54 protein-coding genes, 1 rRNA gene and 1 other RNA gene (1 of these 56 running past the window's edge) are annotated in these 57,671 nt (G+C 34.7%); 34 read left to right on the forward strand and 22 right to left on the reverse strand.

Features of this window, described 5'->3' with window-relative positions; genetic code table 11:
- A 5S ribosomal RNA gene (gene rrf / locus OPU68_RS17130) occupies nt 1–73 on the forward strand; the annotation flags it as partial.
- A 377-nt stretch (nt 74–450) separates the two neighbouring features.
- Here the strand turns inward: rrf and rnpB are convergent.
- The 3 genes from rnpB to OPU68_RS17145 form a co-directional block, all read right to left on the reverse strand.
- An RNA gene (rnpB, locus tag OPU68_RS17135) (RNase P RNA component class A) lies at nt 451–763 on the reverse strand.
- A 26-nt stretch (nt 764–789) separates the two neighbouring features.
- Entirely contained in the window at nt 790–2,151 is a 1,362-nt protein-coding gene (locus OPU68_RS17140; RefSeq protein ID WP_498475163.1) for a M64 family metallopeptidase, read from the reverse strand.
- Between the two features lie 2 nt (nt 2,152–2,153).
- Complete coding sequence (locus tag OPU68_RS17145; protein ID WP_498475164.1) at nt 2,154–2,522, reverse strand: hypothetical protein; 369 nt, start codon at nt 2,520–2,522, stop codon at nt 2,154–2,156.
- Between the two features lie 270 nt (nt 2,523–2,792).
- Between OPU68_RS17145 and OPU68_RS17150 the strand changes: the two genes are divergently transcribed.
- The 5 genes from OPU68_RS17150 to yajC all read left to right on the forward strand — a co-directional run bounded on the left by OPU68_RS17150 (nt 2,793) and on the right by yajC (nt 5,815).
- Nucleotides 2,793–3,287, forward strand: a complete 495-nt coding sequence (locus OPU68_RS17150) for an RNA polymerase sigma factor (protein ID WP_063970253.1) — start codon at nt 2,793–2,795, stop codon at nt 3,285–3,287.
- Complete coding sequence (locus tag OPU68_RS17155) at nt 3,280–3,963, forward strand: DUF8845 family protein (RefSeq protein WP_498475165.1); 684 nt, start codon at nt 3,280–3,282, stop codon at nt 3,961–3,963. Before OPU68_RS17150 ends, OPU68_RS17155 begins: the two co-directional genes overlap by 8 nt.
- Before the next feature lie 83 nt (nt 3,964–4,046).
- The gene (locus OPU68_RS17160) at nt 4,047–4,952 is read left to right on the forward strand and encodes a transcription antitermination protein NusB (RefSeq protein ID WP_498475166.1); all 906 of its coding nucleotides are present in this window, start codon (nt 4,047–4,049) and stop codon (nt 4,950–4,952) included.
- 21 nt (nt 4,953–4,973) lie between these two features.
- Nucleotides 4,974–5,477 (forward strand): DUF1573 domain-containing protein, encoded by a 504-nt coding sequence (locus tag OPU68_RS17165; RefSeq protein ID WP_498475167.1) that lies wholly within the window; start codon nt 4,974–4,976, stop codon nt 5,475–5,477.
- Between the two features lie 8 nt (nt 5,478–5,485).
- The gene (yajC, locus tag OPU68_RS17170; RefSeq protein WP_498475168.1) at nt 5,486–5,815 is read left to right on the forward strand and encodes a preprotein translocase subunit YajC; all 330 of its coding nucleotides are present in this window, start codon (nt 5,486–5,488) and stop codon (nt 5,813–5,815) included.
- A 105-nt stretch (nt 5,816–5,920) separates the two neighbouring features.
- On the opposite strand, the gene OPU68_RS17175 is transcribed toward yajC, so the two are convergent.
- From OPU68_RS17175 to aroC, 4 genes are read right to left on the reverse strand one after another with little or no spacing between them, the layout of a single operon-like run.
- Complete coding sequence (locus OPU68_RS17175; protein WP_498475169.1) at nt 5,921–6,478, reverse strand: TlpA family protein disulfide reductase; 558 nt, start codon at nt 6,476–6,478, stop codon at nt 5,921–5,923.
- 19 nt (nt 6,479–6,497) lie between these two features.
- Nucleotides 6,498–7,256: a hypothetical protein gene (locus tag OPU68_RS17180; RefSeq protein ID WP_498475170.1), complete on the reverse strand. Its 759-nt coding sequence runs from the start codon at nt 7,254–7,256 to the stop codon at nt 6,498–6,500.
- Nucleotides 7,257–7,261: 5 nt separating this feature from the next.
- Nucleotides 7,262–7,828, reverse strand: coding sequence for a thioredoxin family protein (locus OPU68_RS17185; protein WP_498475171.1), 567 nt, complete (start codon nt 7,826–7,828; stop codon nt 7,262–7,264).
- Complete coding sequence (gene aroC, locus OPU68_RS17190; protein WP_498475172.1) at nt 7,828–8,889, reverse strand: chorismate synthase; 1,062 nt, start codon at nt 8,887–8,889, stop codon at nt 7,828–7,830. The genes OPU68_RS17185 and aroC overlap by 1 nt, the downstream gene beginning before the upstream one ends.
- A 148-nt stretch (nt 8,890–9,037) precedes the next feature.
- Between aroC and OPU68_RS17195 the strand changes: the two genes are divergently transcribed.
- Nucleotides 9,038–9,766: an SDR family NAD(P)-dependent oxidoreductase gene (locus tag OPU68_RS17195; RefSeq protein WP_498475173.1), complete on the forward strand. Its 729-nt coding sequence runs from the start codon at nt 9,038–9,040 to the stop codon at nt 9,764–9,766.
- A gap of 33 nt (nt 9,767–9,799) precedes the next feature.
- Here the strand turns inward: OPU68_RS17195 and OPU68_RS17200 are convergent, their stop codons facing one another.
- From OPU68_RS17200 to aspS, 4 genes are all read right to left on the reverse strand, one after another.
- A complete protein-coding gene (locus tag OPU68_RS17200) occupies nt 9,800–10,765 on the reverse strand; it encodes a Fic family protein (protein WP_498475174.1) in 966 nt (321 codons plus the stop codon).
- Between the two features lie 87 nt (nt 10,766–10,852).
- Nucleotides 10,853–13,027 (reverse strand): DNA helicase RecQ, encoded by a 2,175-nt coding sequence (recQ, locus tag OPU68_RS17205; protein ID WP_498475175.1) that lies wholly within the window; start codon nt 13,025–13,027, stop codon nt 10,853–10,855.
- 43 nt (nt 13,028–13,070) lie between these two features.
- Nucleotides 13,071–13,610, reverse strand: a complete 540-nt coding sequence (locus tag OPU68_RS17210; RefSeq protein ID WP_498475176.1) for a hypothetical protein — start codon at nt 13,608–13,610, stop codon at nt 13,071–13,073.
- Between the two features lie 35 nt (nt 13,611–13,645).
- The gene (aspS, locus tag OPU68_RS17215) at nt 13,646–15,400 is read right to left on the reverse strand and encodes an aspartate--tRNA ligase (RefSeq protein WP_498475177.1); all 1,755 of its coding nucleotides are present in this window, start codon (nt 15,398–15,400) and stop codon (nt 13,646–13,648) included.
- A 327-nt stretch (nt 15,401–15,727) separates the two neighbouring features.
- On the opposite strand from aspS, the gene OPU68_RS17220 reads away from it, so the two are divergent.
- A complete protein-coding gene (locus tag OPU68_RS17220) occupies nt 15,728–15,913 on the forward strand; it encodes a 30S ribosomal protein THX (protein WP_034969534.1) in 186 nt (61 codons plus the stop codon).
- A gap of 53 nt (nt 15,914–15,966) precedes the next feature.
- On the opposite strand, the gene OPU68_RS17225 is transcribed toward OPU68_RS17220, so the two are convergent.
- The 3 genes from OPU68_RS17225 to OPU68_RS17235 all read right to left on the reverse strand — a co-directional run bounded on the left by OPU68_RS17225 (nt 15,967) and on the right by OPU68_RS17235 (nt 18,446).
- A complete protein-coding gene (locus tag OPU68_RS17225) occupies nt 15,967–16,620 on the reverse strand; it encodes a DUF937 domain-containing protein (RefSeq protein ID WP_498475178.1) in 654 nt (217 codons plus the stop codon).
- Nucleotides 16,621–16,682: 62 nt separating this feature from the next.
- Nucleotides 16,683–17,942, reverse strand: a complete 1,260-nt coding sequence (locus tag OPU68_RS17230) for a protein O-mannosyl-transferase family (protein ID WP_498475179.1) — start codon at nt 17,940–17,942, stop codon at nt 16,683–16,685.
- Nucleotides 17,943–17,945: 3 nt separating this feature from the next.
- Nucleotides 17,946–18,446: a DUF2480 family protein gene (locus OPU68_RS17235; RefSeq protein WP_498475180.1), complete on the reverse strand. Its 501-nt coding sequence runs from the start codon at nt 18,444–18,446 to the stop codon at nt 17,946–17,948.
- 283 nt (nt 18,447–18,729) lie between these two features.
- Between OPU68_RS17235 and lpxB the strand changes: the two genes are divergently transcribed.
- The 9 genes from lpxB (at nt 18,730) to OPU68_RS17280 (ending at nt 26,220) form a co-directional block, all read left to right on the forward strand.
- A complete protein-coding gene (gene lpxB / locus OPU68_RS17240; protein ID WP_498475181.1) occupies nt 18,730–19,836 on the forward strand; it encodes a lipid-A-disaccharide synthase in 1,107 nt (368 codons plus the stop codon).
- A complete protein-coding gene (locus OPU68_RS17245; protein WP_498475182.1) occupies nt 19,833–20,294 on the forward strand; it encodes a DUF1569 domain-containing protein in 462 nt (153 codons plus the stop codon). Before lpxB ends, OPU68_RS17245 begins: the two co-directional genes overlap by 4 nt.
- A 29-nt stretch (nt 20,295–20,323) precedes the next feature.
- Nucleotides 20,324–22,117: a ComEC/Rec2 family competence protein gene (locus OPU68_RS17250; protein ID WP_498475183.1), complete on the forward strand. Its 1,794-nt coding sequence runs from the start codon at nt 20,324–20,326 to the stop codon at nt 22,115–22,117.
- Nucleotides 22,118–22,214: 97 nt separating this feature from the next.
- The gene (locus tag OPU68_RS17255) at nt 22,215–22,595 is read left to right on the forward strand and encodes a hypothetical protein (protein WP_498475184.1); all 381 of its coding nucleotides are present in this window, start codon (nt 22,215–22,217) and stop codon (nt 22,593–22,595) included.
- Between the two features lie 110 nt (nt 22,596–22,705).
- Entirely contained in the window at nt 22,706–23,149 is a 444-nt protein-coding gene (locus tag OPU68_RS17260; protein ID WP_498475185.1) for a thioredoxin family protein, read from the forward strand.
- Complete coding sequence (locus OPU68_RS17265) at nt 23,149–24,075, forward strand: FAD:protein FMN transferase (protein WP_498475186.1); 927 nt, start codon at nt 23,149–23,151, stop codon at nt 24,073–24,075. The genes OPU68_RS17260 and OPU68_RS17265 overlap by 1 nt, the downstream gene beginning before the upstream one ends.
- An 11-nt stretch (nt 24,076–24,086) precedes the next feature.
- Nucleotides 24,087–24,302 (forward strand): DUF4266 domain-containing protein, encoded by a 216-nt coding sequence (locus tag OPU68_RS17270; protein ID WP_498475197.1) that lies wholly within the window; start codon nt 24,087–24,089, stop codon nt 24,300–24,302.
- A 32-nt stretch (nt 24,303–24,334) separates the two neighbouring features.
- On the forward strand, nt 24,335–25,504 hold the full coding sequence (locus OPU68_RS17275; RefSeq protein ID WP_498475187.1) for a DUF3570 domain-containing protein: 1,170 nt from the start codon (nt 24,335–24,337) through the stop codon (nt 25,502–25,504).
- Between the two features lie 17 nt (nt 25,505–25,521).
- Nucleotides 25,522–26,220, forward strand: coding sequence for a VIT1/CCC1 transporter family protein (locus OPU68_RS17280; RefSeq protein ID WP_498475188.1), 699 nt, complete (start codon nt 25,522–25,524; stop codon nt 26,218–26,220).
- A 429-nt stretch (nt 26,221–26,649) separates the two neighbouring features.
- Here OPU68_RS17280 and OPU68_RS17285 read toward each other — a convergent pair whose 3' ends face one another.
- From OPU68_RS17285 to ppk1, 4 genes are all read right to left on the reverse strand, one after another.
- Nucleotides 26,650–27,669 (reverse strand): LLM class flavin-dependent oxidoreductase, encoded by a 1,020-nt coding sequence (locus OPU68_RS17285; RefSeq protein WP_498475189.1) that lies wholly within the window; start codon nt 27,667–27,669, stop codon nt 26,650–26,652.
- A gap of 191 nt (nt 27,670–27,860) precedes the next feature.
- Nucleotides 27,861–30,914, reverse strand: coding sequence for a choice-of-anchor I family protein (locus OPU68_RS17290; protein WP_498475190.1), 3,054 nt, complete (start codon nt 30,912–30,914; stop codon nt 27,861–27,863).
- A 190-nt stretch (nt 30,915–31,104) separates the two neighbouring features.
- Nucleotides 31,105–31,989, reverse strand: coding sequence for a Ppx/GppA phosphatase family protein (locus OPU68_RS17295; protein ID WP_498475191.1), 885 nt, complete (start codon nt 31,987–31,989; stop codon nt 31,105–31,107).
- A gap of 38 nt (nt 31,990–32,027) precedes the next feature.
- Nucleotides 32,028–34,097, reverse strand: coding sequence for a polyphosphate kinase 1 (gene ppk1, locus OPU68_RS17300; RefSeq protein WP_498475192.1), 2,070 nt, complete (start codon nt 34,095–34,097; stop codon nt 32,028–32,030).
- A 234-nt stretch (nt 34,098–34,331) separates the two neighbouring features.
- On the opposite strand from ppk1, the gene OPU68_RS17305 reads away from it, so the two are divergent.
- The 11 genes from OPU68_RS17305 to OPU68_RS17355 all read left to right on the forward strand — a co-directional run bounded on the left by OPU68_RS17305 (nt 34,332) and on the right by OPU68_RS17355 (nt 45,642).
- The gene (locus tag OPU68_RS17305; RefSeq protein WP_498475193.1) at nt 34,332–35,579 is read left to right on the forward strand and encodes a zinc-dependent metalloprotease; all 1,248 of its coding nucleotides are present in this window, start codon (nt 34,332–34,334) and stop codon (nt 35,577–35,579) included.
- A 144-nt stretch (nt 35,580–35,723) separates the two neighbouring features.
- Complete coding sequence (gene dnaK / locus OPU68_RS17310; RefSeq protein ID WP_498475194.1) at nt 35,724–37,613, forward strand: molecular chaperone DnaK; 1,890 nt, start codon at nt 35,724–35,726, stop codon at nt 37,611–37,613.
- Nucleotides 37,614–37,850: 237 nt separating this feature from the next.
- On the forward strand, nt 37,851–38,420 hold the full coding sequence (locus tag OPU68_RS17315) for a helix-turn-helix domain-containing protein (RefSeq protein WP_040998371.1): 570 nt from the start codon (nt 37,851–37,853) through the stop codon (nt 38,418–38,420).
- Nucleotides 38,417–39,658, forward strand: coding sequence for a site-specific integrase (locus OPU68_RS17320; RefSeq protein WP_040997820.1), 1,242 nt, complete (start codon nt 38,417–38,419; stop codon nt 39,656–39,658). The genes OPU68_RS17315 and OPU68_RS17320 overlap by 4 nt, the downstream gene beginning before the upstream one ends.
- 1 nt (nt 39,659) lies before the next feature.
- Nucleotides 39,660–40,451, forward strand: a complete 792-nt coding sequence (locus OPU68_RS17325; RefSeq protein ID WP_040997818.1) for a DUF2214 family protein — start codon at nt 39,660–39,662, stop codon at nt 40,449–40,451.
- 112 nt (nt 40,452–40,563) lie between these two features.
- Nucleotides 40,564–40,941 carry a helix-turn-helix domain-containing protein gene (locus tag OPU68_RS17330; RefSeq protein ID WP_089027428.1) on the forward strand — a complete coding sequence of 126 codons (378 nt, stop codon included), beginning with the start codon at nt 40,564–40,566 and terminating at the stop codon, nt 40,939–40,941.
- Complete coding sequence (locus OPU68_RS17335) at nt 40,938–42,167, forward strand: primase-helicase family protein (RefSeq protein WP_040997815.1); 1,230 nt, start codon at nt 40,938–40,940, stop codon at nt 42,165–42,167. The genes OPU68_RS17330 and OPU68_RS17335 overlap by 4 nt, the downstream gene beginning before the upstream one ends.
- A 221-nt stretch (nt 42,168–42,388) precedes the next feature.
- Entirely contained in the window at nt 42,389–43,267 is an 879-nt protein-coding gene (locus OPU68_RS17340; RefSeq protein ID WP_271248059.1) for a DUF8464 domain-containing protein, read from the forward strand.
- A gap of 148 nt (nt 43,268–43,415) precedes the next feature.
- The gene (locus OPU68_RS17345) at nt 43,416–43,865 is read left to right on the forward strand and encodes a plasmid mobilization protein (protein ID WP_271248058.1); all 450 of its coding nucleotides are present in this window, start codon (nt 43,416–43,418) and stop codon (nt 43,863–43,865) included.
- Entirely contained in the window at nt 43,858–45,006 is a 1,149-nt protein-coding gene (locus OPU68_RS17350; protein WP_271248057.1) for a relaxase/mobilization nuclease domain-containing protein, read from the forward strand. The genes OPU68_RS17345 and OPU68_RS17350 overlap by 8 nt, the downstream gene beginning before the upstream one ends.
- A gap of 21 nt (nt 45,007–45,027) precedes the next feature.
- Nucleotides 45,028–45,642 (forward strand): hypothetical protein, encoded by a 615-nt coding sequence (locus tag OPU68_RS17355; RefSeq protein ID WP_040997811.1) that lies wholly within the window; start codon nt 45,028–45,030, stop codon nt 45,640–45,642.
- A 142-nt stretch (nt 45,643–45,784) separates the two neighbouring features.
- On the opposite strand, the gene OPU68_RS17360 is transcribed toward OPU68_RS17355, so the two are convergent.
- The 3 genes from OPU68_RS17360 to OPU68_RS17370 all read right to left on the reverse strand — a co-directional run bounded on the left by OPU68_RS17360 (nt 45,785) and on the right by OPU68_RS17370 (nt 52,478).
- A complete protein-coding gene (locus OPU68_RS17360; RefSeq protein WP_040997809.1) occupies nt 45,785–47,809 on the reverse strand; it encodes a hypothetical protein in 2,025 nt (674 codons plus the stop codon).
- Complete coding sequence (locus OPU68_RS17365) at nt 47,806–51,807, reverse strand: AAA domain-containing protein (RefSeq protein WP_271248055.1); 4,002 nt, start codon at nt 51,805–51,807, stop codon at nt 47,806–47,808. The genes OPU68_RS17360 and OPU68_RS17365 overlap by 4 nt, the downstream gene beginning before the upstream one ends.
- Before the next feature lie 266 nt (nt 51,808–52,073).
- Entirely contained in the window at nt 52,074–52,478 is a 405-nt protein-coding gene (locus OPU68_RS17370; RefSeq protein WP_040997805.1) for a helix-turn-helix domain-containing protein, read from the reverse strand.
- Nucleotides 52,479–52,657: 179 nt separating this feature from the next.
- Here OPU68_RS17370 and OPU68_RS17375 point away from each other — a divergent pair, with 179 nt between their 5' ends.
- From OPU68_RS17375 to OPU68_RS17400, 6 genes are all read left to right on the forward strand, one after another.
- Nucleotides 52,658–53,191, forward strand: a complete 534-nt coding sequence (locus OPU68_RS17375; RefSeq protein WP_040997803.1) for a hypothetical protein — start codon at nt 52,658–52,660, stop codon at nt 53,189–53,191.
- A gap of 87 nt (nt 53,192–53,278) precedes the next feature.
- Nucleotides 53,279–53,923 carry a hypothetical protein gene (locus OPU68_RS17380; RefSeq protein WP_271248054.1) on the forward strand — a complete coding sequence of 215 codons (645 nt, stop codon included), beginning with the start codon at nt 53,279–53,281 and terminating at the stop codon, nt 53,921–53,923.
- Nucleotides 53,923–55,515, forward strand: coding sequence for a hypothetical protein (locus tag OPU68_RS17385; RefSeq protein ID WP_498475195.1), 1,593 nt, complete (start codon nt 53,923–53,925; stop codon nt 55,513–55,515). The genes OPU68_RS17380 and OPU68_RS17385 overlap by 1 nt, the downstream gene beginning before the upstream one ends.
- 73 nt (nt 55,516–55,588) lie before the next feature.
- On the forward strand, nt 55,589–55,750 hold the full coding sequence (locus OPU68_RS17390) for a hypothetical protein (protein WP_185096089.1): 162 nt from the start codon (nt 55,589–55,591) through the stop codon (nt 55,748–55,750).
- A 153-nt stretch (nt 55,751–55,903) separates the two neighbouring features.
- Nucleotides 55,904–57,037, forward strand: coding sequence for a hypothetical protein (locus OPU68_RS17395; RefSeq protein ID WP_040997798.1), 1,134 nt, complete (start codon nt 55,904–55,906; stop codon nt 57,035–57,037).
- Nucleotides 57,038–57,041: 4 nt separating this feature from the next.
- A complete protein-coding gene (locus OPU68_RS17400; protein ID WP_271248052.1) occupies nt 57,042–57,443 on the forward strand; it encodes a hypothetical protein in 402 nt (133 codons plus the stop codon).
- 143 nt (nt 57,444–57,586) lie between these two features.
- Here the strand turns inward: OPU68_RS17400 and OPU68_RS17405 are convergent, their stop codons facing one another.
- Nucleotides 57,587–57,671 carry the 3' portion of an FRG domain-containing protein gene (locus OPU68_RS17405; protein ID WP_271248051.1) on the reverse strand. The gene runs 1,172 nt beyond the window's last position, so 85 of the gene's 1,257 nt are visible here — the last part of the coding sequence; its start codon lies off the right edge, out of view; the stop codon is at nt 57,587–57,589.

The following is a 57,671-nucleotide window of genomic DNA, read 5'->3' on the forward strand; positions in this document are numbered from 1 at the left end:
ATTCCGAACACAGAAGTTAAGCCCTCTAGCGCCGATGGTACTGCGAAAGCGGGAGAGTAGGTCGCCGCCAGTTTTTTTAAGCTCCTCATCATTCATTTGATGAGGAGCTTTTTTTGGTATATACCCATAAAGGATTATTGAATTAGGGAGTTGCTTTTAGTAGAAAAAATGAAATAAACTAATTCAGTTTGAAAAACTTGAGAAACCACTCAAAACTTAGTAATTATTAATTTTGTTATCTAAATTTTAATAAGACAGATTATGTCAGAATTTATCAGAATTTAATTCTTTAGTATTAATGAGAAATAGCAATAGAATAATTTACTTTCGAAGGTTGAAATGCTTAGGCATCTAGCTTTTCGGCAATTGCGATAATTAGAATATTATGTAGAATTAAATGGATATTTTATTAAACGAAATTTTGGTTTAAGAAATATTTAGATATTAAGAAAAAAGAGAAGCGCTGTAAGCCGGATTCTGTCGAGACTTGTTATTTATCTGCGTCTTACATTGCTGCAAAACTTTAGCTGATTACCCCTCGGTTTTCAGAACGAGCCGCTCCTATTTTCATTACTGAAAAGAACCGATATACTTATCATTGCACCGCATAGAGTTTACCTGGTTTCACTACAGCCGAACTGTACTTGCTTTCTGTTGCACTTGTCCTACTCTCACGAATGGCGGACGTTATCCGCTATGCTGCCCTATGGTGTCCGGACTTTCCTACCCAGAATGAATCTGAATCAACAAGTCACGCTTCTCTGAACAGCAAAAGTACTCAATTCTACCTTAATTTTTAATCATTTTTTTAGATAAAATATGCGCTCCTTTTTTGTATACATTGATAGTATAAGTTTGAGTATTTAATTTAGAAATATCAATCTTATCCTGCTTACTAGAATTTATAGTTTGTTTCTTAATAAGCCTACCGGAATTATCTAGTATTTCCACATCAATTTTTTCATTGAATATCGATTTGCTTTCTACAATGATGTAGTCTTCGGCTGGATTTGGATAAAGAATAAAATTGTATTCATCACTTTTTATATCAGAAACACCGAGCTGTGTTTTGTTAATCGTCCATGTAATAGTGGAAAGATGAATGGTACTGTGATTATTAGTCCTTACCATATCCGTATTATCATAAACGCTAAAGAGAATATTATTTGTTCCTAAGTTAAGTTGAGAGGATTGTATCGTAATATTACTTACGTCTGTAGCGACATTAGCATTATTAAGTTTCCATTCATTTTTTAATGTGTTAGGAATTGGGAAGATTAAATTGACTGATAAATCAATCACCTGGTTTGTCGTTATCGTAGCAGAATTGGACGGCAGATAACTATCAATAGGGTTTTTGACAGTGTGAATTTTTTCGACCAAAGTTTCCTTACAAACATTACAAAATTGCCTGTTCAGATAACGCATCTCACAGTTTTGATGTGGACGATACCATGCCGTATTTTCTGCAAATTGATAGATGCCAACATTTCCTGTATTCAGCCAGTTTTTCCAGCGGATTGTTTCAGGATCAAGCGTTTTAGTCTTATTTGGAGATTCGCCAGAACCAGAAAACCAATATTCATCTGCCAATTTTCCGAATGAATGTCCCAACTCGTGATAAGCTACATCCGGAGCCTGCTCGTTTCTTGACAGGAAAGCATAAGTTCCTCCACAGCCACCATACTCGGTATCATTTCCTAAAACCAAAGCGATATCAAACTCAGGCATATTTGCAGCTAATGTCTGGGTTACTTTATTCACGCTACCGTATATACAACGATGTGTTCCGGAAGTATCGTAAGATGTACTCAGATAATTATTGGGATTGGAAATAGGAATTACAGGCTCCGTAACATCAGAGGCTGTTCCCGGGTGCTTTATACCACTTTCTAAAGAAATCACTTTGAGTGCATAGACATTGAAGTAATTTTTGTAATTAGAATATGGCTGCTTATTCATCAAATAATCTGAGACAAATGTTGCATCTGCCAAAAAGGTAGATTGCTCAGAAGCAGTGTAACCATCGCCTAAAATTACCAAATTGATTCTTTTGTCTTTGGTTCCGTTTTCTAAAAGTGGAATCAAATCAAATAATTGTGCATTTGCTATATTAAAAAACAAAAAAGACAGTAAATAAAAATATTTCATAGTTATAATTTTAGAGTGAAGATTAAAAACGATTTATCATTTTCGGATTTATGGATTTCTAATTTTGAGATATTCCCGGAATCATTATAGCGATAGAAAAATTCAGCTTTGGATAACTTTCCGATTTGCTTTTCCATTGAACTTTCGGTGTAAGATTCAAAAACAGGAGATAATGGATTGTCAATAATTGATGTCTTAAAGATTTGATCATTTTTGTCAAACAGAATTATTTTATAAAAACTGTTGGTGATGTCTTTTGCAGTTCCAAAGTCTTCATTCTTGAAAAATCCTTCAGATACTTTTTTATCTGTTAATTGCACAATATCTTTTCCATCAGCAGATTTTTCAACTTCGAAGAATAGATAGACCATTTGAGGCTTAACATTTTCATTTGTCCTTTGATTTTCTGCTGAAGAATGAACTGCTGATTGATTTGTGCATGCCAATATCACAGTCAGAAGGGAATAAAAAAGAATTTTGTTAGTTTTATTAATGATCATGGATCAAATATAATAATTAATGTCTATTTAAAATCCAAATTACTTATCAATTTGATAATTTTTAATCTGAATGGTTTTGATTATTACATTAATAAGTGTTGTTTCACAAAAACGGAATAAATCCTTATCTTCGTTTCCGGAATGGAGAACAAACAGAAAGCATTTTCTAAATTAATAAAGGATAATCAAGGGCTTATTATCAAAGTCTCGCGCCTTTATACCCATTCTCTGGAAGATCAGGAAGATCTTTTTCAGGAAATTGTGTTACAACTTTGGAAATCCTACGACTCATTCCAGGGTAATTCAAAAATTTCGACGTGGATGTATCGTGTGGCTTTGAATACGGCGATCACATTATTCAGAAAAAAAACAAGACAGCCACAAACCGATGAATTGCAGGATTTCCACAGTAAAGATTATCTAGAAGATAATGACGAAAAACAACAGCAAATCTCTTTACTTTACAAGGTTATAAAGCTTCTGCCAGACGTAGAAAGAGCGATAGTGATGATGTATCTGGACGACGAACCTTACAAAGAAATTGCTGAAACGCTGGGGATAACAGAAGTGAATGCCCGCGTGAAAATGAACAGATTGAAGAAAATTTTAAAAGAATTAATGATAAAGCATGCCTAACTCAGAAGATTTTGATATCGATTCTCTAAAAAAAACCTGGCAGGATCAGGAAATTGCTGATGATTATGATCAGAACGAAATCGAATCTATGCTTAACAAAAAATCCAGAAACTACGTCAAGTATATTCTGTGGATCAGCATTGCCGAATTTGTAATCTTTGGATTAATCAATTTCTTGGCGCTGTTTTCTACAGATTTTCAAACGGATTTTACAAGTATTCTTAATAAGCTCCAGATCAGAAATCAAAATGAAGTTGAGTTTTCATTAGATAAAATTTATTATTTGATGAAGATTTTCAGTTTGATCATAACCGGAATTTTCGTTGTAATTTTCTACCTGAATTATAAAAAAATAAATGTAGAGTCCAACCTCAAAAAGTTTATCACTCACATCATCCATTTCAAAAAGACAGTTAATCTCTTTATATTCAGTAATATATTTTTGCTGATCCTGTTCATCGGAAGTTTCACAAGTTTTTTGGTCTTTACCATCAAGAAACAAAATATTCACGTTGATAATCCTACTTTCTGGGGATTGGTAACCGGTGTGGTTTTCAGTTTATTAATCTGTATTATTTTGATTTTGCTTTATTACAAATTAGCGTACGGACTTTTATTAAAAAGATTGTCTGTAAATCTGAAACAACTTGAGAAAATCGATTCCGAAAAAGCTTAATAAATGTCATAGAATATTGATTATCATTAGACTAAGATTTCAGACATTTTCCTTATCTTTGCACCCAATAAAAGATCTTTGAAATGCTGGGAAGAAGACAAATCCGTGAAAAAATTGTAGAATCGCTCTATTCTTATTATCAAAACCCGATTAGGTTTGAAGTTGTTGAGAAAAATATGTTCTCAGAAATCAACAAAATCTACAATCTGTACATCTACACACTCAACTTTATGGTTGGTCTCAAGAGTTTGACAGAGGATCAAATAGAAATTGGGAAAAACAAATACATAAAAACTACGGAGAACGAAAATCCAAATCAAAAATTAGTAAGAAACCAAATCCTGATTCAGTTAGAAGATAACGAAGAAAGACGAAGTTTCTCCAGCAAACACAAAGACTTGATTTGGGATTCCAATGATCCGATTTTGGTAAAAACTTTTCAACGTATCAAAGCTGGAAAACGTTACCAGGATTATATGGAAGACGGTGAAATCTCTTTCGAGGATGATCAAAAATTCATTGGTAAACTTTTCCTAAGATATGTTGCTGAAAACAGTGATCTGCACGACAGATTCGAAGAAAAAGAAATGTCATGGGCAGATGATCTTCACATTTCAAATTCTATGATTCAGAAGACTATTGGTTTTATGAAAGAAAATGAACCTTCTCATACACTTATCAAAATGCTGAAAGACGATGAAGACGAGGAATTTGCAAGAAAACTTCTAAGATCTTCTCTGAACAACTGGGAAGAATCTGAGAAAAAACTGCAGGAACGTTTGGTGAATTGGGAATTGGACAGGATTTCTCTTTTGGACAGGATCGTTCTGATTGCAGCCATTACAGAGCTTGACCATTTTCCTCTTACAGCCTCCAGAATTATTATTAATGAATATATTGATATATCCAAAGTCTACGGAACCGAAAAATCCAATATCTTTATCAACGGTGTTCTGGACAAATATACTAAAGACACAAACCGAGTATAATTAATTTCAAAATAAATCTATATGAAATCAATCAAAATTATCGTTATCGCAGCACTTTGCACATTAGCTTTTTCTTGTAAAAAAGAAGAAAAAACTTTGGATCATATTCCCGGAGAAGATTCTGCTCAGGCAAAAACTGTGGTTGAAGCAATGTCTCAGGAATCTGTAAATCCTGAAGATGCAGCCTTGGTAAAAGAAGCGCAAAGCAAACCATTGACAACTATTGCCTTCAGCGAAACAGATCATAACTTTGGCGATATCAAAAAAGGAGAAAAAGTAGAACATATCTACGAAGTGACCAATACAGGAACAAATCCTTTGATCATTTCTAACGTAAAACCAGGTTGCGGATGTACAGTTCCTGACTTTACAAAAGAACCGATCTTACCAGGTAAAAAAGGGAAAATTACATTACATTTCGATTCTACAAACTTCGATGGCGCTGTTAACAAAGTGGCAGATGTTTTCGTAAACGTAGAAAAAGCACCAGTAAGATTGACATTCTCAGCTAACATTACTCAATAATACAAATTATGCTAACAATATTTTTACAAGCCGCAGCGCCTCAACAATCCATGATGCCGACGATGATTATGATCGGGTTGATGGTCGTGGGATTTTACTTCCTGATGATTCGTCCTCAGATGAAAAAACAGAAGCAGGAAAAGAATTTCCAGGAAGCTTTGAAACCAGGTGCAAGAGTAGTGACTACGTCCGGAATGCACGGCAAAATCTTCAGCATTGCAGATGATGGAGTCGTAATTGAAACTTTAAGTGGAAAACTGAAGTTCGAAAAAGCAGCTATTTCTAAAGATTTCACCGCTGCAAGATTCCCGGAAACTTTCGGAGAAATTAAGAAGTAAGAATTTTTATAAATAAAAAAAGGAGCGAAATTATTAAGTTTCGCGTCTTTTTTGTGAGGTAAATTTTAAAAAGCTAATAACCAAAAGTAGTTAGCCAAAAGCGAATTACTTTGTTACATTATCAATGAATTCCAAAATAGAATCTTTGCTCCAATCCATCGAGCTATCTTCCTTTTTTAGGATTCTTCCGTCTTTTCCAATCAGATATGAAGTTGGGAAAGCAACAGGTAAAATTTTAGGGTCTAATGGACTTTCTGCAATATAAACCGGAACCGTATAATTATTTTCTTTCAGGAATTTTTTCACATCTTCCTCCTGATCTTGCATCGCAATCAGGGCAAATTCCAATTTATCTTTTTTCAGGTCATATAGTTTCTGAATCGTAGGCCATTCAGTTCTGCAAGGTGGACACCAGGTCCCCCAAAAATTCAAGAACAAAACCTTTCCACGCAGGTTTTTCAGATTCGTACTGGTTGTGTTGATACCTTTTAAATCAATATCCAAAACCTCATCAGGAAGTAAGGTTTCATTATTGATTTTCGACACAGTAGGACTCATCGAAATTTGTTCTGAGACAAAATCACGAAGCGGTTTTATCAATGAAAAAGCTGATAAAACAACGACTAGAACAATATAGATTATATTTTTTTTCAGAAAATTCATTTTATTATAAATTTAAATTTTATTGAATTCCTTTGTATTCAAAATAGTTTCCTTTTTTTTGATAAACCAATCTTTTTGAGGTCACTTCTCCCTTCTCATTAACAAAAGGAATATAAATAGAATTCGATTTATCATCAAATGTAATCAATTCCAAAGGACGTTCCGGACGATTGACAACGCTGAAAAAATCAAAAGAGGACTCAATTCTGTTCAAAGTTTCTTTTTTAGTTTTGAAGATTTTATCCGTATCAATCAATTTTGAATTTTCTATTCTAAAAGCTTGAACGGCTTGCGAAGCATCTTTCGTAGAAAAAATTCCGTTGGAAATTATGAGGTAATATTTTTTATTATTAAGGTTGACATCAAATATATTCGAAACAAAATAAGCATCACGATCAGAATTATTTGAAATCGTAACAACTTTTCCATTGGATTGAAACTGAATAATTTGTGCGAAATTTTTCATTGTGCCGCCCATTTGGGTGTCCCAAGAATAGAATCTCAATTTACCATCTTTGGAAGTCGCAACCGACAAACCTGACTCTTTTTTAACTTTCTGAAAATCGTAATTAAAAGTTTTCGGATTTTTAGAAAGAAAATCTTTAAAGGTCTCGAAATAATCTAGTGAAAGATTTGCTTTTACTTCCGAGTCTTGCTCATTCGATATTTTTCGATATTTATCAATGAAAAAATTTTCTGTCTTGGGCAAATTTCCAACCTGGGAAAACGCAAAATGCGAAGTCAAAAAGAATAATATTAAAAAGAAACTTTTTTTCATTTTTTTTAAATGATTTCAAGAAGTTCTGCAATGGTATCGAAACCTCTGTTTTTCGCATAATAAGTCTGCAACTCCACATAGAATTGGTCTTTTGTGAATTCCTCAGGATTCGCTTTATGCTTATTCAGAAGTTCGGTTCCGTGTTTTGGTCTCGGTCCCCAATGTGCAATCTCGTTGAAATTTTCATCAAGGAAAATCACAATTGGAATCGACTTTCCGCCGTTTACCAAATAGTTATCAATCAAACTTGGTTCCTGGTCACGGTAAGAAATCCTGATTTCGAATTGTTCAAAAAACTTAACCACAACCGGAATTACCTGACTTGCATCGCCACACCAGGATTCTGATATAATTAATATTTTCCCATTGAAGTTTTTCTTAGCTAAAGTTGCAACCTGTTCAGAGTTTGGAAGATATTTTTCCCACATTCTGTTCATTCTCTGGATTCCCAATCTGTAATATTCTGCATAATCTGCTTCGTGTGAGTCCGTCGGATTTCCCAGTCTTTCTCCAGCATTTGTTAGATAATCTGTATAAGAAACAGCGTTGTCCCAAAATGATTTGATGTCCATTATATTTTTCTGGTTTTATTAATTAAATACATATCTGCCAAAACAAAAGCCGCAAGACTTTCCACAATCGGAACCGCTCTCGGAACCACGCAAGGGTCGTGTCTTCCTTTTCCTTCTACGGTCACAGATTCGCCATCTTTATTAATGCTTTCCTGCCGGCGAAGAATCGTAGCAACTGGTTTAAAAGCTGCCCGGAAATAGATATCCATTCCATTCGAAATCCCACCTTGGATGCCGCCGGAAAGATTACTTTTTGTAGTTCCATCTTCGTTGAAAAGATCATTGTGTTCACTTCCTGTCATTTTCGCACCACAAAATCCACTACCATACTCAAAACCTTTGCAGGCGTTGATATTCAGCATTGCTTTTCCCAATTCGGCGTGCAGTTTATTAAAAATCGGTTCGCCCAATCCAACCGGAACATTCTTGATAACACAAGTCACAGTTCCGCCAATCGTATTACCTTCTTTTTTGATTTCTTTGATTCTTTCAATCATTTTCTCCGCCGTTTCCTCATCGGGACAACGAACGATATTACTTTCGGTTTTAGAAAAGTCCAAAGCCTGATATGGTTTCTCACAAAATATTTCACCAACCGAAGAAACATAAGCATTGATTTCAATCTCGGGAAGAAGTTGTTTTGCTAATGCACCTGCAACAACCCAATTCAAAGTTTCACGAGCAGAAGATTTTCCGCCACCACGGTAATCACGGATCCCGAATTTCTGATCGTAAGTATAATCGGCGTGACTTGGACGATAAGCTTGGGCAATATGGTCGTAATCTTTGGAACGTTGATTTTCATTTTCTACAATGAAACCAATTGGCGTTCCTGTAGATTTTCCATCAAAAATTCCGGATAGAAATCGAACTTTATCGCCTTCTTTTCTTTGCGTAACAATCGCAGATTGTCCGGGTTTTCTGCGGTCAAGCTCCAGCTGAATTTTCTCTATATCTATTTCCAGACCAGCAGGAAAATTGGTAATAATTCCGCCATAAGCTTCTCCGTGACTTTCGCCGAACGAAGAAAGCGTCAAAAAGTTTCCTAAAACATTAAACATAAATAGAAGTTAGATGTGAGAAATTAGAGGTTAGATTTTAAACTAAATATATTTTCTAAATGCTCTGATTTCTTAAATAACAACAAATTTACGGATTTTAAAATGTATTGATATCTAAAATCTGACTTCTAATCTCTATTTTTACGATATGAATTTCAACAAAACGGTCTTGATTCTCGGTGCCAATTCGGATGTGGCGAAACAATGTATTTTGCAATACTTGGAAAAAGGATTTTCCATCATCGCATCTTCCAGAAATCTGACTTCTTTGGAAAATTTCATCAATGAAAATCAATTAGATAAATCAAAAGTTGAAATCAAATTTTTTGATGCAACGGGCTTTTCTTCGCATCAAAAATTTTATGATGAATTATCCATCAAACCAAATATAGTTGTTTACGCAGCAGGTTTTTTGGTTGAAAATCAAGAAGCTTTGAAAAATTTCGAAGGCACTTTTGAAATGATGAAAACCAATTACATCGGAGCAGTTTCTATTTTAAATATTATTGTGACAGATATTAATAATAAAAATTTAGAAAGGATTATTGGTTTGTCATCTTTATCAGGTGTTCGTGGGCGGAAAAGTAATTTCGTTTACGGAAGTACAAAATCAGCTTTTACACAATATTTAGCGGGACTTCGGCAAGAACTTAACTCAAGAAAAATTAAAGTCAATGTTTTGGTTATCGGTTACATCAATACCAAAATCAATGCTGGTTTGAATTTGAACAAATCTTTATTAATGGAACCGGATTATGTGGCGAAACATATTGTGAATGCCGGAAATTCATTCTCCATCGTTCCGAACTGGAAATGGAAAATCATCTATTGGATTTTGAAATTGTCTCCGGAATTTCTTGTCGCGAAGTTACCATAAAAAAAGCGAAGAATATTTTCTCGCTTTCTTATTTTAATATGTTTTCAAAACTCGTTTTCGATCACGTTTTTCAATATAATCCAAAACCGCTTCTTTCGTTGTCAACCAGTTTCGGCCTTCTTTGAAAGCATCAATCTTGCCTTGCCTTGCAAGCAAACTCACATATTCCTGACCGTAGGGTAGCTTTTCTTCCTCAATGATGTTAGAAATAGGACGGTAATCATCGTAAGTATTGTTGAGTGAACCGAGATAAATATCCAAACTTCTTTCCAAGGCTTGCAAAATGAGCAACACGATTTTTGCGTAATTTCCGTTGTTAGCAGAATTCAAAGCATCATAATATTTTTTTCTGTCATTTTTAAGGATGATTGCAGGCGGAAAACCTTCTTTCATCAACAGCAAATTAAAAAGCAAACGCGCTGTTCGTCCATTCCCATCAAAAAACGGATGAATCCAAACAAAACGATGATGAAAAATGGCAGATTTTAAAATGATATTCATTTCTGAATTGTTTGTCCAATCTGTCAATTCCGTAATGTATTCGTCAATCTTCAGAGCATTTGGCGGAACAAAATTCGCTCCGGAAATCCGAACGCCAGAAGTTCTGAAACGACCTGCAAAATCTTTTTCAATTTTCTGAAGAATCAATTCGTAGATATTCAAAATATCGGTTTCCTTCAAAATATAGTTATCCGATATTAAACTTTCTACCAATTCAATCGCTTCTTGGTGATTTACGGCTTCAAAATGTTCTCGCAAAGATTTTCCTTTGATGGTAAAACCTTCTTCGATAACCATTTTGGTCTCCTGAAGCGTCAAAGTATTTCCTTCAATACTGTTTGAATTGTAGGTCCATTCTATCATCAGACTTTCCTTAATGCTCTTCAAGGCGTAAGTTGGAATTGGGCGCAACTTGTCCAACTCAGTTTTTTTTTGCTGAATTCTTTCGAGTTGTTTTTCAAGGCCTTCAAAGTGATATGGATATTCTTGCCATTTCATACCACAAAATTACAATTTAATTTTTAATATCGGTTAAAATTAAAAATGGATTTATCCGATATTAACATTTATTTTTGAGAATAAAATTTACTGTAGAGATTTATGATAAGCCAACGCAATATGGATTTCAAAATAAGAAAATCCTTCGCCTAATTCCTCTTTGATAGCTTTTAAGGATGGAATGTTTTGAGCTTTTGCAATTTCAATAATCGGTTCTATCTTGCTCATATCAATCAATTCGTCAGCTTCTATTTTTCCAATGGCAACAAAATTTGCCAAATGATTTTGAATGGTGTTGATAGAAAGATTTCTGATTTTAGCGATTTGTTCTACATTGTTTCCGTCTTTGTACAATTCAAAAGTCGTCGCAAAAGTTCCAGATGTCTTCGTATTGGTATTTTTAGGTTCTCGTCTTTTCTTCGGTTTTTTCTCAACAATTTTACTACTCAAATGATGAACGTTGCAATAATCTAAAATAGTTGGAAGAAATATTTCCCCATATTTTTCAATTTTAAAAGCACCGAAACCGCTTATCTGACTTAATTCTTCTTTAGTATTGGGAAGATAAGTTGACAATTCCAGCAAAGTCGCATCTGAGAAAATAACATACGGCGGCACATTTTCTCGTTCGGCGATTTCTCGTCTTAAAGTTCTTAGTTCCGCAAATAAATCTTCATTTGCATCAAAGTCTGGAGCTGAATATTCGTTCTCAACTTCAGCAACAATCACGGCTTTGGCTTGTTCTTTTACTTTTCCGAAGGTGACTTTTTTATCTTTAAATAAAACCAATTTGCTCTCTTCATTCAGTTTTAAAACCGAAAATTCTTCATTTGACTCACTCAAAAAACCATTAATCAACAATTGTCTTATCAAGTTTTGCCAATAATTTTTATCCTGATTGTTTCCAATGCCGTAAGTTGGCAAACTGCGCATATAGTCTGTGATTTTCACACTTTTGGAACCTCGCAGAAAATCGATGATTAAGTTTTTTCCGTACCGTTCTTTGAGTCTAAAAATCGCGCTCAATAATTTTTGAGCATCAGTTGTTGCGTCCCAAGTTTCAAATTCACTTAAACAAAAATCACAGGAATTGCAGTTTCCATCGTGTTTTTCGCCGAAATATTCCATCAGATATTGTCGTCGGCATTTTTGCATTTCGGCAAAGTCGGACATTTGTTTTAGCTTCTGCAACATCAGTTCAGATTGCTCCTCGTTGCCTTCTACCATTGCAAATCTCCTCAATTTTATCACATCAGCAAATGAATAAAACAAAATCGCTTCACTCGGCAAGCCGTCTCGCCCAGCTCTTCCCGTTTCCTGATAATAACTTTCGATATTTTTGGGTAAATCTGCGTGCATCACAAAACGGACATTGCTCTTGTCGATTCCCATTCCAAAGGCAATCGTAGCAACCATTACCCGGGATTTATCCTTCAAAAAATCTTCCTGAACTTTCGCTCTTTCCACGGAAGAAATTCCAGCGTGGTAAAAAGCGGAATTGATGCCATTTTCTCTCAGATTATTAGACATTTCTTCCGTTCCTTTTCTCGATAAACAGTAGATAATTCCCGAATCGTTCGGATGCTCATTGAGATATTGAATGATATTTTGGAAGACAGATTGTTTTGGCTGTACAAAATATTTGATATTCGCTCGGTCGAAAGAAGAAATCAAAACCAACGGATTTTGAAGATTCAATTGTTTGATAATGTCTTTCCGCGTGATTTCGTCTGCACTTGCCGTCAATGCGATGATTGGGACGTGTGGAAATTGCTTTTTAATTCCATTTAAAAATAAATAATCCGGACGAAAATCGTGACCCCAATGCGAAACACAATGCGCCTCATCTACCGCGAACAAGGAAATATTGACCTCATTCAGCAATTTTAAAAACGCACCATTATCTGAACTCAATTTTTCTGGCGCAACATATAAAAGTTTGAGCTGACCGTTTTTTAATTGATTTAAAGTTTCATTTTGCTCAAAAACAGACATCGAAGAATTGATGTACGACGCAGAAATTCCGTTCACGCGCAACGCATCAACTTGGTCTTTCATCAAAGCAATCAACGGAGAAATGACGATGGCAGTTCCTTCCAAAACCAATGCAGGAACTTGGTAACAAAGCGATTTTCCACCTCCTGTTGGCATCAAAACAAAGGTGTCTTTTTTCGAAATTACATTTTCAACTGCGTTCGCTTGCTCGAGGCGGAAACTGTCGTAGCCAAAATATTGTTGTAATATTTCTAATGGAGATTTCATCATTTAAAATTTTGTGTTTTAGTAAAAATAATAAAATTCTCCTTTACCGATAAATAATATTTGATTGGATTAATCCTACTTCCTTATCTATCCTTGGAAATTGTCTTGAAATAACTTTATAGGTTATGATTGTATCTGTAGGAAAATGTTCGATTTCAACAAGTTTTAAAGGTAACGTTTTTTTATTTTCTAAATGAAGAAAACCGTAAATTTCCTCTTTAGTCTTTAATCTCTCTGCTGAAATTTGAAATTTTTCCAATTTACTAGGATAAAATTGTTTGAGAATTTCATTTTCGTAATAAAATTGATTTTCTATTTCGACTGATAGGATTTTGTTTTTGGTTAGTGTGCTTTCGTATTTTTTTTCAACTAAAATATCAGGCACAGTGAATGCTACGATGATGAGAATTATTAATATTGAAGCAACATTGTGATTTGTATATAAGTTGTAATCTTCTAAAATTGGATATATATCATTAACGCGTCTAAAACCAATAGCTTTTACAATTGGAAAGATTGAAATTATTAAAGATATAATTGCAATATATCTCAAATAATATAAAAATAAAATCGCTGTTTCCATAACAAAAAAGCGAGAAAAAAATTCTCGCTTCTAATTTATGATTTTAAATCTAATTTCAATTCTAACTCCGTAAGCTGTTCCTGATGAATCGGCGCCGGCGCATCAATCATCACATCTCGCCCGGAATTATTTTTCGGGAATGCGATGTAATCTCTAATCACTTCATTTCCATCAAGAATTGCGACCAATCTATCAAATCCGAACGCCAAACCTCCGTGAGGCGGAGCGCCGTATTTGAAGGCGTTCATCAAGAATCCAAATTGCGCTTCGGCCTCTTCTTTTGAGAATCCTAAAAGATCAAACATTTTCGATTGTAAATCTCTATCAAAAATTCTGATAGAACCACCACCAATTTCGTTCCCGTTCAAGACCAAATCGTAAGCGTTGGCTCTTGCTTTTCCTGGGTCAGTTTCCAAAAGGTGAAAATCTTCGGTTTTCGGAGAGGTGAAAGGATGGTGCATTGCGTGGTATCTTCCGGACTCTTCGTCGAATTCCAACAATGGGAAATCTACAACCCAAAGTGGTGCAAATTCGTTTCCTTTTCTGAGTCCGAGACGGTTTCCAAGTTCCATTCTCAAAGCGGAAAGTTGCGTTCTCACTTTGTCTGCGTTTCCTGACATTACGAAAATTAAATCTCCAGCTTTTGCTCCAAATTCCTCTGTGATTTTCTTTAAATCTTCTTCAGAATAGAATTTGTTGACAGAAGAAGTTACAACGCCATCATTTTGAAATTTAATCCAAACCAATCCTGTTGCGCCAATTTGTGGGCGTTTTACCCAATCTACCAATTCGTCGATTTGTTTTCTGGTGTAATCTGCAATACCTTCAACATTGATTCCGACAACCAATTCTGCATCGTCGAATATTTTGAAATCTTTTCCTTTTGTTAAGTCATTCAGTTCGTGAAATTCCATTCCGAAGCGGATGTCCGGTTTGTCGTTTCCATATTTCTGCATCGCATCGGCGAAGGTCATTCTTGGGAAATTTCCGAATTCGTTTCCGGTAATGTCTTTCAAAAGAACTTTCGTCATTCCTTCGAAAACATTCATAATATCTTCCTGCTCTACAAATGCCATTTCGCAATCGATTTGGGTGAATTCCGGCTGTCTGTCGGCTCTCAAATCTTCATCACGGAAACATTTCACGATTTGGAAATATCTGTCCATTCCGCCAACCATCAACAATTGTTTGAAGGTTTGTGGCGATTGCGGCAATGCGTAAAATTGTCCCGGATTCATTCTGCTCGGAACCACGAAATCTCTCGCTCCTTCCGGAGTAGATTTGATTAAAACCGGCGTTTCAACCTCGATGAAGCCTTCTTCGGAAAGATAATTTCTCACTTTCTGCGCCATTTTGTGACGGAAAATCAGTTTGTCTTTTACCGGATTTCTTCTGATGTCGAGGTATCTGTATTTCATTCTCAATTCTTCGCCGCCATCTGTTTCGTCTTCGATGGTGAAAGGCGGCAGTTGAGATTCATTTAAGATTGTAAGGTTTTCAACTAAGATTTCTACGTCGCCCGTTGCAATCTTTGGGTTTTTGGAAGTACGTTCGATAACGGTTCCTTCAACTTTGATGACGAATTCACGGCCTAATTTCTTAGCCGTTTCCAAAAGTTCTTTGGAAGTCCTGTCCTCGTCCAAAACCAATTGGGTTATTCCGTAACGGTCTCGCAAATCTATCCAAATCATAAAACCTTTGTCGCGGATGGTTTGTACCCAGCCGGAAAGTGTTACTTTTTCATTCAGATTTTTCAGCGTCAGTTCGCCGTTTGTGTGTGTACGGAACATTTTTTTAGATGTTAGATGTTAGACTTTAGAGATTAGACATTTAGTCGTCCAATTTCCGAGTGCAAAGATAATAATATGAATAAGGAAAAATACAAAAAAAGACATAATTGTCCATATTTGTATCCAAAAGTATGAATCTTGGCGAAGCGCGTGAGGGATAGTAGTGGATATCCTTTTTTTGGCGGATGGAATGAGCGGATGGAAAAAAAGATAGTAACGGATAGCCCGGCCCGAGCGGTGGAAAAAGCGTTGGCGAGGGACACGCCCTAATTGTTGGTGGTCTCGGAATATTGTTGTAATTTAGTGGAAATCAAATATTTAATTATTATGGGAAGAGGAGACCAAAAATCTACCAAAGGAAAAATCGCGCGAGGAAGTTATGGAAAATCCAGACTTAGAAAAACCTCGAAACCTGTAGTAGTGGCGGAAAAGCCAGCAAAAGAAAAGGCAGAACCAAAGCCGAAAGCGACCAAAGCGAAGGCTGAAAAACCAAAGGAAACGGAAGAAAAATAAAAAATCGGGCTCGTAAATTTTACGAGCCCGATTTGTATTTGTTATGTAATTATTTATTTTCCGAAAAGTCCGCCTAGCAATCCGCCAAGTCCGCCTTGCTGAGATTGTTGTTGTTGATTTCCTCCTCCTAAAACGCTTCCAAGAATATCGCCTAATCCGCCTCCTTGTGATTGCGTTGCGCCACCAAGTACGCTTCCCAAAATATCACTCAAAGGATTGTTGGATGCCTGAGATTCCTGAGCAGAATTACCAAGAATTCCACCAAGTAGATCTCCCAATCCACCGCCAGAAGTGACGTTGTTGGCTTGTTTTTGCTGACCGATGTAACCCATAATCACTGGCGCTAACATTGCTAAGATTGGACCGATTTTGTCCATAGAAATTCCGGTGTTTTGAGACAGTTGGTTTTCTACATTTGCTTTTTCACCGCCGAAGATGTGACTTAAGATAGAATCTCCTTCCTGTTCTCTGTCGAGTGCTTGTGCAGGATTGTTTAATATGCTTCCGTCGTGGTGTTTGTCGAGGGTTGCATTTAGTTTGTCTGCTTCGTCAGAATTTTCTGATTTTTTCTTCAAATAGCTGATGACCAAAGGTGCTGCAACTATCAAAAGTGCAATAATCTGATTTTTGCTGATTCCGAATTTGTTCTCAGCTTGTTCTGCAACCTGGTTGCCTGTACTTCCTGTGATAAGGTCTAATAAACTCATAATTTATGTCTTTTGTTTAAATCAAAGATAAAAAAAATGAGAGATATCTGTTATTAAAATTTTTAAAGTTTACGAATTTCCTCCATCGATTGGTATTTCTTCCGAAGTTCTATAAACTCTCTGGATGATTCTTTCAGAACGATGATATGATCCTTTGTCTGGCCATCTCTTAGTGTGAATTCTATACAACCGATATTGTTGTGAAGCCAGGGAAGCATGTAATAAGTGAGCCCGTCTTTGTATAGTTTTTCTTTATGGAATTTCTGCCCTTGAGGCGTTAAAGAAACGATATAAAGACTGCAAATGTAAAATATCGGAATTAAAACGGGCGTAAATCTTAGTTTTCTGACAGCATATTTTGAGCTTAATTTTTTTATCCCCGAAGCAATAAGCAAAGTGAAAACAATGTAAAAAGGAATAAAAAAAACATAGTTGTCAGAAACTGCATAGAAAGTAGCAAATCCTAATGTGAAAAGTGAAGCCGTGAAAAGAAAAAGAGATTCTGTTTTGAAGTTTTTGTATAAATAAACGATTCCTCCAACACTGAACAGAATAAAAACATTAAAATTATAGATCAAAAATGCAGTTGCTTTAACTATATCTTTCACCAAATCCATAAAACTCTGGTCGAAGGTATCTTGTACCCAATGTCCTTTTTTTGATGCGAATACAAATTTTGGCTCAAAGTTGTGAAGACTGTTTACGAAAAACATGAATGAAAAAAACAGAATGAACAATATCAAAGAAATATATGCTTTTTTTCGATCAGATCTTAATAAATAAAGCAAAACAAAATACGCAGGAATCAACATAATATTCTGAATATGAGACCAGAGACTCAATCCCAATATGACACCAACAATGACAATGTAATTCTTAGAATCATTCTTCAGCGATTTCACAGAATAAACCAGAAATAAAATAATCCAAAGCGCATTAAAAGTATAAACCTCCACAGTTTCCGCACTTCGCCAAAAAGTAAAAGAAAAGCCAAAAATGAAGGTGGACATGACAGCAATCCAGTCTTCTTTAATGAATTCTTTTATCAAAACAAAAACTAAGCTTACAGTAATCGCAGCCGGAACGACAGACATCATGCGCGTTACAAAAACGCTGTCCGCACCCAGAAATTTTGTAAAAAAAATAGCCGTGTTGATATAAAGGAAATGCGTAAGCGGCATAAAATCGGGCAAAAATTCCCGTTTTTCTACATCCAGAACAAATCCAATACAGTCTCCAAATGATATTTTGGAAAAACTGCCGGCATAATAAATAATGAAAAAAGTAATGAAAATTAAAAAGGCGGTAGTTTTTTTGGTCATAGATTAATTTTTAAAAATCGGAACATTGCTGCAAGCCTCGCCGAACATCAGGGATTTTACAAGCGGTTTCAGCTGTTCCACCAATTCCACATACGCATTGTTTGGAATCGATTCATCGCTGCAGCCTTTTACCAGAACACGTTTGTCTCTCAGTTCGGAAAAATCATAAGTTTGGATCGCGTTGTGCATCAGCAAAACTTCCAGATCTTCACGGTTTCCGAAAACCACTTTTTTTGCTTCTTCTGTCACTTTGGAAGTGATTAGGAAATACGCCCAAAGAGGAATGATCACATCCTCAGAACAATAGATATAAACGTATGCATCCCTATAAAGTTCCGCATCTATATTTTTGATTTTTTCACGGAAGTCTTTTTCTTTCAGGATCATCCCTTCCCAAAGAAAATCCTTGATGTCGATTCCGATTCTTTTACCTTTTGGAAAAAGATCAGTAATATCAAAATTCACCAATCCACTTCCTGCTACTTTATTTACAATCTCTTCCATTTTTTAAAATTTAATAATTTTCAGGAGCTTCATCCCGCTATCCGCTATATCTTTTTTGTCTGGTAAGATTTGTTATCAATATAACATTTCCAGAAAGAAAAAAAGGATGCCGCTACTATCGGGGCTATGGGATTTGTCAACCAATCAAATTTTGTCAACTATTACACTTTCCCAATCCCAATAAACCAAAATGATTTATTTTTGTTCAAAGTTAAGAAATTCACAGAAAAAACTTAATTTTAAAAATCTATCATCCAAACTCGAATAATCTAAAATCCACACTTTGAAATATTACATCATAGCAGGAGAAGCTTCCGGCGATCTGCACGCTTCCAACCTGATGAAAGCCATCAAACTTAAAGATCAAAATGCAGAATTCCGATTCTGGGGCGGCGATCTGATGCAGAAGCAAGGCGGGACTTTGGTGAAGCATTACCGTGATCTCGCATTTATGGGTTTTCTGGAAGTTGTTCAGAATCTGAAAACCATTCTTAATAATATAAAAATCTGCAAAAAAGACATTCAGGAATATAAACCCGATGTTTTGATTTTGGTAGATTATCCGGGATTTAATTTGAGGATTGCGAAGTTTGCCAAAGAATTGGGAATCAAAGTGATCTATTATATTTCGCCGCAACTCTGGGCCTGGAAAGAAGGCCGCGTGGAGACCATCAAAAAATATGTGGATGAGATGATGGTTATTCTCCCTTTCGAGAAAGATTTTTACAAAAAACATCAGGTTGATGCTCATTTCGTTGGCCATCCGTTGCTTGATGCGATAGAAGGATTGCAACCGGTTGATATTCAAAAATTTAAATCAGAAAATAATCTCAATCAAAAAGAAATTATAGCACTTCTTCCAGGATCCAGAAAACAGGAAGTTACAAAAATGCTGGAACTGATGTTGTCTGTCAGAAGTTATTTCACCGATTACCAATTTGTAATTGCCGGAGCGCCAAGTCTGGAGAAGGATTTCTACGAGCAGTTTGTAGATGCGGATGTTCATTTTGTTTCCAACAAAACTTACGATCTTCTGAGATCTTCAAAGGCCGCTTTGGTAACATCCGGAACGGCAACTCTGGAAACAGCTTTGCTCAATATTCCCGAAGTAGTTTGCTACAAAGGAAGCCGAATCTCTTACGAAATAGGAAAAAGACTTATAAAAAATATCAAATATATCTCTCTGGTTAACTTAATTATGGATAAAGAAGTTGTGACAGAATTGATTCAAAACGAATTGACTAAGGATAATCTTGTGAAAGAACTTAATAAAATCCTTAATACAGAAAAGCGTAATCAGGTTTTGAATGATTATGAAATTCTTAGATCAAAATTAGGCGGAAGCGGCGCAAGTAATAACGCAGCAGAACTCATTGTAAACTCAAAATGATGGATAAAATTAAAATTCAACTTCAAAAAATAGAATCACTTCTGCCAAAAATTGATGTGACGAATAATCGAGTTTCCAAAGCATCGGTCGGCTGGCATCTGGAACATTTGTTATTGATTCTGAACTCCAGTCTGAAAGGTTTGACAATGACCAATCCGAAAGATTACAAACCGAAATTCGGCATCAAGAAATTTATTTTTCTGAATTTTGGATTGATTCCGAGAGGAAAAATAAGAGCGCCGAAACAATTCATTCCATTAGAAATTCCAACTCAGGAAAGCATCTCTATATTGCTGAATCTGGCAAAAGAAAGATTAGAAGCTGCGGCAAATCTTCCGGAAAAGTCATTCATCACACATCCGTTTTTAGGCGATTTTGATAGGAAAACCACTTTAAAATTTTTATGGCTTCACAGCAATCATCATCTGAAAATCGTTGATGATATTCTGAAAAATTAAAACACACACAAAAACACAAATGAACACCAATGAAAACACAACCTTTACTAATATTGCTGATATGCTTTATTATCGGCATTCTTTTTCAGGAGTACCTGATTATGAGTCAGGGTGTCTCTACTTTATTCTTAATAATCTCGGGAATTTCCCTATTTTCAATATTAATTAGAACGACATTTTTCCAGCGTATCAAATATTATTGTTTAGGACTTTTCTTTTTCTCGATTGGGATATTTGTTCACTTGTCAAATTCTGATAAGCCAGAAGTTCCGCAACTTAACTCAAAAGAAAACATCGTCTTTCAACTCAATAAAAAACTGAACTCCAATGAAAAGAACAGACGTTATATTGTTGAAATCTTAGAAATTCCTTCGAAGGAAATTAAAGATTTTTCGCCAATTAAAACTGTTCTCAGCATTCCGAAAGATCAGGAATCATTAGACTTTAATCATTTCTATGATGCGGAAGTCTACATTCATCGGCCTGAAGATATTAATAATGATTTCCAGTTTGATTATAAAAAATATCTGGCAAGACAGGAAGTTTACCTGCAAGCTTATTTACCAAATGACATTCTAAAAACTAAGAAAACAGAAACTTCTTTTCCTGACAAAATCCGACAAACCCGTCTCGAGATTCTCAACAAGATCAATCGATCACCACTTTCGCCAAAGGTTCAGGAATTTTTGAAAGGGATTATTCTATCAGACCGAACTGAGATGGATAAAGAAACGGTTAGAGATTTCAATGAGACAGGATTGGTCCATCTGTTGGCAATTTCCGGTTCTCACATGGTCATTATTTTCTGGATCACATTGTTTGCTTTCAATCAAATAATTCCGGTTAAGTTCAGGAAATTATCAATCATTTTGAGCTTAGTTTTCATTTGGAGTTTTGCCGTTTTTATAGATTACGGAAGTTCGGTCATGAGGAGTTGTCTTATGATCACCTGCTATTACATTATGATTTTGTTGCAGCGGAAGCCGGATCTTTTACATTCGATAGCTTTGTCGGCTTTCATTCTTTTGATTATCGATTCTCAGCAACTTTTCGAAGTTGGTTTTCAACTGAGTTATGCCGCAGTTTTGGGTATTTGGTGGTTGTCGAATCCGATTAAAAAGCTATTCAGAAAACCAAAATATTGGGTAGAGAATTTTTTATACGAGATTTCGGCTATGACTTTCGCTGCACAGATTGCGACTTTGCCTTTGGCGGTTTATTATTTTCATCAGTTTTCTTTTGTATCAATATTTGCAAATTTGCTGATCATTCCACTTTCAGAGTTGATTATTGTTTCATCTTTATTAATGGTCATTGCGATAGCTTTTGGGATGAAATATCATTTCATTTATCAGATGTTCGATGCTTTTATAATCAATGTTCTGAAAACTATTCACTGGTTTTCTGGCTTCGAAGCATTGATGAATAAAAATCTTTCCTTGAATTTATTGGAAATGAGTGTTTTATTTTTGGCAATTTACTTTCTGAAATTTCTCATCAAAGATGTCTTGAACCTAAAATATATTTTTCGTTTCAGTTTTTGTCTCCTGTTATTTTTTGGTTTGAGAATCGGTTTTAATGCTTATAATTTTGAGAAAAAAGAAGTTTTGGTCTACAGTTTCTATCAGGATAAAATCATAAGCGTAAAGAACAAAGGCAAAATCGTTTTCTGGCTGAAGGATAATAAGAATGAAGGAAAAATAATAGATTTTGTGATAGATCCTTATCTGATTTCGAGGCGGATCTATAAGTGTGATATTAGTTATTATCCTGAAGATGCCGAAGCTTTTGTTTTTGAAGGAAATAAATATATATTAAGATAATCTGAATTATAATATTTATTAATTGACTACTAAATTGTAGCTCAGTCGCAAACTATTTTATAATCATTCTAAGGACAAAAACAGTTAATTTTATTACGTGAAAAAATGGATTTCCATATTATTGCTTTCTCTGTATTTGGTTTCAACAACTGAACTCAATCAGCTTTTGAAATTACCAATTCTAATAGAACATTACAATGAGCATCACAAACTGAATCCGGAAATGACCGTGCTGGCCTTTTTAAAGGCACATTATGATCATCCCGCAAAAGATGCAGATTATAAAACAGACAGGAAGCTTCCTTTTATAATGCATTCTACAATTTCTTTGGTTTTCACCATCAATACAATTTTCAAGTTTGAGATGACAGACAGTCATTACAAACATTATAAAGTTCACAAATTTCCTTCTTTTGATGAGAATTTCTTTGTCAAAGGTTATCTTCACTCCATTTGGCAGCCGCCGAGACAAGCCTGATTTATTTTTTTTCTGATTTTTTCTAAATCTCAGAAAAGCAGTTTCTATACCTATGTCTGGATATTTCTAAATATTCAGGCTTAACTGATATACAATTCAATTTAAAAACGATGAAAACAACATTCACAGCCACACTTTTGGCTCTGTTCTCCCTATTCGCAAACGCGCAGACACGATTTGAAAACGCAAAAAAAACCGCATCCGAACAAAACGAACTGATTTTGCTTAATTTTTCCGGTTCAGACTGGTGCATTCCGTGTATCAAGCTGCATAAAAATATTATTGAAACCGATGTTTTTAAGCAATTATCAACAGATCATGTGTTAGAATATCTCAATGCCGATTTCCCGAGAAGCAAGAAGAATCAGCCTTCTGCAGAGATCCAGAAAGAAAATGCAGCTTTGGCAGATCTGTACAACCCAAAAGGTATCTTTCCGTACACAGTTTTATTAAACCACGAAGGAAAAATTCTGAAAACCTGGGAAGGTCTTCCATCGGAAGATGCGGTTGTCTTTAGTAATCAGATAAGAGAATTTTATCAAAAAAATAAATAATGCTGAAAGAATTTCGCAAGTCCCAAAAGCTGATGGGAAATATCTTTGAGATCACCGTTGTTGATGAAGATGAAACGGTTGCTTTTGGACATATAGAAGCCGCAGTTTCAGAAATTATAAGGATTGAGAAGCTCCTGACGACTTATAATGATCACAGCCAAACCAATCTGATCAACAGAAATGCTGGTATACAGGCTGTGAAAGTAGATGCGGAAGTTTTTCATTTAATTGAAAGAAGTCTCAGAATCAGTGATATTACTGATGGTTATTTTGATATTTCTTATGGTGGAATTGATAAAACCTTCTGGAATTTTGACCGCGAAATGAAACAGCTTCCTAATCCTAAATCGGTAAAAGAACATCTGAAACTGGTCAATTACAAAAACATCATTTTAAATCCGGAAAATCAAACCGTTTTTTTGAAAGAAAAAGGGATGCGAGTCGGCTTTGGCGGCATTGGTAAAGGTTACGCTGCGGAAATGGCGAAAAGAATCCTTCAGCAAAGGAAAGTAGTTTCAGGCGTCGTAAATGCCTCCGGCGATTTGACGACCTGGGGAACTCAGGCCGACGGAAAACCTTGGACCATTGGGATTGCTGATCCTGATAATGCAGCACTTCCGTTTTCTTATATGAACATTACCAATACTTCCGTAGCAACGTCCGGTAACTACGAAAAGTTTGTGATGATAGACGGTAAAAAATATTCCCATACCATCAACCCCAAAACAGGAATGCCCGTTTCGGGAATCAAAAGCGTGACAATCATTTGTCCAAACGCTGAGATTGCCGATGCAATGGCAACGCCTGTTACGATTATGGGAGTGGATGCAGCAATTGGTCTCGTGAATCAGATCAATCATTTAGAATGCATCATTATAGACGATCACAACAAGATTCATTCATCTAAAAACATTAATTTCAAATGAAGAAAATATTAATTAAAACACTTGGAGCCATTTGTCTGCTCCCTGTTATAGCGACGCTGGATTCCTGCACAACAGTAAAAGAATACGAAAAAAGTAAACTCAACGATGCAGAAATGGTTCTTGGCAACAGGACAATCGAAAAGACGGAACTCAGTTTCCAGTCTTACCGGGAAGGTTCTTCGGGTGCTAATGCCGGCAAAGTTGGCGGTGGATGCGGATGCAATTAAAATCATAATTACTAAACCTAAAATGAATTAAAATGAAAAAAGTAATTATAAGCATCATCGCTCTATTTGGATTTTTCAACGCTCAGGCACAGGAAAATAACAATACCGAACCATCCAAAAAATTAAGTCTGGATGAGATCAATCTCGTATCAAGTTATTACAAACAAGACGGAAACAATTCTGCAGTTACCGGCGGTGTAGGCTCAGAAAATCTGACGGATATTTCCAATGCTATAGATGTTGTAATGGTGAAATATGATAAGAAACTAAGGAAAAATAAATTCACCTTCGATGTTGGGATAGACCATTATACCTCTGCCTCATCAGATATGATAGACCTCAAAGCTAACTCTTCTGCCTCTAGTGCGGATACAAGAATTTACCCTTCACTAGGCTGGAGCCGGGAAAATGAACAGAAAGGAAGTACAATAATGGCCGGCGTTTCATATTCCGGTGAATACGACTATCAGTCCATAGGTGCTAATATAGGAATCTCGCAGAAAACGCCTAACAGAATGGGAGAGTTCACTGCCAAGTTTCAGGCTTTTATGGATCAGGTAAAACTCATTACCCCAATAGAGCTAAGAACTGGAGAAAATGCTGGAAGCAGTGGGAGAAATACGTATGCACTTTCTCTGTCTTATTCTCAGATTATCAACAAAAATTTCCAATTGGAAGTAATGACAGATGCAGTTCAGCAGACAGGATACCTCAGTTTACCTTTCCACAGGGTTTATTTTACGGATGGATCTGTTCATCAGGAGGCTTTGCCGGATAAGAGATTCAAGCTGCCTTTGGGTGTAAGAGCCAATTATTTCTTTGGAGATAAAGTGATTTTGAGAGCCTATTACCGTTATTACACAGATGACTGGGGGCTGAGATCCAATACAATCGGGATAGAAACGCCTGTGAAGATCTCGCCATTTGTTTCGGTGAGTCCGTTTTACAGATATTATTCTCAAACCGGTGCCAAATATTTTTCGCCTTACCAGCAGCATACGGCTTTTGATGATTTCTATACCAGCAATTATGATCTTTCAAAATTCAATAGTAATTTTTATGGTGCAGGCATTCGTATCAATCCGAAGAATGGATTATTTGGAGTTGAGAGGCTCAATATGCTTGAGATCAGATATGGGCATTACACCAAATCTATTGGGATGCAATCGGATATTATTTCTTTAAATTTAAGATTCAAATAACTTTTAAAAATGTCAAAATGATGCATCACCAGTTAGAAAAACATTATGTCAACAGAGTAGGCTGGCTGCGTGCTTCGGTTTTGGGAGCGAATGACGGTTTGCTTTCCACCACAAGTATTGTCATTGGCGTTGCAGCTGCAGACCCAAGCCGTGATGCAATTATTCTGGCAGCTCTGGCTGGGATGATAGCCGGAGCAATGTCTATGGCAGCAGGAGAATACGTGTCTGTAAGCTCCCAGGCCGACACAGAAACAGCAGATCTGGAACGTGAGAAAAATGAACTGGAGCAGATGCCTGAAATTGAACTGCGAGAACTAGCAAAGATCTATGAAAAAAGAGGGGTGAGCAAAGAAACCGCTTTGCAGGTTGCAACAGAACTTACTGCGCACGATGCTTTGGCTGCGCACGCACACGATGAATTGGGCATCAACGAGATCACTCAGGCAAAACCATTTCTGGCGTCCGTTGCATCATTTTTTTCTTTTCTTGCAGGTGCATTGTTGCCGATGATCTTGGCAATATTTGCTCCTGAAGATGAGATGGTCTATTATCAATATGGATTTTCAATTATATTCCTGATGGTTTTGGGCGCTATATCAGCAAAAATTGGTGGGTCAAATATCAAAAACTCAGTTCTGAGGATCTGTTTTTGGGGGACCGTTGCGATGATTATTACCGCTTTGGTAGGACATTTTTTCGGGTCTGTGAATTATTAGTGATTTGATAATTTTTAAGTTGTAATGATTTTAAATTTAGAGTCGTTAAAGACGTCACAAAAAAACAACCGCATGTTTTCCTTAAAACATCAAGACCTTTTTGTCAAAACATCAAGAGGTTTTAAGGAAAACATCAAGTTGTTTTCAGAGATGGCAGAAGTACTATTTTAAAAACTCACGTGTCTTTCCAAAAAAACACACTTGAGTTTTCATCAAAAGACACGTGTGTTTTAACTAGCCTGTGTAAACGTCCTATCCATCGGACTTGCCAAAGGTCAAAAATTTCATCAAAAAGCAACAAAAAATCCTGAATTTCTGGTTCAGGATTTTGCTGTTTTTTTAAGTTCCATTAAACATTATTTCTCGAAATTTGAAGTCAAATAAAACCTAACATCTAACTTCTGGCATCTAACATCTAACATCTAATAACTATTTCACTTTCGGAGCCACTTTTTCTCCAAATAATTCGATGGATTTCATCATAACATCGTGTGCAGGATCACCCACGTCCATATGTCCGATAAATCTTGTCAGGCCAAATAATTCTTTCATTTCAGCTATCTTATCAGCCACCTCATCTGCACTTCCTATGAATAGTGCGCCGTCTTTGCTTCTTCCGCCTTCGTACTGCTCTTTGCTGTAAGGTGCCCATCCCCGGCTTCTGCCAATTCTGTCCATCTGGGATTTATAATTGAAGAAATATTGGTCAATATCCTTTTGGTCATCACTTACAAAGGTGTGGGAATGGATGGCAATCTGCATTTTGCTCTCGTCGTGTCCGGCTCTCAGATATTCCTGTTTATAGAAATCGATGAGGTTTTTGAACTGTCTTGGCATTCCGCCGATGATGGCGACAATCAAAGGTAAACCTAATTTTGCAGCTCTCAAAACAGATTCGGGTGTTCCGCCAATAGCGATCCATATTGGTAATTTACCATCATTGTAAGCTCTTGGGTAAACTGTTTGGTTTCGCATTGGCGCACGAAGTTTTCCGCTCCAGCTTACATTTTCTTCATTATTGATTTTCAATAATAAATCCAATTTCTCTTCAAAAAGCTGATTGTAATCTGAAAGATCATATCCATACAAAGGAAAAGATTCGATAAAGCTTCCTCTTCCGACAAAGATTTCCGCTCGCCCTTTTGAGATTAAATCAATCATTGAAAAGTCCTCATAAACCTTCACAGGTTCTGATGAACTTAATACCGTTACACCGCTTGCTAATTTGATGTTTTTCGTAATGCTTGCAGCAGCAGCCAACAGAATCTCTGGTGAGGACACAGCATAATCTTCACGGTGATGCTCGCCCATTGCGAAAACATCTATTCCAACTTCATCCATCAGTTTTACCTGCTCCAGGATCTCGTTTAGTTTTACGCTTGCATCTCTATATTTTCCGGTTTTGGTGTCCAGAGCAACATCTCCGAACATCCCTATTCCTAATTCCATAATAGTCTCATTTTTTAATATAACAAATCTACGCTTTCAACTTTTGATTGGCATTGATGTAAGGTAATTATGAGTGATGAATGATAATTGATGAATGATTTTTTTATTAACTTAAATTTTTAGAACTACATTTAATTAGAAAAAGCCCCAGAAAAATCTGAGGCTAAAAAAAATAAAAAGAAGAAAAAGATTTATTTTACAATCACTCTCTTCACATCGCCATCCGAAGTTTTTACCATATAAACGCCTGTGGAAAGTTTTGAAGTATCGATGGTCAAAGCATTGCTTTCTTTACCCAGTAATTTCCCGGACATATCGTATAATTCGTAGTCTTTGGTTTTATTGAAATAAAGTGTATTTCCTTTATTTACAAGATTCGGGAAGATGTTGAATGTCGCTTTTTCAGATTTCACATCGCCAGTTGCAAGAGTTGGAGAAAGAACCAATTCATACATAGAAAGTGTTCCGCTGATTTCATTGGCAACAATCACATAACCTTTTCCTGTTGCTGAGTTTTCTGGAGCAATGTAAGTTATGCCTTCCGGACCGTTGTCGCCACCGTAAGCGGTTGTCATTCTGGAATGTTTGTAATCTGTGAATGTTACGTTATTAGGATCTGTGACATTATAAACCATTACGCCTCCAGTTCTTTCCAAAGTAATGAATGCAAAAGTATTTCCTTTGATATTTCCAAGCGTCACACCTTCCGGTTCAGGGCCTTTTGCACGGCTACGGTTTTTAGCACCGTTAGCTTCATTATCTGCATTGAAAATCAAAGGATGATAAGCTGCAACGTGTCTTTCGAACTGATCGCCGCTGTCATAAACAATGGCTTTCGTATCCGCATTGAAGATGGAGAATGATCTTGCGCCCAAAGCGTGAATCTCTTCATATTCGTTGTCGCCGTCTGTGTTTCCGTTCACACTCGTCACCCGGAATCTTCCTAAATTATGAGAAGCTTTTAATACAGAAGCATTCGGGAATATTGTTGAATCTAACGCAAAACCGTTTGCACCAACCGTAGTTCTCTCACTGAAACCGCCAAGATCTTTCTCGTCGCCTTCGTTGGCTGTTATGATGTAGTTTGTACTTCCAACTTTTAGGTAAGCCATTGCATCAGGATTGTAATAAGCTTTTACCGGCCAGTTTGCGATCAGGATTTCACCATTGTTATCAGACGCATCGAAGCCATTTCCTGGAAGGCTCATGTCTTTTTGACCTAATCCCCAAATGTTTCCTAAAGTTTTCGTGGCTAAATTAACCTCAATCACAGCATTGTTCTCCTGACATGAAACCCAGGCTTTCTGGCTGTCTGCGCTGATGGCAATATATTCAGGTTCAAGATCCTGAGCAAATGTGCTGGTAGATTTTACTTTTCTCACGCCTGATGCGGCTAACGCTGCTTCCTGACCATTGAAACCAGCAAAGGAAATTGTCGTCACATTCGATTGCAGAAGATTTGAAATGCCTCCGGTGATGTCAATAATGCTGATAGAACCTTCAGGATCTACTGTGTAAGCATCGTTCGGTTCACCTTCGTTGGCAGTCATCACTTTTGTTCCGTCTGGTGTGAAAGTGATCATATCTGGTAAAACACCTACAGTGACTTGTTTCAGGAAATTACCATCGATGTCAAAGAAGACAACTGAACCGTTTTGTTGCGCATTGGTTCCGTTTGGGGAAGCTACTGCAATGATTCCGTTTTTCACTGCCACACTTGTGATTCCGCCATAAGGCAACATGTTAACAGTTTTGATGACACTTGGACTGGTTGGATTACTGAAATCAATAATATCAAAAACATCTGTCAAAGAACTGATCGTGAAAAGTCTTTGCGTTGTTGGATCGTGAACCACAATCTCTGTAGAACTGTTATTGTTTCCGGAAGGATCGAAGAATCCGAGATAGTTTAATTCAATTTGTTTTGATGCAACCGGTGCTTGTTTGTAATTATCAACAATATAAATTGTGGATGCAGCGTCACCGGAAATAGTTGCGCCAACTGGATTTTCAAGAGCTAGAACAAAATATTCTGCTTGCTGTTCTGCCAAAGTATCATCAATAATTGGAATGTTTACAGTAACACTCGTAATAGATGGCGTAATATTAATTGTCTGACTTGATAAAGTAAAATCACTGCTGTTTGCTGTACTGAAAGGCGCAGGTTTCACAACCAAATTTACAGTTGCAGTCGAAGGGTTTGTTACATTAATTTTGAATGCTAATGTTCCCGCGTTTTCATTAACCTTAATAAAAGTTTTATCCAAAGATATGCTTGTTCCGGCAGTTGTAAAAGTGGATGAGGTTGAAGAAGTCACCGCATTATCACTTGTATCCTCAACTGTATTCGGTTTTAAAGCTAAATAATAAGCTTGATTTGGAATAAGTCCGGCTGTAGGAATCACCGTAATTTTATTATCACTGAAAGCTGTTGTGAAAGGAACTGCATTTCCTGTAGCATTATTTAATCTTAATTCAACAAGATTTTGGGCATTTGCGTCAGTTATCGCAGAATTGTCGATCAGTCTTACATTTTCATTAAAAGTGATTGTAGGATTTGCTGTCGAAGCATTATTAATGCTGTTCGCTGGTGCATAAGTGACTGTTGGTGCCGTTGTGTCTGCATTTCCAGTCGGATTTGCATCCACTGTAAAATTGTCAAAACGGTTATTTCCTTCAACACCGCCGCCAGTCGCAGCAAATTCAACTTTCAGTTTGAAGTTTGGATTGTCGGAAACGCCTGTTATTGCTGAGAAATCAAAAGAGATTAATTGCGGATTGGCACTTTGCGGATTTACGGTTTGATAAGTAGTAAAATTAGTGCCGTCTGTAGAATATGACCAGGTTTGTGTTCCCGCTCCCGAGCCAGATCTTCTGGTTGTGAATTTTACCACAACATCCTTATAGCCTGTCGTTGGCAAATTAAATTTGATATTGCCATTAATTGGTAAATTATATCTCAAGTGCGTTCCGGAAGCATCACCGTTTCTAGCATTTAAATTACTGACATTGAAGTTTTGTCCAGTTCCTCCGGCAAAATCAATGAAAGTATCAACATCAACAGTTGTTCCTGTAGAAACCGCTGTCATAGAACCATTTAAAAGAGATACTGTAGGGGAGGTAATGGCTGAAACGGAAGCATTGTTGTTAAAGTTCCAGTAGTGAACCAAAGTTTGTCCCGAAGCTAAGCCGTGAAATAACGCAGCAATCGGCAAAAGACCTTTGAAAAGGTATTTGTTTTTCATTTTTACTTTTATTTTAGATTGGCGTAAAGATGAAAAATGTTGCGGGCTCGGAACTTTAAATGAACTTTAATTATTATTTAAGAAAGCTGGAAATAATGGTTGTTTTTAGAGCGTTTTTAAGTGAAAGTTAATCCATAGTTATCATTAAGGTAATTGACCTGGGGCTAAAAGTTATGCATCTTGCATGTCCTTATTTTCCTTCTATAACTTTGGTGTAAATGCTGTGAACCAAACCATCTGCCACAGAGATCTTTGGAACGTAAATATGTTTGATATCTGCCCACGTCATTACATTATTGAAGATTGTAAGGGCTGGAACTATAACGTCTGCACGGTCTTCACGGATTTGGTAATTGTGCATTCTCTCTTCCACAGAAAGTTTCTCCATCTCTTTCAGGTATTTTTTGATTACGGAAACAGGCATTGGCTTACCATCTTTGGTCTTGCTCATCGAAAATATCTTGTTGATATTCCCGCCGGAACCAATGGCCACAATCGTTTTTTTACTTTTGATTTTGTCTTTGATTTCGTCTTTCATATCATCCCAAATCGTGGGCGTTACCAATCCATTCAAGAGACGAATGGTTCCGATATTGAAGGAATGCTCGTATTGCATTTCATCGTTTTCATAGAAGGTAAGTTCCGTAGAGCCGCCGCCAACATCTACATACAGATAGGCAAAATCTTTATCAAGTCCTTCTGCGACGTGATTTTCATAAATTAAAGTTGCTTCTTCGTCGCCGGTAATGATTTCGATATCAATATCCGACTGTTCTTTTACGATATCAATGATTTCCTGTCCGTTTTTGGCATCACGCATCGCACTTGTAGCGCAGGCTCGGTAATGTTCGACTTTGTAAATCTCCATCAGTTCACGGAAAATCGTCATCGTTTTGATGACCATCTGCTTTCTTTCCGCACCAATTTCGCCCTTGCTGAAAACGTCAAAACCTAATCTAAGCGGAATTCTCAGAAGATTCAGTTTTGTAAAGTCTGGTTTGCCATCGCATTCTTTTACTTCATTGATGAGCAGTCTGGCGGCATTACTTCCTATATCTATAGCGGCGATTATCATTGTGGGATGGAATTATATTATAAATTTAAACTAAATAATTAGTATTTCTGATTTTTGAGATAATTGTAAGTCTCGATTTGTGATCTTTTCTGTTGGATTTTGTCTGTTTCAACATATTCATTTCTCATGTTTTTGTCCAGAATTCTGGATTTCACGTTGTCTGAAAGCTGAAGATCCAAAAGCGTTTTCAGTTCTTTTTTTAGATTTTTCTGCAAAACCGGTGTGGCAGCTTCTATCCTGTAATCCAGGTTTCTCGTCATCCAGTCTGCGGAAGAGATATACATATTCTCGGCACCTTTATTATAGAAATACATCACTCTGGCGTGTTCCAGATATTCGTCTACAATACTGATAGCATATATTTTTTTTCTAAATTCTTTCTGATTCACTGCACAATAGATGCCACGAACAATCATTTTCACTGTTACGCCGGCTTGAGCAGCATCGTATAGCTTCAGGATTAAACTTTTATCGCTCAGGGAATTGACTTTAATAATCATTTCCGCTCGTCTTCCTGCTTTGGCTTCCTCGATTTCCTTATCAATATGAGCAATGATTTTTTCTCTCATAAAATCCGGACAGACCAACAGGCTTTTACAACTTCTAAGCGTAATAGTCGGGTCTATTTTCGGTTTGTTGAGCGCTGCAAAGATTTTATTAATATCTGCCATTATTGCCCTGTTGGATGTCATCAATAAATGATCACCGTAGATCTTGGCTGTTTTTTCGTTAAAGTTCCCTGTGCTGATAAATCCATACTGGATAGTTTTGTTGTGCACACGTTTTTTTATGACACACAGTTTTGCGTGTACTTTTCGGTTCGGGAAACCGAGAAGGACTTTTACGCCTTCCAGTTCCAGTTTATCTTTCCAGTAAAGATTTGATTCCTCATCAAATCTCGCGCGCAATTCCAGCATTACTGTCACTTCTTTGCCATTTCTTACCGCATTGATGAGAGCATTTACGATCTTGGAACTAGATGCCAGTCTGTACGCCGTAATTTGGATCGATTTTACATCAGGATCCATCGCTGCTTCTCTCAGGAGATCAATCACAGAATCGTAAGAATGATAAGGAAACGTCAGAAGCACATCTTTTTTAATGATCACATCTGTCACCCTTTGTTTGTTAGCAAATTCCGGATGCATAAACGAACTCCTTTCAATAGGCTTTTCGTAAGTTTTGAAGACATTCGGAAAATCCATAAAATGCCTGAAATTGTGGATCTTCTGTCCTGGGATGATGCTGTCTTTTTTTGTCAGATTAAGTTTTTTGATAAGAAACTCCAGCAGGGCTTTGTCTATTTCCTTATCAAATACAAAACGTGTTGGTTTTCCTTTTCGTCGGCTTTTTACGCCTTTTTCAATTTTATCTGCTAATGTTGTTTTGATGTCATTATCAATGTCAAATTCGGCATCTTTGGTCACTTTGAAACAATGTGCTGTGAACTCGTCGTAACCAAAATAGGAAAAAATATGAGGCAAATTGTAAATAATGACATCTTCCAGTAGCATTACGTCTTTTTGCTCAGGATTTTCTGTTGGCAACAGGACAAAGCGTCCGTTTGCAGTTACCGGAACTTCTATGATGGCGTATTGACTTTCATAAAGCCATTCTTTTCTGCGCATCGCAATGCCAATGAAGAGACTTTTTTCACGGATATAAGGCATTGGCTTATTATCGTGCAATAATATAGGAATCACATTGGATTCTACCTCTTCATCAAAATACTTGACAACAAATTCTTTCTGGACTTCAGTTAGGTGTTTGTGGTCTTTTATGAAAACTTTTTCCCTCGCCATTTCGCGCTGAACATCCTTCCATGTTTTGTCAAAGTCCTCCTGCTGATGCATCACAAGCTTGTTGATCTTTTGCAAAATTTTAGAAGGTGCATCATAAAAAGATTCGCTCAGGACTTTTTGTTTAAAATCCATGGCGCGTTTCAAACCTGCAACTCTCACGCGGAAAAACTCGTCCAGATTATTGGAAAAAATTCCTAAAAATCGAATTCTCAAGTGTATAGGAACACTTTTGTCCATTGCTTCCTGTAAAACTCGGGCGTTGAAACCGAGCCAGGTGACATCGCGCGGATTAAATTCTTGTGGCATTATTGGGTTTTTGATTATCTCAAAAGTAGTGAAATTCATGGGAATATTTTGAGGGTTTAAACTACAATGTTCTTATGCAGCGGTATGTTTCGGAAGTGTAAATTAATTTTTAAATCAACTTACCAGAAGACTTTGTTGCGGATTGAACAATTAATTTTGAAATAATTAATAAAATCTTTAAAACATGTTGAAAAAAAATATAGATTTGCAACCCTTTAATTAATTTTAAAAAATATGAAGAAATTTTTATTACTACTCTCAAGCACTTTTTTTCTAAGTGCGTTCGGACAGAGAACCTGTGGCACAGACAAGAAAATGGCGGAGTTTTTTGCTGCCAATCCACAAGCGAAAGCAAACAGAGAAGCTTTGAAAGATTATTTGGTCCACAATGATTATGCAATCTCAAAAAGAGCAGGTGTTGTAACCATTCCCGTTGTTGTACATGTTTTATATTCCTCTACTGCTATGAATATATCTGAAGCTCAGATTGCTTCTCAAATCAAAGTGTTGAATGACGATTTCAGAAAACTCAATGCAGATTTCAATACAGTTGTTCCTTCTTACTTCCAGGGAAACGCAGCTGATATGGAATTGGCTTTTTGTATGGCGACCAAAAAACCAGATGGCTCTACGACTACAGGAATTGAAAGAAAATCTGTAACGGCAAATTTCAATTTTGATGACAATTATTACAAAACTTCCGGTTTGGTAGCTTGGGATCCTACAAAGTATCTTAATATTTGGGTTGGTAATATGTCAGCAGATTATTTAGGCTGGGCTTATCTTCCGGATTCTGCTGGTGCTGCTTACGATGGGCTTGCTATTGGATATAAACAGTTTGGAACTACAGGAACAGTTGTTTCTCCTTATAATAAAGGAAGAACTGCCACTCATGAGATTGGACATTACTTTGGATTGGAGCATCCTTGGGGTTCTGTGGAAGATTATGGGAATTCTCCAGTAAAAAGTAATTGTGGTAAAACGGGTTGGGATGATTTCTGTGCTGATACGCCGGCAACTTACTACCCTCATTTTGATAAACCATCTAATGTAAATATCTATACTTGTGTTTCTACAAACAGTGGAGCGATGTTTATGAATTATATGGATTATGTTGAGGATAACCAAATGGCATTCTTCACAAACGGACAAAAAACAATCGCTCAAAATACAATGTCAGGTCCAAGGGCTAGTTTATTGAATTCTAATGCTTGTGCACTTTTGGCTGTTGATGATGTAGAGAAATCAAACTCAATCAACCTTTTCCCAAATCCGGCGGTTAACTATATTTCGATTGCTTCTCCATTAGTTAAAATCAACGAAGTTGAAATTTTTGCTAATGATGGAAAACTGGTTAAAAAAGCGACTGTTGCTAATGAGACTGACAAAATTGATGTGAAAAATCTTCCCGTTGGAACTTACTATGTGAGAACTTACAACGAAACTGGTTTTGTAAAATCAATGAAGTTTATCAAGAAATAATTTTATTTAAATATAAATCTGAAACTCTGTCGAAAGGCGGAGTTTTTTTGTTAATGACAATTTGTCACTTTTTTTGACGTGGTACAAATATTGAGAATTGCTCATTGTAAATATTAATAATAACAAAAAATAACATATAAAAAAATGAGTAAAATAATCGGAATTGACTTAGGTACTACCAACTCTTGCGTTGCAGTAATGGAGGGTAAAGATGCTGTAGTGATCCCTAATGCAGAAGGAAAAAGAACAACACCTTCTATTGTAGCGTTTACAGAAGATGGTGAAAGAAAAGTAGGAGATCCTGCAAAAAGACAGGCTGTAACAAACCCTACAAAAACTGTATATTCTATCAAAAGATTCATCGGAACGCATTTCAAAGATGATGCTTCTGAAGTTTCAAGAGTACCTTACGCAGTAGTAAGCGGACCAAACGATACGGTAAAAGTAAAAATCGACGACAGAGAATATACACCACAGGAAATTTCTGCAATGATTCTTCAGAAAATGAAGAAAACTGCTGAAGATTATCTTGGACAAGAAGTAACAAGAGCGGTAATTACTGTTCCGGCTTACTTTAACGATGCTCAAAGACAAGCTACTAAAGAAGCAGGAGAAATTGCTGGTCTTAAAGTAGAAAGAATCATCAATGAGCCTACAGCAGCAGCTTTGGCTTATGGTATGGACAAGTCTCACAAAGACCAAAAAATTGCAGTATATGATTTAGGTGGTGGTACTTTTGACGTTTCTATCCTTGATTTAGGAGACGGAGTTTTCGAAGTATTGTCTACAAATGGTGATACGCACTTAGGTGGTGATGACTTTGATGATGTAATTATCAACTGGATGGCAGATGAATTCAAAGCTGAAGAAGGTGTAGATCTTAAAGGTGATGCTATCGCATTACAGAGATTGAAAGAAGCTGCTGAAAAAGCAAAAATCGAATTGTCTTCTTCTCCTCAAACTGAAATCAACCTTCCTTATATCACAGCTACAGCTACAGGTCCTAAACACTTAGTGAAGACCTTAACTAAAGCTAAATTTGAGCAATTATCTGCTGACTTAGTAAGACGTTCTATGGAGCCTTGTAAAAAAGCGCTTTCTGATGCAGGTCTTTCTATCTCAGATATCGACGAAGTAATCTTGGTAGGTGGTTCTACAAGAATTCCAATTATTCAAGAGGAAGTTGAGAAATTCTTCGGTAAAAAACCTTCAAAAGGTGTTAACCCGGATGAGGTTGTAGCAATTGGTGCAGCTATCCAAGGTGGAGTTTTAACTGGAGATGTTACAGACGTACTTTTATTAGACGTGACGCCGCTTTCTTTAGGTATCGAAACTATGGGTTCTGTTTTCACTAAATTAATTGATGCAAACACAACTATCCCAACTAAAAAATCTGAAGTATTCTCTACAGCTTCTGACAACCAGCCGGCTGTAAGCATTAGAGTAGGACAAGGTGAAAGACCAATGTTCAACGATAATAAAGAAATCGGTAGATTTGACTTGACAGATATTCCACCAGCACAAAGAGGAGTTCCTCAGATTGAAGTAACTTTCGATATCGATGCAAACGGAATCTTAAGCGTTTCTGCTAAAGATAAAGGTACTGGAAAAGAGCAGTCTATCAAAATTCAGGCATCTTCAGGTCTTTCTGACGAGGAAATCGAAAGAATGAAAAAAGAAGCTCAGGAAAATTCTGCAGCGGATAACAAGAGAAAAGAAGAAGTTGAAATCTTCAACAAAGCTGACGGATTGATCTTCCAGACTGAGAAGCAATTGAAAGAATTCGGTGATAAATTGTCTGCTGACAAAAAAGCAGCGATCGAAACTGCTCACGCAGAATTGAAAACCGCTTTCGAAGCTAAAAACGGTGACGATGTAAAAGCTAAAACCGAAGCTTTAGATGCAGCTTGGATGGCCGCTTCAGAAGAAATGTATGCACAAGGTCAAGGTGCTGATGCTGGAGCTCAACAAGCTCAAGGAAATGCAAACGGAGCAGAAGATGTTCAGGATGCAGACTTTGAAGAAGTCAAATAAGTAGCAATTATCATCGATTAATATCGATTTAAATAAATTAGTAAATCGCTGTAAATGTAATGTTTACAGCGATTTTTTTTGTTTTTGTATTTTTATTAATTGTTGATTTTAATCGATTTTTGTTGTAATTTTGTATCCTACTTGTACCGCGTTTTATTTGGTTAGTATGTGCGTCTTATGCGCCTTAAATACAAAAAAAACTCAAAAAACGGAAGATGTTCAGGATGTTATTTCAGAATGGGATTTAGTAAATTGAAAATACCTAGGGTGTGTGAGCAGTGTTCCAAACCCTTTGAAGCAAAAACAGTTATGACTCGTTTTTGCTCTTTATCTTGTAATAATAAAGCATTAAAAGAGAAGAAAAAACTTGAAAAAGAAAAAGTAGAAAAAGACAGTCTTTTACAAAAATATAAGAACAAGATTGCCGAAGTTCAGAATAGGGAATTTATTTCAGTTGCAGAAGCGACTGTTATGTTTGGACTTTCCAAAGATACTGTGCACAGATGTATAAAACGAGGAATCATTACTGGAATTAATCCAGGCTCAAGATTGACTCGTGTGAAGCGATCAGATCTGGAAAATTTATTTTCATCAGTTGAAATACCGGAAGAAAAGGAAGTAATAATTGAGAAACACAATTTTGAAGTTGGTAATTGTTACACAATTTCCGAAATTAGTTCGAAATTCCACGCTGATCCAGGAACTGTAACAAACCTAATTAAAAGAAACAAAATTCCTACAAAGAAAGTTGGAAGTTTTGTGTATGTTCCTAAAAATTTAATTGATAAAATTTTTGACGGAAAATGAAAGAGTTATTAAAAACCAAAGTTACCGTACGATTGCGAAAATCCGAATTCCGAAAAGAATGGTTTATTTATTTGGAAAGTTATCCTGTGATGATTCCTGGTAAAGATAAAGTTCAGAGAATCCGGGAATATTTGAACCGAAGCGTCACAACCGTAGATTTTGATAAGAAAAGACCTGCAAGAACAACCCAAGAATCTGTTTCATTTAAACCTAAAAGAGATGACAATGGTATTATCGTATGCAAAAGCGAAAATGATCGGGAAACAATGTTCTATGCAGATTCTATGCGTAAATTACGTCAGAGAGAATATGACAATATTGGACTTTACAGCGAACTTGACAAAATTCAGGTAGAACAGAAAGAAAAATCGCAGGAAAATTTTGTGGGATATTTTGATCGGTTGGTTAATAAAAGACATAAAAACAATTCCGAATCGATTCAAGTAAATTGGTATCGTTCGATAGAATTTCTAAAAGATTTTGGAGGAGAAAAAATTATGTTTTCGCAGATCAATACAAAATTTTGTGAACACTTTAAATCATATTTGTTGACTGCAAAAAGTGGCAGCAATAAGGAAGAGATTATTTCTCAAAATACGGCTTCGACTTATTTTTCAGTATTCAAAGCTGCGTTAAAACAAGCTTTTATTGATGGATATTTTATGACTGACATTTCTGCTAAAATAAAAGCTATTCCGCACGAGGAATCAAGACGAGAATATTTAACACTTGATGAACTTAATACTTTAGTTGAAACGCCGTGCGAACTTGAAGTTCTTAAACGAGCAGCACTTTTTTCTGCTTTAACAGGTCTACGACACTCCGATATTCAGAAACTAACGTGGAACGAAATAAGTATTGAAAACGATCAGGCAAAAATAAATTTTACACAAAAAAAGACAAAAGGTGTAGAATATATGCCTATGTCTAAACAAGCATTACAACTTTGTGGTGAAGTAGGTCTTCCAAATGATTTGATTTTTAAAAATTTGACTAATCCGGCTTGGATTTCCCGACCACTCAAGAAGTGGATTGAAAGTGCCGGAATTACCAAAAAAATAACCTTTCATAATTTCAGACACACTTTTGCAACACTTCAACTTTCGAGTGGAACTGATATTTACACAGTGAGTAAAATGCTTGGTCATACGAACGTAAAAACTACGCAGGTTTACGCAAAAGTTGTTGATGAAAAGAAAAATAAAGCTTCGACCGCTATTCATTTAAAAAACTTATAAAATGCACTTGAAATATTTCGAATATATTGTCATCTACCTCTCCGTTCTATTAGTATGTGTAATAGGGGGAGCGTTAGCAAGAATTTCTTTTGTTGAAAAAGGTGGTGACGAATATACCGCAAATATTGTATTTTGGTCAATCACAGCATTAAGTATATTATTTTATGCGCTTATTATTTTATTTCTCGATGGCATAATTGTCTTATTCAGAAAGATTTTCCCTAAAAAGGGCAGTTCCGAGAATTCAACTGTAGATATTATGCCATCTGAAAATCTTGAGAATGTTGGGGAGAAGCAAAAACAAATAATTGATGAAAATACACTAATCTATTCATTTGAAAATTCGGAGGAAAACAGTGTGAGTCAAACTATTGAATCCATAAATCTAGAATCTATAAGAAAAACTCAACTCCAGCAAAAGCAACAAAATGAAAGTGTAAAACTACAAATCGCTCTGGATTATACTCAGAATCAATTAGCATTATATGTAACAGATGAAGATATTGATGCACTTTGTAATGCCGTAAGTTTATATTCAAAAAATGAAAAGATTCCTAACGATATTTCTGTCCACACTAAAGGAGTAACTAATCTAGATCTTTATCATTTCGGTTGGAATATTTGGAATTATTTTAGACCAATAAAACAGGAAGAAATTTCAAAATTATTAAAATCTGTTTTCGTTTCGCTTGATGATATTGATTTAGATAGTATCAAGTCACATTTGAAAGATGAACCTCAAAAAGGTAATATAAAAATTCAAGAAGACTTGACAGACTACCAAAAAACATAAAAAATCACAAAATGAAGTGTATGTTTAGTGATTCCTCTGTGATTGCGTGTTTATAGCGATCACAGAGGAATCACTTTTTTTCTTTGCACCATAACAATCAAAAACAATAGTTATGGATAGCAATGACATTTCATTTGAAAATCTGCCACGAGCAGTCGCACATTTGGTTAGCGAAATAGCCGAAATTAAATTTCTGGTAGAAAGGAAAGAACCTCCGATAATTCCCGTAAAAAGAATTCCGATTGATATTGTAGAAGCTTGCCAAATTATAGGAAAGGCTAAACCTACTGTTTATACTCTAGTGCGGAAAAGATTGATTCCTTGTTATAAAAATGGCAAGAAACTGTACTTTTTTGAAGATGAATTATTGGATTGGATTTCTAAAGGAAAGAAGAAAACATTACAGGAAATCCAATCTGAAGCGGAAGCCAATTTTAGAAAAAATTCGAGAAAGGCAAATGTAGATTCTAACCAAAATCTACAAAGATGAGCCAAAAAATCCCCTACATCCGAGTTGGAACCACCTATTATAAAGTGATAGAAAAGCCATTAATTTCGGGCGATAAAACTTCAGTTTTGGTAAGATGGAATCGAGAAACAATCGTGAGCGATCACGGGAAATCATATGTGTCAAATGTGCCAAAATTTGATGGTTTCTGTTGCATTCCGGAGCATTTAAATTATCAACAAATTGTTCAGGGTTTCTATAATATTTACAATGAAATCCCATTTCATCCTTCATCTGAAACGGAAGATTTGAAATCTAAAATTCTATTTTCCTTAAATTTTGTAGCGCACATTTTCGGTGAACAACTGGAAATGGGTTTGGATTATTTAAAAATTCTCTTACAATTTCCAACGCAAATTCTGCCGATTTTATGTTTGGTATCTAAAGAACGTGCTACCGGAAAATCAACTTTTATCAAGTGGCTGAGAGAGATTTTCGGCTTAAATATGACTTACATCAAAGGAGATTCATTCGGAAGTCAATTCAATAGCGATTGGGCAGCAATGTTGTTGGTGGCAATCGATGAAGTTTTCTTTGATAAAAAAGAAATTACAGAAAGACTCAAATATCTATCTACGACCAATAAAGATAAGTTGGAAGCTAAAGGAAAAGACAGAGAAGAAATCGATTTTTTCGCTAAGTTTATTCTTTGTTCCAATAATGAAGAGAATTTTATTCAAATCGATGAGAATGAAATTCGATTTTGGATTCTGAAAATCAATCCGATCAAAACGGAAAACACTGAGTTTTTGAATAACCTCATTTCCGAAATCCCCCATTTTCTTCGGTATTTAATCGAAAGACCATTTTCAACGGAAAAGAAAACAAGAATGTGGTTTTCCGCCGATGAGATCAGAACAAAAGCACTTCAGAAATTAGTTTTTAAGAACAACAATAAGTTAGAATCCAAAATCATTGAATTGCTGTACGAGTTTTTTGAAAGCAACAATGATGAAGAGATTAATGTCGTTCCGCAAGACTTGCTGAATATGATGAATAGGATGTTTCGCCCAACTTACTGGACAAGAAATGATATCCGAAATCTTTTAAAGGAAACTTGGAAATTGAATCCGCAAAATAATGGTTTGACCTACATCAGATACGACCTTGATTTTGCAGGAATATTTTACCAAAACAATTCAGTCGGTCGCTATTTCACCATAAAAAAGGATTTTATTCTTAATAAACGTGTTGAAATGTTGAATTGATTGATAATGAATAGAAAATCAAACACTTTAAACTCAACAAAATCCTCAACAAATATTTAAACCCAACTTTTTGTTGAATGTTTGTTGAGCGTAAAAACTCTAGTTTGTTGAATTGTTGAGCATTTGTTGAGCATTTAAATATTACTTAATCAATACATTACAAGGTTTTCTTAACAATTCAACAAAAAATATCTCACTCAAAACACGGAAAATTTACAGCTATGAATTGCAAACAATTAAATACAATCCGGTTGGAAGAAGTCCTCCTTTCTCTCGGACACCTTCCAACGAAACAAAATGAAAAAGAAGCTTGGTATCTTAACCCCTTTGCCAACGAATTCCAAGCCTCTTTTAAAATCAATAAAAGCCTAAACAAGTGGTACTTATTTTCAGAAGGAATCGGTGGAAACAATACGGACTTTATGAAGAAATATCTCAATACTTCAGTAAATGGAGTTTTAATTTGGGCAGAAAATCAGAACTTTTCTTCTTTTCTAAATCAAAATATTCCTGATCAGAAGTTCAAAAACCCGAGTAAAAATTATGAGATACTTGACGTTAATGGAATCCAGCATCCTGCACTTTTGGAATATTTAAGAGAAAGAAAAGTTGGAAATCAAACTCAGTTCTTACACGAAATTCATTACCGAATGAATGATAAAAACTATTTCGGAATTGGTTTTCAGAACGATTCTGGCGGTTACGAAATCCGTAATAAATATTCTAAAATTTGTTTGGGTAAAAAAGACATTTCTACTATAAAAGACGGATCAGAATCGCTGCGGGTTTTCGAAGGGTTTTTCGATTTTCTTTCATTTAAGAATGTAGAGAATTTTTTAGAAAAAGAACCTGCCGATTATCTCATTTTGAATTCCGTTTCGATGATTTCAAACATTAAAAAATCACTCGAAAGTTATGATAGTATTGAGCTTTATTTTGACAATGACCAAGCCGGAAATCGTGCGGTTGAGATTATTAGAAATGAACATCAAATCGTGAAAGATTGTAGGATTTTATATTCAGATTTTAAAGACTTAAATGAGTGGATAATTCATAAAAACCCATCTCCTGGGAGACAAGTGAAACAAAGGCGAAGGTGAGTAAAATAAACACAGGTAAAATATGGTGGTATGTTAGTGCAAAAAGTACCCAAAGTTTACAATAAGCGTATCCGCTGATTGTAAAATTGGGATTTTTGATTTCTTCCTATCGTCAGAAATGTTTTGAAACACACTTAAATAAAACACAATGGGAAAAGACTTTTTACAGGAATTCGTACAGCAAGCTGCCAAAGAAAATGCAGAAAAGATTGCTCGGGAAAAGAGAAAAAAATATTTTCAGGAATTAGGTCGGAAAGGCGGTTTAAAAACCAAACAAAATAAAAAACTCGACAAAGTTATTTCGATAAGAATGACCAATTCTGAATATGAAATTCTAATTCAAAAACAAAAAAAATATCCGCTAAAATTGTCAAGTTATATCCGAAATGTTTTGTTCGAGAAAGAACTTAAAATTAATGAATTTCAAACAGATGAAGTATTACTCCAATATGGAAATCATTTCAAAAAGATAAGCAATCTTTTACGAAATCGGGAGTGGAGCGTTTTTGAAAATAAGAAGGAAATTCTAGTAAAAATTGAAAATCTGATCGAATTTATTCATCAATATTTATATTCAAATACTCAGAAAAATGAATAATTCTGCAACCACAAGAACCATTACAAAGATCGCTTTGGAATATAATGGCAATGACAAAGGAACAGCCGAAATGATTTCGTCAAATTTTCTTTTAAGTTCAAATCCGGAAGGTCAGTATTTAGAAATGAAAACCGTAGCCGACCGAAATCCTAAAGTGAAGAAATGGGCATTGACAGGCTACATTTCTCAACCGGACGAGATTGGCAGGAAATTGAAGGATGAAGAATTCGCAGAAATCGCTACCAGAGCTTTAGGAAAAATTGGAGTGACAAACACAAATCAGTACCGATTGGATATTCACAACAGTACGAAACATAAGCATATTCATTTTATAGTAAACAGAATTGATATTTCGGGAAAATGCACTGTGAAAGCACACGATATCGGAAAGAGATTTGGTGAAGCTGTTCGAGAGGTCTGTAAAGAGAAAGGATTATTGACCGATGTTGAAATTGGGATTCAAAAAAAACAAGAAATGCTGAAAAGTTTAACCGATGCTATTAGGTCAGAAAATAATTTTGATGATCTGATTGTAGCAATGAAGAAAAGAGGTTTTGAAATTCAATTGTCTTCAAATGTCAAGGATGGAATTTCGGGAATGCGGATCGTGATGGAAAAGGACAAAAATCATCAAACTGAAAGGGTTTATAAAGCGGGATACAAATTGTCTGAAATTTCAAATCAATTGAAAATTTCTGAAATAAAATCTGTATTTGAAATGAAAAGAGTGGTCAGGGAAGCACAACAAAACGCTGACAACTTAAAAGAGTTTAGGGAAAATCTAAAACAAAAGGGATTTTCTGTGAAGATCCAATACAAAGGAGAATTTAAAGCCGGTCAAAAAAATGAAATTCAAGATTTATGGATAAATAGAATTGCTAGTAGCCAGGAGAAAAACGGATTCTTTTTTCGGAAAAATGTCGGATTCTCTCTTTCGGCAATAGATTCTGGTCTTGATGATGCGGTAAAATCATTGAATCAAAATAGTGTTATAAATGATGCAAGTAATCATCTGAAATCAGAAACAAATGAAAGCCTAATAGAAATTGCAGGTGGGTTACTAAGTGACTTTCTTAATCCGACCTACGTTTCTCAAGACGAAGATGAACTCTGGAAAAAGAAGCGAAAACTAAGAAGATAATTAATAATTAAAAAAATAAATATGGAAAATGAAAATCAAGAATCTAAAAGAAACGGAATGGAACTATTAGAAAATGTGATCAAATCAAATATGGAAAATATTGAACAAAATATCAAACTTCAGTCTGCCATCGAAGACCATACGAATCTGCTGAACGAGATACAAATGAGTTTGCAAGAGATACATTCGATCTATGATGATGCGGTTAGATTTTCAAAATTAGAGGAAGCCAAGAGAACTGAATTCCTTGCCAATATTCCTACTCAAGTAGAAACAGTTCTTTCAAAAGAAACAAAAAATGATTTGGAAGGTTTTGGAAAGGATATAAAATGGAAGAAGATATTTATTTTGAGCGGAATTGGAGTTTTTGTCTTTGCGGTTTTAGTGTTCATCACCTCAATCAACTTCTCAACCAATTGGTACAGAGAAAGCATCAAAGCCAAAAGTGAATTACGCCAAGATATTTTAAATGAAATTGCTGATGAAGGGAAAAAAATCTACGAAGAGAATGAGATCAGAATATTGAGAGAAAACACTCAATTAATGCAATTGTGGATCAAGAATAATCCTAAAATAGCGGAATATTTTTTAAGGTTTAAGGATGGATATGAAGCTAATAAGGAAGATAGAAAATAATTTCTCAATCAGATTCATAATGAATATGGTCATTTAAGTAAATTTTAAGGCGATTTGGTATGTATAATCAACTAAAATGACTGACAAAAAATCATTCATTTTAGTTGATTTAACTATATTGTATAAAATCAATTTCAGATTGTTAATTTGAAGTTTGAAGCTTTCCAATCTTTTTGTAAAGTTCATTAAGATCCTCCGAAAAATCGTCTTTAAAGAAATAATAATCTTGTATTAATTTATCAAAACTATCAAGTAATTTCTTTTTGGTTATCCTATTCACTTTTTTGTTGAATAAATTCTCAACTTGATTTTGTACATCCATCAAATCTTTTAGAAATACATCTCTACCCAATTGCTTCAATGCTATGCTTTTACTTTTTTCAAGTTGTTCTAAAGTTCGATCAAAATTTAGAAATCCAATATTTCTAAACGTATTAAGTTTTATATTGTCGATAGTTTTGATTTTTGACAGAAATTCTACATCAACAGTGGATGGAACATTTTCAATGAGGTTGTTGAAACTTTGACCTTCTTTCATAATGTATTTCTTTCCAAATTCTTCAATAAAGTTAAAATACATCGTTTCTGTTTCATCATTCCAATCTATCTTAATCATCTGTTCCTGTCTTACATTTTTACTATTCTTGTCTACATAAAATGATAAAATATTAAAGCTGCCAGTGTAAAGAATATTTGGGGTGTTTTTATTTCTTATCCACACATTTTTATAATGAAATTTTGGTAACTGATGAATATAAAAATTTCTATATTTACTCTCAAGCTCATCCAGCATTTTTTTCGCTCTCTCGTCAGCCATAATATCATTCTCCTTTTCTGGTAGAGAATAAACAATAAAAATTTTTGCCCCTTGACGAAGTTGCTGTTCAAAATAATTATAACGATATTTAATCGCGTGATATCTCAGCCAAGGACTGATGAACCATAATTCATCATTGAATTCTTCAAATATTTCTTTTAATTCTAATTCGAACTCCGTGGAATTAAAACTTCTTTTTTGTGTTTTAAATTCTCTTTGAAGTTTCTGAATCTCTACTGTGTTTTCAGCTTTTTGCGCAACATCTAAAAGATTTTGCTTCTCAATTAATTCATTTTCTTCGTGAATTTGTTCTGAAGACTTTACCTCTTCAGTAATAGATAACTCATCAGTATTTTGTACAAGCTTTTCGAGAAGATGTTTTTTTAAATCGTCTCTATTGTTAAGATCCTTAGATAACTGTTCGATAATTTTATTTTGACTTTCATCATAAACCAAAACGCGACTCTTATTTTCTTTAAAATTATCAAGAAAAATAACCCATAATTTAGCTATGTATTTTTCTGCGTTAATTAGAGTAGTCGACTGCAGAATATAATTATTTTCCGGGAAATGTACTTCAGGGGCCTGAAATACTGCAAACTCTCGTATTTGCTCTAATGAAATAGGGACAGCTTTTACTGGGAGTTGTGACTTTTCACTCTTTAATTTTCTTAATTCACTTTTAGCGTGTTCTTGATTTCTACCAGTTGTATCGAAATAAATAGTGAAATTACGATTAAAATAAGAATATTTGATTCCATTCTTTGCATATTCTTTTCCAATATCTGTTAGCTGATAGCCATCCGTTGTTCCTTCTATTATATCCTCGTCCTTAAGGGATTTTAATGATTTTTCAACAATTGCTCTTTCTGCTGGATCATCAGCAACATTCAGTCCTAATATCTCCCCAATTTTTCTTTTTGATAAATTTTCTACTAGTAATAAATCGCAAATGATTTCATCAAAAATACTAAATGGAACAGGTTGTGACACCTCACCATTATATTTGGCAATAAGAAATTCCCAGTCAAAATCGGTAAACCCAATTATTCTTTCGACCAAAAGCTTTTCTCTATTAGCTGCTTCAATGATTTTTAATTGTACAGGGGTGTTTACATCGCTTTTTGTCGTAAGCTTATTTAGAAACTTATTTTTATAATCTTCGTAATTTTCACTATTTTGATTTAGATAAGAATTAAAATTATTCTTCACAAATTGTATTTCATTTTCAGAAATTAATTCATTGGAATCTTCCCTTTTTTTAAATCCATTTTCGTTTAAAAAAAGAATAAGATCAGAAATTGGATAATTTTCTTCTAAAGCAAATTTTGATAATCTTATTCTATTCATTGTATTATATTTCGAAATTGAGAAATATCTAATTTGTGCATCTTGGAAATTGCCAGCTCATATTCTTTCTTTTGTGAGAAATGTTTTTGATTTCCAATAACAATAAGTAAACGTTTTGCACGTGAAAAACCTACGTTTATACGTTGGAGCTCCTTAGCAAAACCTAAAGAATGATTTTTAATTATTCTTGTTTTATTTTGATCTGTTACTATTTGCCTATCACTTCTAACAGTGGAAATAATTACTATATTTCTCTCCATTCCCTGAAATCTATCTACCGTATTTATTCTGAAAGGCAGTTGAAATTCATTCTGATCTTTAAAATGTTCAAAGTTTCTTAGTTGATCCTTAGTTAAATCACTATATATCGAATTTTTGATTGCCTGCATTTGGGGCATGTAGTATGTGATTATTCCAATTTCTTTATGCTCATCCTTTTTGCAATTCTCCAGATACTTAGAAAAACCAAAGGATTGTTTTAATGCTTTTAAAATAATTTTTATGGCTTCAACTTCTCCTTGATTTTCAAAAGAGGTTCCTACTTTTTTTTCTTCTGAGTCCACATTAACCCAAATTGCGTGATTATTAGGGGAAATTAAAGGCTCAATGGATAATCCGTGCCATCTACTTGCTTTATTATTAAAATCAGGAAGATCCATATCATTTTTAATACCGCAAAGTAGTCCATTTTCTAATTCTTCTTGATCTTCATAGAATTGAGAAATACAATTCATGATCTGTTCGTGCATTCTAAATTGTGTGTCTAAACTAGTTACAATAGTTTTGGGTGCATTTCTAAACAGTTTTTCAAATTGAGAAGTTGCATAATCCTTCGTAGTCCAGTCTTCAATTAATTTCTTCGCTCCAATATTTTCAAGAGCTTCATTAAATTCCCTTTCATCCAACATTGGTGGAAGCTGTTTGTGGTCACCTATAATCACTACTTTTTTACCAAATGTTAATGGCAATACCAGCTCAGGAGGTGTTGCTTTACTAGCCTCATCCATGATCACCAAATCAAACTCAGGTTCGGGAGAATCATCAGTGTTTCCTGCGAAAGCTGTTTTATAAACGTCAGTAAAACGATTGCTACCGCATTCACTGCAAGTTGCTGCAAACACATTAATATTTTTCTGATAATTTTCAGTAAAAGTTTTTTTAATAAAAGAATCTTTATCACCAAGTGCTATTTTCCATTTGTCTAACGCTTTTGAAAATTTAGGATCTGTACTACATGAATCTATCACGTTATCAATCCAGTTATTAACAGCATTATCTGCTGTATATTTTTCACTTTCTGATTTCGCTTTTGCGGATTGCCATTCATATATTCTGTCATAAGAATAAACCCGTCCTTCGTTTTCAAACTTTTCATTTTTACCAATTCGGATTGGTCGTACTAATTTTTTTCCCTTTAATCTTTCCAAAGCATTATCTACTGCTAAATTAGTTTGAGAAGTTATTAAAATCTTTGCTTTAGGGTTCTCAGTTAAGGTTTGCCAAATAATTTCTGCGATTACTGTAGTTTTCCCAGTTCCAGGTGGCCCCTGTATAATGGACATATCTTTGGCAAGAAGTGTTTTTGCAACTGCTTCAACTTGCTTAGTTTGGTTTCTCAGTAAGGGCTCGTTAAGATTTTTTAATATCGTTGTTTTTACTGATTCCAATTCATCAGCAGAACTTCTTACCTCATGTGGATCAAAAAGAAAGCTGGATAAATTCATATTCACAGGGAAGCCATTTCTCCCTCCGGGATTCGTAACTTTTTTCATTGCCCTTAGCATCCGCTCAATATTAATTAATTCTCCAGGAAATATAGGTTTGACAAATCCTTCTTTAATTTCTGATAATTCGAGTCGCTCTTCAATTTTTGCATTCAATTTAACATCAAATGCATCGGTCAGTTTAAACGTTAGCTTATTTTTTTCTTTTTTAACAAGTGTTCCAATTTGTAAACCACCATTATAACGGGCATCCAATCCATAATTTTGAATGCTTAAATCAAGTTGCTTCTTCTCATCAGGTGATAGGAAAATAAATGTTTGAAAACGAACCTCTTTAAGTAGCTCTTTTTGACTTTCGAGCTCAAGAGTTTCATTTTTTATAAAATCATAAGTTGTAGTGCCTAGTTTACTATCGATATTTAGATCAATAATATCAACATATTCTTCACCTTTTTCTTTAAGAATATTGAGAATACTATCTCTTTGTTGTTCTGAATCAAAGTTTTTTGAAAACATTAAAGATGAATTCTTCTTAAATGTTTGAAATACTATACCGTCTGGTAATCTTTGCCTAAGTTCGTTTTGAATTTTATTAAGAATCAATTCTCTACTTTCCTCACTATCACTTAAGAAATTTATTTTCCATTTTTTTTCGTAAGCTTTCTTTTCTACAATCGCAAAATCTGCAGTATTTTGAATACGCTTTAGTTGGTCTTCGTATTCATATTTATCATTTACTGTAAGTGTAAGTACAGATGAATTTATATTGAAGCTGGAAATTCCAGCGATATCAGTGAATGTCTTAAAATCTCGTAGTAATGAAAAGTTTTTTTCTTTTGGGTAAGTGAATATGAATATAGATGGATTACGCTTAAAAACTAAATTTGAATATTTTTTTTTAGCAATATCATTAAGTGTATCTATATCATATTTGGTTGCGTTTTCAAAGTGATATTCATTGCCTACTTTATCTAATCCTGGAAAATCAATGGTATTAATTGTTTGGTTTGTTGTGAAGCGTGAAATATTTTTTTCAAAGGTAAATCCCAGATTTGCAAAATATTCTTTTCCAAGAAAAGTACTTACAGTTACCTTCAATTGATTTTCTTTTTCTAATATTTCAATAGAAGCGCGGTCGTAACCATCATTAGAAAGCTTATTTCTAATTTCCTGTAGCCTAACATCTTTTTGACTGTCATCGTCAAATCCGATTTTTAAAGATATTGTTTTATCAAGATCTAGGGATAGAATTTTACTGTAATTGTCATTTACAAATTTTTGAAAATGTTTTTCTTCATTATTATCCAAAGTGACTATGCCCTCTTCTAAAAAGTTTAAATCTAATTTATAATCCTCTTTGAATTTAGAGGATAATTCCTCAAATATTTTCTCTTTGTTCTCAAAATCACCATATGTAAAATCAAAAGTACCTGAAATAGTGTGTTTAGGAATATCATCTTTTAGATCGTAAAAAATTTCATGAGCCAATGTTTTTAAACGCACAAGCATTTCTTCATCAAGAATTGTGAATTTGCTAAATTCTACAAAGACACGACTTTCTTCAAAAGAATATTCTTGAATATCAGACTTATTAAACAAAATCTTAAAATTCTTTTCAAGATTTCGTAATAATTCTTTTTCGTCAATAAATATGTCAATAAGACTTTCTCTATCGTCAGAGTTTTGTTTGTTTATATAATAAGCTTTGCTTACATCAGTGACCTTCCAAATCTGTTCCTTCTCCTTCACCAACTGTTTGAGTGCAGAAACATAATTTTTCCATATAGAAATATCTTTTTCTTTATTGACATCAGCAACCGGAATATTTGTATTTTCCACCACCTTATACAGTTCTTGAAAATCTTTCTCTTGCGAGCCGTCATTTTCTGAAAACTTTATTAGCTTGAATCGCGATTTTTTTTCGACGGTATCTTTTTTAGGAGAATTGTAGAATGAAATTTCCTTAATCTTTTGTACTTTGTAATAAAATTTATCGGTAAATGCATCTATTTTAGCTCTTCCTAAAAATACAATTAACTCTAAAGCACGGATATCTGAGAAGGGAATAAGAATTCTATGCCGGCTTCCTCTGTCATTAGGACTGTATTTTTGATAATAACTTTTACGTTGTACTTCAAAAATTCTTTGTAGTTCAGCAGATTTTAAATTATTGTCTTTGTTACTCTCAAATTTTGTGTAAAAATCGTCATTAACTTTTAAGAATATCTCTATTGGATTCGTCGAAATATTTTGAATTTCATTTAAATGATTCATCAATGTTTATTATGGTTAATAGTAAGTTTTTATTGAATTATAAATTTAAAATTCTTTTTTATATATACAATGAATTTAGTTCACTTAATGGTGCATTTAGCAAAAATAATAAATGTAATCCTGCTAAAATTATGGATTACCGTAATTTGTTATCATTACAAAATTGAAATTGTCGAAGCAAAATAATTAGTCATAAGAAAGGCTCAACTTGTAGTTGAGCCTTTCTTATGAAAATGAAAAAGTAATTATCCCGAATTACTTATATTTTATTTGTTAATAAGCTTTTCAAGCCTATCCATCATTTCATCTTTTTCTTTCAACATCCTTTCGTATAAAGCAATTTTTTCTTCGTGAAGCTTCACAAATTGGTCGATTTGATTTACCGTAGAATTATAAAATACAGATGCTGGTTGTTGACAATTATCAAATGTATTTGAAATAATATTGATTGCCTGCTCTTCATCAAAATTTTGGAAAGCTTCAACAGGAATCTTCAAAGCCTGAGATATTGCTTTGAGCAAATTCTCATCTATTTCTTCCTTTTGTTCAAGCAAAGAAATTTTCTTTTGGTTCCAATCATCACCCAAGTCAAAAGCTAAAGCCTCCTGCTTTATCCCTAGCATCTCTCTAAAGCGTTTTACATTTCTTCCCTGATGTACTTTCTGTTCCATAGCGGTTATCAAATTTTTAAAGGCTTAAAGATAAAACCATTTCTATTAAATCGTCTGAATTGTAAAGTTAAAAAATTATCCTGTAAAATATCCATTTTCTTAGATATAATATGCAGTTGCAGTATTGATTATGCACCCTTGATAGTTGTAATTCGTATTAAAATAAAAACTTAATTATTATGAAAAAGAAGAAAATAGATTTTGAAGCTGAGTTTTGGGACAGCTACAGAAAACATACTTGTTTATCGCTAATTGATGCATTCTTTGAAATGGATTACCTGTCTGCCGTAAAAGATAGATTGTTTGACATCATAAATTATTCTACGAAATGTGAAGTTCTGATGAAGGATGATCCTTCGCTCGTCTTTCACTACTACCTATGTATGCGCTCATTTATTAGAGCAAGTTATCTATTACAATTCAAAACAAAAAAATGGAAATTGAATGATCCTCCGGAATATACATCCAGATTATTACAGGGCTCACTTTCCAATGACGAGTATGACAATCCATTTCTTGTTTTCCAGAAAGCTTTTAAAGAATTTACATTAAAGGAGTTTGAGTATTTCAACACACAAATTGTTTATTTCTCTTTAGGAGCATATTCAGATGAACCGGAAGCGAATATCATCACTCTTTTTATCCACCTAAACAAAATGTTGGATGCCGCACAAATTATTCGTGAACGTGGGATTGAAAAGATCAAAAAGTAAGATATGATCTCTTTAGAATAATTTATACGCTTTCAAACTTGAATAGGCTTTCGTGCTTTCCCAACTTTATGTAACTAAAAAATTGATATGAAAAAGAAAACTGAAAGCCGTTTGATCACAAATATTGATCAAACGAAAATTACTTTTCCAATGCTTTTGGAGAAACGACAGAGAGAAGAATTGATAGACGGGATATTCAAACTAATTCAAAAATTAGAAAATCCTGAGATTGACAGACTTTTAGACCATTATGAAGATTTCATACAGAATTATGATCTCAAAGATCTGCTCTATGGAAACATTGAAGTCCTGAATGCAAGCAGGCTTGACACCAAGACAGCAGCAATAATGTCCTGCCTGCTGGCATTGATCGCCTTCAGCTCAGAACTTTTAGATAATGAAGGAAGAATGATTCCACTAAGCGACATACCAGAAGAGAATATTGCTGTATCAGCAATTGAATATATAATAAGTTCTATTGCGTTAGATGATCTTTTAGAATATTTGCTATATAGCATAGTTTCTATAGTAGGTGCTGAATACTATACGGCTTTTCAGCAAAAAATAGGAAGCAAGAATTTCGCAAACGAAGATATCCTTCATCTTGAAAATGATCGAGAGTTGAAAGAACACATCGATCTGATGGCGTGGTTTGCAGTGATGCGATTATTCTTAGAATCTGTTTACTTTTATTTTAATGATGAAAATCACAATATCAAAAAATCATTATAATGAAAAATTCAAATCAATTTCAATTTACACAGATTGGTCACGAATTTATAGATAGTTCAATCAATCAACTTTTCAGACAACATTATCTTATTATTCAGATATTCTTCAATCAGACTGAAGATTCAGGCTCTGCTCATCTCATAATTGTTGTGGAACACAAAAAGGATGTTGATGAGTTAATGCGAAAAAAGTGGGTAGATAAAGTTTTCAAAGAATACAAAGTCAAAGTCTGTGTGTTTTATTCTTCACAAATCCACCATAAATTCTCTCTCGGAGATCCTTTCGTTGAATTGTATTGTAGACCATCAGCAATTATTTATCAAAATGCTGATTATGGAAAACCATTGGTTAGTAAAAGGGATTGGAAAAAATTCAGTAATAAGTTTGAGGACTATAAAGAATCGCTGTTTCATGATCACGATCTTTTATTAACACAGGTTAGAGGATTTGTCACAGATGAATCATCAGTAAGTGCCTTATTAGCTTATGAAAATGTTTTTAAGTATGATCTGGGGTACTTGGAAGAATTATATACTGGAAATAATTCCAATTCGGAAAATCTGAACGAAAGGATAAGAAGCCTTTCAAAACATATTCCCGAGATACAAAGCCATTTCGTTTCGCAAAGCCGAAGCGAATATTACCTTATTCATTTAATCGGAAAAGCGAGAGAAGCGTCAAAAGATGATCTATTTTTTAAAAGTGAAATGTTCGAAGCGTTCCGTATTGCAGAGGATAGTCTTTCCGGAATGATTGAAAAACGATTGCATCAGCTAAAGCAAATGATAAAAATAGGTTATTCTGAAAAGGAAGGTATTAATGAAACAGCAGACGCAAACAATAAAGATGAGGTTCTAGATATGGCTGTGGAAGTAATTGTAAAGTCCACCGAGGTCGAAGAAATCTATGTCTTCCACAAAGCTGTCTACGGTAGTAATACAACCTATTATTTACTGTTGCTTGGTCTTAATACAGGTAATGATAAATTGAAATCCATAACACAATCAATTAAAAGTCACACTGGTGATCAGTCTGATTTTGTTTTGATCAGTCACGACCGATATTGGATCCAGAAGAATCTGTATTTTTATCAAAGCTTCTTTGTAGATGCTATTCAAAGCAAAAATAAAATTTACCAATCTCATCCTTTTCATCCAGAGCCGCATTGGGAATATCCACATACTTCGACCTATGCAGATCTTGACTATTACTTTAAAGCCACCACGAAATTTTCTGAACAATTCCTTGCACTAGCTGAAGATGAGAAAGAAAATTATCAGGGTCTACCATACTTTTTTACATTGTTTTTTCTTTCATTTTGCAGAACATATATTTATGCAAAGCTTTACTATATGCCGAATTATTTATCCAATTACAGTTTATGGCGACTATGTGAGTTTGCAAATCCTGAATTACGAAAATACAATTACCTATTTGAAGAATTCTGGACTAAGTTTTTTCCGTATTTAGATTATCATATGGTTTTACATCACCACAGTATTAATTTGACAAAAGAAGAAGTGGCTCAAATGAGTATGATTGTAGGAAAACTAACAAAAAATTTACAAGAAATATTATCAAAAATTCGTTGAAAGTTAATTTTCGGATTTATTGATATAATGTATAATCACAGAATTTTGGATTAAAACTTAAACATCTTAATATATGTCTCAATTAAAAGAAATAAAAAAAATACCTATAGATGAGGTGCTTGAGCATTTTAGAAGCGAAGGTATGATTGTCACCAAGGAGGAAGCGGAATTGATTATGGAATTTCTCTATTTTCTTACAGAGAGCGTTATTCGAAAATATTTTGTTGTTGATTAGTTTACACGGATTTTAGTTTAGTCAAATGCGTAAAGTCTATAAATTTCAAAAAAATGCTGTAACGTGTAATAAAAACAGTAGTTAAGTAATAAAATTGTTAAAGTTATAGGTTTAAATCATTGTAAAGAGTTAATATTGCTTACTGAATATATTATGTCTACAGATAAAGAATTTTTTGCTCCTAGACTAACAGGTCATCGTTTTGATGATCATACTTTGCCTGTAAGCATATTGGAGGATTTTTCTGCGTTTGAAGAATTAATATTTGAGTTAGCTAAAAAAATCTATCTCGAACAGAATCCCCAAAGAAAGAGAGTTCCTAAGGGATTCACAGACAATGTATATTTAAAATTGTCAGATTTGGAGGAAGGTAGCACAATACCAAAATTCTTAATTGCTGTTGTGACAAGTATAACGACACCAACAATACCAGTTCCAAATACAGAATATTTTAATTATTTTGAAGATGCTAGAGATAAAGTTTTTGATGTAGTAGAATCTGCAAATTCAGGAAGATCAGTTGATATTGATAGTAAGTATCTTAATTATTTTAATCGTATTGGTAAAAATTTAGAAGAAGGCGAAACTATAGATTTTTTAAATGTTGCAGGCTCTGAGCGAAATGTAAAATTTACTAGAAATACAAGAAGAAAGATTCTTTTATCTAGGGAAGAGAAACTTGAATATTCTGAAAATATTCAGGAAAATATACTAATTTCGTCCGTAGATAAAAAGAATCAAACTTTTAATATTGAAATTGATGGGCAAATATTCGAACATTCTATTATTTCAGATTTTGCAGAAACAATTATTAGTGCATTTAACGAATATGAAAAGAAAACATTAGTTTCTATTAACGCAACTGGAATTTTTAACGAACAAAATAAACTAATCCATATAGAAGAAATTGAATCAATGGATATTTTAGATCCATTTGATGTTTCTGTTCGTTTAAACGAACTTATAAAGTTGAATGATCGGTGGTATGATGGGATTGATGGTAAATCTCTTAATAAAGAACAAGTAAATTTATTCGAAAATTTATTTGAAAATTATTTTGATTCAGATTTAATCTTGCCTGCTATATTTCCAACAATACAAGGTGATATTGTCCTAGAATGGAAAAATGAAAATGTTGAAGTTTCTTTTGAAGTTAATTTAGAAGACTTGACAGGTAAGATCTTTTACTTTGATATGAATTCGGATGAAAATGACTACGAAAAGATTATTGATTTAAAAATTGACGAGGAATGGTCAACTCTTAATTCAATAATTTCTGAACTTTAAATTTATGAATAACGAAACTTTATTACATCGACAAATTCATCCGAGCTGGGTTCAGAATGACTCAATATCTTCACAAGCATTTTTAAATGAACAAGTTATTGCATCACTTTCTTTTACACCATCAGCTAAGGACGATAATAAACTTTCTGTATATAATGGAGAGAAATATACTGCTGAAGAATCATATATTCATTTTACTGAAAGCTTTGAGTCAGCCGGTGTATTATCGGTTAGTTGTGAGGAGATCACATCTGTAGGGGATTTAGTTGCATATGAAGACAATGATCCATTTGATGGTCACTCCGTTATTGACTATTCTAGTGTTGAAAGTTCTACACAAGTCAAGAAGAAAGCTAAGAAAATTAAAAATTTGGCAGTTGCACGAGGTTGGACTCATAAAAAATAACACCTCTTACACAATTTTTAAGAAAGCAATTTACGCAATTTTCGAACAATACAGTTAAGTCATAAGTAAATTATTCTAGGAGAAACATTCGTTTTATAAGGTTTCGTTAATCCAAAAATCACTTTCATCCTGTTTTATGTGCATCATAAGAATTCTTTTTTTGCTTCTAAATAGATTGAGTTTGCATCAAAATTTTTATCTGGATATATCATTTCACTTGTAATTCCT

The organism is Chryseobacterium sp. TB1-D10, assembly GCF_059803555.1.

Coding starts and splice junctions, on each gene's coding strand:
- OPU68_RS17140 (WP_498475163.1), bottom strand. CDS start 2,151: ATGAAATATTTTTATTTACTGTCTTTTTTGTTTTTTAATATAGCAAAT.
- OPU68_RS17145 (WP_498475164.1), bottom strand. CDS start 2,522: ATGGTCTATCTATTCTTCGAAGTTGAAAAATCTGCTGATGGAAAAGAT.
- OPU68_RS17150 (WP_063970253.1), top strand. CDS start 2,793: ATGGAGAACAAACAGAAAGCATTTTCTAAATTAATAAAGGATAATCAA.
- OPU68_RS17155 (WP_498475165.1), top strand. CDS start 3,280: ATGCCTAACTCAGAAGATTTTGATATCGATTCTCTAAAAAAAACCTGG.
- OPU68_RS17160 (WP_498475166.1), top strand. CDS start 4,047: ATGCTGGGAAGAAGACAAATCCGTGAAAAAATTGTAGAATCGCTCTAT.
- OPU68_RS17165 (WP_498475167.1), top strand. CDS start 4,974: ATGAAATCAATCAAAATTATCGTTATCGCAGCACTTTGCACATTAGCT.
- yajC (WP_498475168.1), top strand. CDS start 5,486: ATGCTAACAATATTTTTACAAGCCGCAGCGCCTCAACAATCCATGATG.
- OPU68_RS17175 (WP_498475169.1), bottom strand. CDS start 6,478: ATGAATTTTCTGAAAAAAAATATAATCTATATTGTTCTAGTCGTTGTT.
- OPU68_RS17180 (WP_498475170.1), bottom strand. CDS start 7,256: ATGAAAAAAAGTTTCTTTTTAATATTATTCTTTTTGACTTCGCATTTT.
- OPU68_RS17185 (WP_498475171.1), bottom strand. CDS start 7,828: ATGGACATCAAATCATTTTGGGACAACGCTGTTTCTTATACAGATTAT.
- aroC (WP_498475172.1), bottom strand. CDS start 8,889: ATGTTTAATGTTTTAGGAAACTTTTTGACGCTTTCTTCGTTCGGCGAA.
- OPU68_RS17195 (WP_498475173.1), top strand. CDS start 9,038: ATGAATTTCAACAAAACGGTCTTGATTCTCGGTGCCAATTCGGATGTG.
- OPU68_RS17200 (WP_498475174.1), bottom strand. CDS start 10,765: ATGAAATGGCAAGAATATCCATATCACTTTGAAGGCCTTGAAAAACAA.
- recQ (WP_498475175.1), bottom strand. CDS start 13,027: ATGAAATCTCCATTAGAAATATTACAACAATATTTTGGCTACGACAGT.
- OPU68_RS17210 (WP_498475176.1), bottom strand. CDS start 13,610: ATGGAAACAGCGATTTTATTTTTATATTATTTGAGATATATTGCAATT.
- aspS (WP_498475177.1), bottom strand. CDS start 15,400: ATGTTCCGTACACACACAAACGGCGAACTGACGCTGAAAAATCTGAAT.
- OPU68_RS17220 (WP_034969534.1), top strand. CDS start 15,728: ATGGGAAGAGGAGACCAAAAATCTACCAAAGGAAAAATCGCGCGAGGA.
- OPU68_RS17225 (WP_498475178.1), bottom strand. CDS start 16,620: ATGAGTTTATTAGACCTTATCACAGGAAGTACAGGCAACCAGGTTGCA.
- OPU68_RS17230 (WP_498475179.1), bottom strand. CDS start 17,942: ATGACCAAAAAAACTACCGCCTTTTTAATTTTCATTACTTTTTTCATT.
- OPU68_RS17235 (WP_498475180.1), bottom strand. CDS start 18,446: ATGGAAGAGATTGTAAATAAAGTAGCAGGAAGTGGATTGGTGAATTTT.
- OPU68_RS17245 (WP_498475182.1), top strand. CDS start 19,833: ATGATGGATAAAATTAAAATTCAACTTCAAAAAATAGAATCACTTCTG.
- OPU68_RS17250 (WP_498475183.1), top strand. CDS start 20,324: ATGAAAACACAACCTTTACTAATATTGCTGATATGCTTTATTATCGGC.
- OPU68_RS17260 (WP_498475185.1), top strand. CDS start 22,706: ATGAAAACAACATTCACAGCCACACTTTTGGCTCTGTTCTCCCTATTC.
- OPU68_RS17265 (WP_498475186.1), top strand. CDS start 23,149: ATGCTGAAAGAATTTCGCAAGTCCCAAAAGCTGATGGGAAATATCTTT.
- OPU68_RS17275 (WP_498475187.1), top strand. CDS start 24,335: ATGAAAAAAGTAATTATAAGCATCATCGCTCTATTTGGATTTTTCAAC.
- OPU68_RS17280 (WP_498475188.1), top strand. CDS start 25,522: ATGATGCATCACCAGTTAGAAAAACATTATGTCAACAGAGTAGGCTGG.
- OPU68_RS17285 (WP_498475189.1), bottom strand. CDS start 27,669: ATGGAATTAGGAATAGGGATGTTCGGAGATGTTGCTCTGGACACCAAA.
- OPU68_RS17290 (WP_498475190.1), bottom strand. CDS start 30,914: ATGAAAAACAAATACCTTTTCAAAGGTCTTTTGCCGATTGCTGCGTTA.
- OPU68_RS17295 (WP_498475191.1), bottom strand. CDS start 31,989: ATGATAATCGCCGCTATAGATATAGGAAGTAATGCCGCCAGACTGCTC.
- ppk1 (WP_498475192.1), bottom strand. CDS start 34,097: ATGCCACAAGAATTTAATCCGCGCGATGTCACCTGGCTCGGTTTCAAC.
- OPU68_RS17305 (WP_498475193.1), top strand. CDS start 34,332: ATGAAGAAATTTTTATTACTACTCTCAAGCACTTTTTTTCTAAGTGCG.
- dnaK (WP_498475194.1), top strand. CDS start 35,724: ATGAGTAAAATAATCGGAATTGACTTAGGTACTACCAACTCTTGCGTT.
- OPU68_RS17315 (WP_040998371.1), top strand. CDS start 37,851: ATGGGATTTAGTAAATTGAAAATACCTAGGGTGTGTGAGCAGTGTTCC.
- OPU68_RS17320 (WP_040997820.1), top strand. CDS start 38,417: ATGAAAGAGTTATTAAAAACCAAAGTTACCGTACGATTGCGAAAATCC.
- OPU68_RS17325 (WP_040997818.1), top strand. CDS start 39,660: ATGCACTTGAAATATTTCGAATATATTGTCATCTACCTCTCCGTTCTA.
- OPU68_RS17330 (WP_089027428.1), top strand. CDS start 40,564: ATGGATAGCAATGACATTTCATTTGAAAATCTGCCACGAGCAGTCGCA.
- OPU68_RS17335 (WP_040997815.1), top strand. CDS start 40,938: ATGAGCCAAAAAATCCCCTACATCCGAGTTGGAACCACCTATTATAAA.
- OPU68_RS17340 (WP_271248059.1), top strand. CDS start 42,389: ATGAATTGCAAACAATTAAATACAATCCGGTTGGAAGAAGTCCTCCTT.
- OPU68_RS17345 (WP_271248058.1), top strand. CDS start 43,416: ATGGGAAAAGACTTTTTACAGGAATTCGTACAGCAAGCTGCCAAAGAA.
- OPU68_RS17350 (WP_271248057.1), top strand. CDS start 43,858: ATGAATAATTCTGCAACCACAAGAACCATTACAAAGATCGCTTTGGAA.
- OPU68_RS17355 (WP_040997811.1), top strand. CDS start 45,028: ATGGAAAATGAAAATCAAGAATCTAAAAGAAACGGAATGGAACTATTA.
- OPU68_RS17360 (WP_040997809.1), bottom strand. CDS start 47,809: ATGAATAGAATAAGATTATCAAAATTTGCTTTAGAAGAAAATTATCCA.
- OPU68_RS17365 (WP_271248055.1), bottom strand. CDS start 51,807: ATGAATCATTTAAATGAAATTCAAAATATTTCGACGAATCCAATAGAG.
- OPU68_RS17370 (WP_040997805.1), bottom strand. CDS start 52,478: ATGGAACAGAAAGTACATCAGGGAAGAAATGTAAAACGCTTTAGAGAG.
- OPU68_RS17375 (WP_040997803.1), top strand. CDS start 52,658: ATGAAAAAGAAGAAAATAGATTTTGAAGCTGAGTTTTGGGACAGCTAC.
- OPU68_RS17380 (WP_271248054.1), top strand. CDS start 53,279: ATGAAAAAGAAAACTGAAAGCCGTTTGATCACAAATATTGATCAAACG.
- OPU68_RS17385 (WP_498475195.1), top strand. CDS start 53,923: ATGAAAAATTCAAATCAATTTCAATTTACACAGATTGGTCACGAATTT.
- OPU68_RS17390 (WP_185096089.1), top strand. CDS start 55,589: ATGTCTCAATTAAAAGAAATAAAAAAAATACCTATAGATGAGGTGCTT.
- OPU68_RS17395 (WP_040997798.1), top strand. CDS start 55,904: ATGTCTACAGATAAAGAATTTTTTGCTCCTAGACTAACAGGTCATCGT.
- OPU68_RS17400 (WP_271248052.1), top strand. CDS start 57,042: ATGAATAACGAAACTTTATTACATCGACAAATTCATCCGAGCTGGGTT.